Genomic DNA, 57,239 nt, shown 5'->3' with positions numbered 1-57,239 from the left:
GGTCACCGCCACCGTCAACTACGCCACCGAGAAGGCCAAGGTCAACTACTCCGGCGATGTCTCCGTCGGTGACCTCATCGCCACCGTCGAGGCCACCGGGTACACCGCGCAGGAGCCCGCTCCCGCCGCCCGGCAGGCCGGCCCGCCGCAGGAGGCCGACGAACTGCGGCCACTGCGCGAGCGGTTGATCACCGCCGTGGTGCTGTCGGTTCCCGTCGTCGCCATGGCCATGATCCCGGCGCTGCAGTTCGAGTACTGGCAGTGGCTGTCGCTCACCCTCGCGGCGCCCGTCGTGACCTACGCGGCCTGGCCTTTCCACAAGGCGGCGTTCACCAACGCGCGGCACGGCGCGGCCACCATGGACACCCTGATCTCGGTGGGCACCTCGGCCGCGTTCCTGTGGTCGCTGTGGGCGCTGTTCTTCGGCACCGCGGGCACACCCGGCATGACCCACCCCTTCGAGCTGACCATCGCGCGTACGGACGGCGCCGGGAACATCTACCTGGAGGCCGCCGCCGGCGTGACCGCTTTCATCCTGGCCGGTCGGTACTTCGAGGCCCGCGCCAAGCGCAAGGCGGGCGCCGCGCTGCGGGCGCTGCTGGAGCTGGGCGCGAAGCACGTCACCGTGCTGCGGGCCGACGGCCGTGAACAGACCGTCCCCGTCGCGGAGTTGCAGACCGGAGACCGCTTCCTGGTCCGGCCCGGTGAGAAGATCGCGACGGACGGTACGGTCGAGGAGGGGTCCTCCGCCGTGGACGCCTCGATGCTCACCGGGGAGTCCGTCCCGGTGGAGGTGGGCGCGGGCGACCCGGTCACCGGTGCCACGATCAACGCCGGCGGACGGCTCGTCGTACGGGCCACCCGGGTGGGCGCCGACACCCAACTCGCCCGGATGGCGCGGCTGGTGGAGGACGCGCAGAACGGCAAGGCCGCCGCGCAGCGGCTCGCGGACCGGATCTCCGCGGTGTTCGTGCCGGTGGTGATCGCCCTGGCGCTCGGCACGCTCGGCTTCTGGCTGGGCAACGGCGTCGGGCTGACGGCCGCCTTCACCGCCGCGGTCGCCGTCCTCGTCATCGCCTGCCCGTGCGCCCTGGGGCTGGCGACACCGACCGCGCTGATGGTGGGCACCGGGCGGGGCGCCCAGCTCGGCATCCTCATCAAGGGCCCGGAGGTCCTGGAGTCCACGCGCCGGGTCGACACCGTCGTCCTCGACAAGACCGGCACCGTCACCACCGGCCGTATGACGCTGCTGGCCGTACACACCGCCGACGGCACCGACGAGGCCGAAGTACTGCGACTGGCCGGGGCGTTGGAGCACTCCTCCGAGCACCCGATCGCCCGTGCCGTGGCCGGCGGGGCGCTGGAGAAGCTGGGCGCGCTGCCGGTGCCGGAGGACTTCGCGAACGTCCCCGGGCTCGGTGTGCAGGGCGTCGTCGAGGGCCACGCGGTGCTCGTCGGCCGGGAGCGGCTGCTGGCCGGGTGGGCCATGGAGCTCCCCACCGGGCTGGCGCGGGCCCGGGCCACGGCCGAGGAGGCCGGGCGCACGGCCATCGCGGTCGCGTGGGACGGCGAGGCGCGCGCGGTGCTGGAGGTGGCCGACGCGGTCAAGGACACCAGCGCGGAGGCGGTCGGACGGCTGCGGACGCTCGGCCTCACGCCGATCCTGCTGACCGGCGACAACGAGGCGGTGGCCCGGTCCGTGGCCCGCGAGGTGGGCATCGAGGAGGTCATCGCCGAGGTGCTCCCGCAGGACAAGGTCGACGTGGTCAAGCGGCTCCAGGCCGAGGGCCGCTCGGTGGCGATGGTCGGTGACGGTGTCAACGACGCGGCCGCCCTCGCCCAGGCCGATCTGGGTCTGGCCATGGGCACCGGCACGGACGCCGCGATCGAGGCCGGTGACCTGACCCTCGTCAGGGGCGATCTGCGGGCAGCGGCGGACGCCGTCCGGCTCGCCCGCCGCACGCTCGGCACCATTCGCTCGAACCTGTTCTGGGCCTTCGCCTACAACGTGGCGGCCCTGCCACTGGCCGCCTCCGGCCTGCTCACCCCGATGATCGCCGGGGCGGCGATGGCCTTCTCGTCGGTCTTCGTGGTCGGCAACTCACTGCGGCTGCGCACGTTCCGCACCGCGGGCTGAGACGGGGCTCAGGGGTGGCGCCATACCAGCGTGTAGCGCCAGAACAGCCGGCGCCGCAGGCGCGCGCCGGGGAGGACGGTCCGCGCCTCGCGCGCGATCTCGGTGAAGGTCAGGTCCGCCGGGCGGGTGCGGGCCGTCATCGAGACCGGGCGCGGGGCCGTACGGCCCCGGTGCTTCAGCAACGCCATGACGATGTTGAGCGGGATCGACGCGACGCCGAGCAGGTGGTCGACGGGCGTCCGCGCCCTGGCCACACCGACGATCACCAGGGTGCCGCCGGGGGCCAGACGGTCCCGGAAGGTCTCGAGAGCCCGGGTGAACGGCAGGTGATGGACGACGGCGACACAGGTGATGACGTCGTACGACCGATCCCCGAGCCCGGTCAGCGCGTCGGCCACCGTATACGTCACCGGGGCCGCCGCGGGCGTCAGCCGGTGCGCCCGGGCCGTGATCTCCGGGTCGGCGTCGATGCCGTGCGTGCGCCCCGCCCGGCCGGCCAGCAGGCGCGCCAGGTCTCCGCTGCCGCAACCCACGTCCAGGGCACTGCCCACCCGCTCGGGGAGCTGCCGCAGGATCCAGCGGTGGAAGTGGGCGTTGTGGTCCCAGGGGCGGGCGGCGTGGAAACGGTCCAGGGCGCGCAGGGCACGGTGGGGCGGGAGTGACATGCGGTCAGTGTCGCGGCTCACCGGGGTGGGTGTCCGCCGTCCGGGCACTCGGGAGGTACCGGCTCGCAGGGGCGCCGAGCGTGCGCCGGGCGTGAGCCGGTACCTTGCTGGAAGCCACTGCGGGGAGAAGCACATGACCGATCCGAGGACCACGAACGCGGACGCCCCCCGTCCGCTCCAGCACACCGGGGACTCCGCGGGCGGACCCCGCCGCCTTCTGAACGCCGTGTTCGGCGATCTCAGGGCCGTGGACGGCGCCCTGTACGCGGCGGTGGCCGCCACCCCCACGCCGACCCTGGACCGCACGCTGCGCCATCTGTCGCACGCGGCCGACCACTCCAAGATCTCGTTCGGCATCGCCGCCGCCCTGGCGCTGGCGGGGAAGCGCCCCCGCCGGGCCGCGATCGCCGGTGTCGGCGCGATCGCCGTGGCATCGGCCTCCGCCAACCTCCTCGGCAAGCGGCTGGTGCGCCGGGCGCGGCCCGACCGCGAGGCCGCCCGGGTGACGGTGGACCGGCACGTCAGGATGCCGACCTCGGCGTCGTTCCCGTCCGGGCACACCGCGTCGGCCGTCGCCTTCGCCACAGCGGTCGGCGTGGTGCTGCCCCCGGCGGCGGTCCCGCTCGGGGCGCTGGCCGGCGCCGTCGGCTACTCGCGCGTCCACACGGGCGTGCACTACCCGGGCGACGTGGCGGCGGGCGCGGTCCTCGGCATCGCGAGCGCGGCGGCGGCCCTGGCGGCAGCGGCGGCCACACCCTCGGCGCGGACGCAGGCCCTGCTCGCGGCTGCCCGTTCCTGGCCGCGGATCGGCATCGCCGGGGCCCTGCGCCGGTGACGAACCGTCAGCCGAAGGCCCGCACGGCCTGGTAGTACGTCCGGGCCGTGCTGGTGCAGGAGGTCTTCGTGCCGCCGCCGCAGGCCGCGCAGACCCTCTTGAGGTCCTCGTAGCAGGCGCTGTCGAGCCGGGACTTGCTGGCGCTGAAGGTGTCGGCCGCCTTGTAGTCGTAGCCGAAGTCGTGACGGGCGCAGGACATCGCGAAGAGGAAGCCGAACGGGTAGGTGACCATCCCGTCCCCGTGATCACACCTGATGAGACGCAACAGCTGCTGAGCTTCCGGCTATTGGGTGACGACGGAGGCGGACCTGCGCACGTCGACGGCCGTCAGTGCCAAGGCCAGCGGTCCCGGGACGAGGAAGGCCAGCGGCAGCAGCATCCAGGCGCACAGCGCGGCCGTCGCCACGGCGAGCAGGACCAGGCCGCTGCCGCCCACGTCCGCCACCGCGTCCCGCCCGGCCGCGCGCACCGCCGCACGCCAGTCGGTGAGCGACTCCGGGCGCGCACAGGCCCGCAGGCCGACCAGCGCCGCGCACCCACCGATCACCCCGGCCGCCACCGCGAACAGCGGCGCCCCCGGCAACCCGGCCCGGGCCAGCGCCAGATCCGCGGCGAGCAGCAGCAGCCCCGCGAGGGCGACGGCACCCGCCACCAGGTCACCCGCCCGCAACCGCCGCCGCAGCAGGGCGACGTAGCGACCGGCGGTGACGGGACGGTCCTGTCCGGCACCGCGCAGGACGGCGCACGCCGTGGACAGCGCGGCCGGCATCGTGACCAGGGGCACGCAGGCCGCCGCGGTGACGAGCCCGACGCTCAGCACGTCGGCGAAGAGGGTCATGCGCGGGCCGAACACCTCGCCCGCCTCGCGCGTGGGCATCCCGCTCACCCCTTGACCCCGGAGCTGGCCATGCCCTCCACCAGGAACCGCTGGAAGGCGAGGAAGAACAGCACGATCGGCAGCAGCGCGATCACGGACAGGGCGAACATCGGGCCGAACGCGGAGGTGCTGGAGGCGTCCACGAAGGAGCGCAGCGCCAGGGTGAGGGTGAACTTGTCCGGGTCGAAAAGGTAGATGAGCTGGGTGAAGAAGTCGTTCCAGGTCCAGATGAACGTGAAGATGGCGGTGGTGATCAGGGCCGGCCGGGTGAGCGGCAGGACGACCTGGAAGAAGCTGCGGAAGGGTCCGCAGCCGTCGATGCGGGCGGCCTCCTCCAGCTCGCGGGGCAGGCCGCGCATGAACTGCACGATGAGGAAGACGAAGAACGCCTCGGTGGCGAGGAACTTCGGCAGGATCAGCGGCCAGTAGGTGTTCACCAGGCCGAGCTGGTTGAAGATGATGTACTGCGGGATCAGCACCGCGTGGTGCGGCAGCATGATCGTGGCGATCATGAAGGCGAACAGGGGTCCGCGCAGGCGGAACCTGAGCCGGGCGAAGGCGTAGGCGGCGAGGGAGCAGCTGAAGACGTTGCCGAGGACCGCGCCGCCCGCGATCAGCAGGGAGTTGCCGAGCAGCCGCCAGATGGAGACGTCGTTGACGCCGTCCAGGGCGGTTGTGTAGTTGGACCACTCCAGGTGGCCGGGCAGCAGGTCGAGGCTGGCGATGACCTCGTCGGCGGGTTTCAGCGAGGTGGCGAGCAGCCAGGCCAGGGGGTACAGCATGACCAGCAGGGCGGCCAGGCAGCCCATGTGCAGGGCGACGCGCCCCCACCGCGCGGGCTTGTGGGCGACAGTCGTAGAGGTCACCGGTCCCCCTCGGAGGCGTAGAAGACCCAGGAGCGCGAGGTGCGGAACAGCACCGCCGTGACGACGCCGATCACGAGGAGCAGCACCCAGGCCATGGCGGAGGCGTAGCCCATGTGGGAGGCAACGAAGCCGCGGTCGTACAGGTACATGGTGTAGACGAGGGTCGAGTCGGCCGGTCCGCCCTTGCCCGCGCTGACCGCGAAGGCCGGAGTGAACACCTGGAAGGCCTGAATGGTCTGGAGGACCAGGTTGAAGAACAGCACCGGGGACAGCATCGGTACGGTGACGGACAGGAACTGCCGCCATTTTCCGGCCCCGTCGACCGCCGCCGCCTCGTAGAGCTCGGCGGGGATCTGCTGGAGCCCGGCGAGGAAGATGACCATCGGGGCGCCGAACTGCCACACCGTCAGCAGGGCGACGGCCAGCAGCGCCCAGCCGGGCTTGTTGACCCAGCCGCCGGTGCCGAGCAGGTGGTCGACCGTGCCGCCGTCGTTGAAGATCGCCCGCCAGACCAGCGCGATGGACATCGACGCGCCGAGCAGGGAGGGCGCGTAGAACGCGGAGCGGTAGAAGCCCTTGCCGCGCTTCATGCCCTTCAGGGCGAGGGCGACGACGAGGGCCAGAGCGAGTTGCAGGGGCACGGCGATGACGACGTACGTCAGGGTCGTCACCACCGAGCGCCAGTAGCGCGGGTCCTCGGTGAACATCTGGACGTAGTTGCGCAGGCCGACCCACTGCGGCGGGTTGAACAGGTCGTAGTCGGTGAACGACAGGTACAGCGACACGGCCATCGGCAGCAGGGTCAGGACGATCGCGCCGAGCACCCAGGGTGAGAGGAACACCCAGGCGGCGCCCTCTCGTTCGCGCTTGGGGCGGCGCTTCGGGGCCGCGGCGGGGGCGCGCCCGGCCTGCGGGGGGATCGCGGTGGTGGTCATGACCTCAGCTCCGCCTTCGCCTCGGTGACGTAGTTCTCGGCCGCTTCGCGGGGCGACATGCGCGCGTAGGACACCTGGTCGTAGTCGCGCTGGAAGGTGCTCTGGAGGGCGTTGTCGCCGGAGGGCGGGGCGTGGGGCGGGTCGTTGAGTGTGCCCTCCAGGGACGCCTGGAAGTCGGCGATGGTCCTGTCGAAGTCCTTGAGCCGCGGGCCGATCTCGGCGCGGATCGTCTCGTTGACGGGGATGCCGCGGCTCGCGCCGAGGATCTTCGCGGCCTCCGGGTCGTTGATCATGAAGTCGACGAGCCGGGCCGCCTCCTTCGGGTGGCCGGTGCCGGCCGAGACGCCCAGGAACATGGACGGCTTGAAGTACTGGCCGGGTGTGCCGTCCTCGCCGGACGGCATCGGGGCGAGGGCGACGCCGGTGGGGATCAGCGCGAGGAAGCCGCTGGCCGGGGCGTCCCAGTTGGCGTCGGTGACGGAATTGCCGCGCCCCAGTGGGGTGTTCTCGACGGAGCCGTCGAGCTGGGTGGTCTGCTCGGCGGGCGAGACCGCGCCCTCGCGGCGCAGCTCGTCGGTGAAGGTCCACCAGCGGGTGAGGTCGCCGGCGGTGAAGCCGAGCCCGCCGTCCTCGGTGTAGAGGGTCTTGCCCTGGCCGCGGAGCCAGACCTCGAAGGCGTCCTCGCTCTGTCCGGGGTCGGTCGCCCCGGGCTTGCCGGTCTTCTTGGCCAGGGCCCGCATGGTGTCGGCCCATTGGCTCCAGGTCCAGCTCCTGCCGGGCAGCGGGACGCCCGACTTCTTCCAGGTCTGGACGTCGTAGGCGACGGTCTCGGTGCCGCGGCCCTGCGGGATCGCGTACTGCGCGTCGTCGACGCGGCCGGTGGCGAGCAGGCCCGGGTCGATCTCGGCGGTGCGCAGGACGGACTTCTGTCGCGCCAGGTCCAGCAGGACGCCGCCGGAGGCGTACTGGTCGATCTGGCGGTAGTCCAGCTGCATGACGTCCGGGGCGTCGCCCCCGGCGGCCTGGGTGGCGAGCTTCTGCTTGTAGGCGTCGTAGCCGGAGAACGACGTCGACACGTCGATGTCCGGGTGCTGTTTCTCGAAGAGCGCGACGGCCTGCTCAGTGCGTTCCGCGCGGTCGGGGTTGCCCCACCACGTGTAGCGCAGCACGACCTTGCCGCCTCCTGCGGACTCCCCGGGTCCTCCGCAACCGGCCAGCACGGCGCACAGTGCCAGTGCGGCGGCCGACGCGCGGAAGCCCTTCGTCCTGTGTCCGGGCATGCCGAGGTCACTCCTCTCCTCGGAGATTGGCTGAGACCCCCCGGTCCCCCCGTGTCGGCGCTACTCCTCCTGGTACGGCAGCGTGGTGCCCGGCAGCGTGTACTCGTCGCGCCGGCCGCACATGCCGAAGCCGCCGAGCCGGGTGGGCGCGGCCTCGTGGGCGGTGGCCTCACCGAGGTAGCCCGGGTCACCGGCGGCCAGGGCGTCGAGCTGGGCGCCGGTGCGTTCCGCGGTGGCCAGGGCGCCCTCCCGCCACAGCTTCCGCCAGGTGGGAACCTTGTCGCGGACGATCCGGGCGGCGGCCCGCTGGAACTCCAGGTACGGGCCGTTGTCCCCGGCCACGAGGGCCTCGCGCAGCCCGAGGTAGCCCTCGACGGCGAGGTCCCTGCGGCGCCGGGCGGCCGACGCCGTCTCCGGTCCGGTGCCGGGCGGCAGGGCAGCGGCGGCGGCGTAGCGGGCGGGGTCGGCGAGCACCTCGGGCGGGAAGGTGAAGACGGCGTCCCCGGCCTCGGGCAGGCCGCTGTTCTGCATCAGCACGGTGATGCGCAGATCGCCGCCCTGCACCATGCGGTGCACGGTGCCCGGCGAGAACCAGGCGATCGAGCCGGCCTCCAGGGGGATGTCCCGGTAGCCGTCGGGGCTCAGCGTCTGGACCGCGCCCCGGCCGCCGGTGACGACGTACGCCTCCGTGCACACCAGGTGCAGGTGCGGGCTGCCGCCGCAGACGCCGTCGGCGGCCTCCCAGTCGTAGGCGCTGAGGTGGGACAGGCCGATGGCGCCGGGCAGGGGGTGCGCGAGGCCCGCCGGTTTCGGTTCGCTCACCACGGCAGGCCCTCCAGGTGGGTGCCGACCCGGTCGCGGTCCCAGGCGCCGTCGGCGACGACGATGCGGTACCGGTAGCCGAAGGACTCCCCCGGCGGCAGCTCGAACTCCTCGAAGAACGCCCAGGAGAACGCGACCGTCGGGAAGGGCTCGGAGCGGACGAACCAGTGCGACTCGTGGATCGCGGACGTCCTGTCGAGGTTCTCGGGGGCGTGCGCGAAGACGAGGGTGGAGTGGCCGTCGACGTCGTCGTGCTCGGTGGTGACGGCGAGCCAGGGGCCCTGGGTGCCCATCAGTTTGCCCGCGTCGGCGTCGGTGTCCGGGGCGAGGACCGTGCCGCCGGTGAAGTCGCGCGGGCCGCGCCACTGGAGTCCGGTGTAGCCGGCCATGTCACGGCCGGCGGTGGTCGGGGAGCCGAAGGCCAGGGGTTCGGAACGGGTGTTGGTGAGGCGGATCGACCAGTCCAGCGCCCAGGAACCGGACTCCTCGTCCACCGAGTGGACCGTCAGGCCGCGCACCTCACGCGCCCACTCCTCGCCGCCGTTCTCGATCCAGGTGAGGTTCTCGGTGAAGGCGAGGCGGTCGTCCTCGACGGTGAAGTCGGCGAAGCCGTCGTGCCGCATCGAGCCGACGCGCTCGGGCAGCGGGAGGTAGCCCTGGCCGTGGACGTAGCAGTTGCCGCCCCAGAAGTTCTGGCCGGACAGATGGCTGGCGGTCATCTGCAGGCCCTTGTGCCAGCGGTGGTCGCTCGGGCGGTAGCCGGTGACCGTGCGGCCCGAGAGGGTGCGCACGGGGTGGGCGTAGGGCTTGCGGGACTCGAAGGGGTCCGGGTCGGGGCGGTAGACGTAGCGGAGGATCTCCGTGCCGCCTGCGGTGACGGCGATGTCCTCGCCGTGCGTGTGGGTGACGCGGATGGTCATGCGCGCTCCTTGGGGGCCCAGTCGGGGTACTCGCCGTGCATGGCCTCGTAGAAGGGGTCGCCGGGGCCGATCTCACCCGCGCGCACCGAGCGGCCGGTGAACGCCGCCTTGTACAGGGCGGCGGCGAACTCCAGGGTGGCGCGGGCGTCGTGGCCGCTGCCGGGGGGCCGGGTGCCGGTGTCGTAGGCGTCGAGGAGCGCGCCCAGCTGGGCGGTGTGCGAGCTGGGCACGTCGGCGGCGGGGGTGCGCCAGGCGGTGGCGCGTTGGGAGGCGACGTGCGGGGCCGGGGTGTAGGCCCAGCTGTCGTTGCTGTGGCCGTACAGATGGGTGAGCTCGACGGTGGCGTCCGCGCAGTCGATGCGGATACGGCTCACCTCGTCCGGCGAGAGCACACTGTTGACGACGGTGGCGAGGGCACCGCTGCGGAACCGGACCAGGGCGGTGGAGACGTCCTCGCTCTCGGTGTCGTGGACCAGGCGTGCGGCCATCGCGCTGATCTCGTCCCACTCACCGAGCAGGTGCAGCATCAGGTCGTACTGGTGGATGCCGTGGCCCATGGTGGGGCCACCGCCCTCGCTGGCCCACTTCCCGCGCCAGGGCACGGCGTAGTACGCGGCGTCCCGGTGCCAGGTGGTCTGGCAGTGCGCGACCAGCGGGGCGCCGAGCTCGCCGCTGGTGATCAGCTCGCGGGCGTGCACCGCGCCGGATCCGTAGCGGTGCTGGAAGACGACGGCCGCGTAGGCGCCGGAGGCCTCCTCGGCGGCGGCGATCTCGTCGTACTCGGCGAGCGACAGGGTCAGCGGCTTCTCGCAGAGCACCCAGGCGCCCGCCTTCAGCGCGGCCACCGTCTGGTCCCGGTGCAGGGAGGGCGGCGTGCCGATGAGGACGAGGTCGGGGCGTACGGCGTCCAGCATCGCGTCCACCGAGGTGAACCCGGCGACCTGGGCGCCGGCCAGCTCGCGGAAGGCGTCGAGACGGGCCTGGTCCACGTCGACGGCGGCCACCAGTTCCACCCGGTCGGAGTGGGCCCGCAGGGCGGACAGATGACTGCCACTGACGATCGCGCCGGTGCCGACGACGGCCACGCGGCGGCGGGCGGGGGACCCTGGGGTCACGGACATGCGGCGCTCCTCGGACAACCAGCGGACACACGCTTTGGAAAGCGCTTGCACTCGGAAGGGACCCTAGGCGCGAGAGAATGTCTGGACAACCCCCCTGCAGCGACCTGCACAAGGTCTGCCCGAGCATTTGCACAGCTTGAGGCAGAGTTTCGGGTTGTTGCCCCCGCCATGGAAATGGCGTTCCCCGCCTCCGCACTGCGCGGCGCGCGGGGAGCGGCAGCGCCGTCGATCCGCCGCCTGCGCGAAGGAGCACCGTGCAGCACTTACAGTGGCTGCCTGTGATCGGAGGGTGATCCCGCCGGGCGGGACGAGCCCCGTCGCCGCGCCCACCTCATCGGAGTCGCCATGGCCCCGCCCGTCCCCGCTCCCCGGCCGCGTCGCTCCGGGCCGTCCGTGCTGCTGGTCCTGATCCCCCTCGCGGTGCTGATCCTGGTGGCGGTGTCGGTGGGGTCGTGGTTGCAGTTCACCGAGCGGGAGGCGAAGGACACGGTGCACACGGTCGGGTCCCGGGCCGCCGACCGGGTGGACGTGGAGGCCACCGTCCAGAGCGTCGACGCCGCGGCCGGAGAGCTCGTGCTGCGCGTCCGGGCCCACCCGCGCGGGGCTCTCGGCGAGGAGGACGGCACCGCCCCGGTGGCCGACCTCAGCCTCCAGACGTCCGTGGCGACCCTCAGCGACCTGGCGTTCGCGGCGCACGAGCGGCTCGCGCCCAAGGACGTACGGGTCGCGATCACGGGGGGATCGATCAGCGACTACCCGTTCGACACCTATGACACCGACATCGAGTTCTGGGCCGTGCTGGGCGGTGAACCGGTGCCGGTGCGGATGCTCTTCTCCAACGCCGACACGCTCTTCTCCGTCGAGGTGACGCCCCCGCCCGCGGGGCAGGAGGCCGTGGTGGCGCTGCGGCTGTCCCGCTCGGGCAGCCTGCTCACCTTCGCGGTCTTCATGATGGTCGCCATGTGGGCGCTGGCGTCGTCCGTACTCCTGGGCGCCTGGTACCTGACGACCCGCCGCCAGGGGCTGGTCTGGCCCGCCCTCGCCTGGATGGCCGCCACGCTGTTCGCGCTCGCGGCGTTCCGCAACACCGCGCCCGGCACGCCCCCGATCGGCTGCGTGATGGACTGGTTCGCCTTCTTCTGGGCCGAGGCCGTCATCGCCGTGTGCCTGATCATCGTGGTCACCTTCGGTATCCGGACCGCGTTGCGCGCGGCGGACACGCCACCCGCCTGAGGGCCGCGCCGGATCCGGGCTCCTGGCAGCACGAAGCCGGCCCCGGTGGTCACCGCGCAGGGGCGGGGACCACCGGGGCCGGCCCGGCCGAGTCAGGACTCGACGAGCTTGCGCACGTTCTCCACGGAACCGCACCCGGCCTTCAGATGCCGCTCCCGCTCCCGCAGAAACGCCACGCCGAGCTCCTCACGGCGCTCCATCGCCACGTTCTCGCGGGCGCCGTTGAGGATGGTGCGCTCCTCCTCGTCGGCGTGGTGGGTGACGGCCTCCACCAGCTCCTCGAGCTTCGAGTCCCAGGCGTCGGAGCCGACCTCCTCGACCTCGAGGAGCTCCAGGAGGGCCTCGTTGCCCTCGTCGTGCTCGTGCTCGCCGTGTTCGACCTCGTCGTCGTCGATGTTCTTGTACCGCTTGAGCGCCGGATAGACCTCGGCCTCCTCGGCCTGCGCGTGTGCGATCAGCAGATCGGCGAACTCCCGCAGCGCACCCGCCCGGTCGTCCTCGACGCTCCGCATGCGACGGAAGAGGTCCTCCATGCGCCGGTGATCCTGAAGAATGAGTTCTACGACGTCTTTCGTGTCGGCCATGGAAATGGAACGCCCTTCCCAGAAGAGAATCGGGTCACTTTCGTCTACCCCATTCCTGATGTTCCGCTCGCCATTCCTGATGTTCTGCGCGCCGCGGAATGCCCGGCCTACCAGCGATACCAGCGGCCCCTACGGCCACCACTGTCCGCGCTGCGCAGCACGAAGCCCAGCAGCCACAACACCAGCACGATCACCGCGATCCACCACAGGGCCTTCAGCGCGAATCCCGCACCGAAAAGGACCAGGGCCAGCAGCAGGACGAGAAGCAGGGGAACCATAGTTATCAACCTCCGCTGATCCTGGTGCCCCGCCCATCGGCGAACATACAGGCGAATTCCCGTGTTTCTTCACAAGAATCGCGGGAATGTGCGTCGCTTCGGCGGGGCGAGGTCGCGGCGGGTGGCGGCGGGTGGCGGCGCCTACGGTGCCGGCCACTCAGTCCGTTTGGGTCACTCAGCCCGTGCCGGCCGCTCGATCAATCCGTGCCGACGACGATCACCTCGTCGCCGGCCGCCCAGCGGCGTCGCTCGGCCTTGGGCGGGTTGACCCGCACGCCGTAACCCGGGCTCGTGGCGGCGTCGTCGTGGCTCCGGTAGCCGATGGCGCATTCACCACGCCCTCGTGCCGCGGCCACGACGGTGGCGAAGGCCGTCTCGCACCCGGGCAGCACATAGTCGCCGGCCGGCCTGAGGCGGATGCCGGTGCCGTCGGCGGAGAACAGCTCCTCGAACACGGCCGCGAGGTGCCGGTTCTGCGAGATCTGCGCCATGAGCAGGCCGATGAGCTTGCCACTGATGATCACGTCGGCTCCGGGTCCGAGGGGTGCCAGGGCCCGGTTGCGGTCGTCGACCAGCTCGGTGACGACGGGGAGTTCACGCCCGGAGAGTTCCTCCAGCTGCCGCAGCAACAGCAGGGTGACGAGCGTGCGGTTGTCGGGGTCGTCCGGCGGCCGGCCGGGAGCACGGTCCTCACCCACGACGATCACGCTGTCGTAGGAACGCACGTCCAGACGCCGCAGGGTCTCGGGGCGGGTGACGTCGCCCTGGTGGAGGGTGAGGGTCAGTCCGGCGCCGTCGGGCGCGTCCGAGTCGCCCACCTGCCCCGCCGTCCCTTCGCCGCCGTCCGCCACCACGTCGACGACCGAGCCGGGCCGGGCACGACGGCGCAGCTGGTCGACCATGAGCGGCGCCCGGCGGTTCCAGCCCAGCAGGAGGACCCGCTCCGGCCGCGCGGGCGTCGCGGGCCCGGAGGCCATCGCCGCCTTCTCGACCCACTGCCCGCACTCCCCCGGCCAGGCGGTGTCGTCGTCACGGGAGATGACGATGAGCGCATCGTCCTCGACGACGGTCGTCTGCGGCGGCGGGTTGAGCAGCGGAGCGCCGCCGCGCACCAGCCCCACGACGCTGGACGTCGGATAGGACAGCAGCACGTCGCCGAACGGGCGGCCCGCCAGGGAGGCTTCGCGGACCAGGTAGAACTCGTCGCCGGCGAAGTCGAGCAACTCCTGGTGGACGAGGGAGAGGCCCGGGCCGCGGGCGGCCTGGACGATCAGCCGGGCCGTGACGGTGTCGCTCTCCAGGACGACGCCTTCCGGGCCCGCCGCGAGGCCGGCGGCCAGCCGGTAGCGGTCGTCCCGGACGGCCGCGACGACGGGTGGAGGGTTCTTCACTCCGGCCAGGGCGGCCCGCAACGCCAGCAGCGTCTTGACGACCTCGGCATCGGCGTCGGGCTCGTCACGGGGCAGGACCAGCACGACACCGGCCGTCGCCGGACTGGCCAGGGTCAGCACGGCCGGGTCGGTGGTGGGGCCGCTGCGGCAGATCAGACGCGTCCGGCCGAGCGGGCCCACCTTCGTGCCGAGGGCCTCCTCCATGGCGGTCTTGTCGCGGTCGGCCAGCACCGCCACCGCCGCGCGCCGCTGGTTGGCGTTGGCGGCCACCAGCTCGCTCACCACCGTGAACACCTGCTCCGACCACCCCAGGACCACCACATGTCCCTGCTCCAGCACGGTCGACCTGCCGCGCCGCAGGGCGGTGAGCCGCTCGGTGAGCGCCGTCGTGATCAGGCCGACCAGGGTCGAGACGTACAACAACGCGACCAGGGCGAGCAGGACCGACATCGTCACGCGCAGCGGCGTGCCCGTCGTGCCGCCCAGCCGCAGGGTCTGCCCGGTGAGGAGCCACACCTGCGCCAGCCGGTCCGGCAGGGCCTTCGGCGCGTCCGGGTCGGTCCACACCACCAGCGCGCTGGCCGGGACGACGACGGCCAGACACAGCAGTGCCATCCAGCCGACCAGGGCGGAGGCACCGCGGGCCAGCGTGCTGTCGAACCAGTAGCGGGCCCGCTCGCCCCACGGGGTGCGCCGCTGTGCCACCCTTCCCCCTCCGTCGCCCCGGTCTCTCGCGCGGCCGGTCGACGCCGCGTGCGTGGTGCGCCGCGCGGGGCGGCCGGAGCGCACGGTTGTGAATACGCACGTCGCAGTGTGGAGCCTCGTCCCCGCCGGTGGACGCGGTTCGCCGCGCATTCATTCGTTCGGGTTCGCCGCGCCTGCCGTGGACGGCATGTCCCTTGCGACGTGCGGGTTTTGGCCCGGATTCGCTCCTTGGGGGCAACGCCCGGGCGAACGGCGGCGCCCCGCCACGGCCGCCGCTACAAAGATCGCCATGACTGATGATCATGAGGTGACGCGCCCGGACGGCGGACTCTCCCGGCGGGGATTCGCGGCGGTGGCCGGTACGGCCACCGTGGCCACGGCCCTGACCGGCGGTACCGCCACGGCCCTGCCCGCGCCGGCCGCGCCGTCGGCCCCGGCCGCCCCCGGCGGCAGCCGCGGCGCGGACTTCGACACCTGCCTCGCCGTCGCCCGTGCCCTGCTCGTTCTGGACTCCGACGACCGCCCCCTCGTCCCGCTGTATGAGCGCGTCCTGCGGGACGGGCTGCCGGCCCGCAAAGCACGCCCCAAGGACGTCCTGGTCATCGGGGCCGGCCCGGCGGGGCTGGTGGCCGCCTGGCTGCTGAAGAAGGCGGGCCACCGGGTGACGGTCCTGGAGGCCAACGGCAACCGGGCGGGCGGCCGCGTCAAGACCTTCCGCAAGGGCGGCCACGAAGGCGCCGAGCAGCCCTTCGCCGATCCCGCCCAGTACGCCGAGGCCGGTGCGATGCGCATCCCCGGCAGTCATCCGCTGGTGATGGAGCTCATCGACCGGTTCGACCTCAAGAAGCGGCGCTTCCACTACGTCGACGTGGACGCCGAGGGACGTCCCGCCGCCCGCACCTGGATCCACGTCAACGGCATCCGCGTGCGGCGCGCCGACTACGCCCGCGCGCCCCGGCGCGTCAACCGGTCCTTCGGCGTCCCGAAGGCCCACTGGGACACCCCCGCCGCCGCCATCCTGCGCGCCGCGCTGGACCCCGTGCGCGACGAGTTCAGCCAGGTCGGCAAGGACGGCAAGCGGGTCGACAAACCGCTGCCGGAGCGGCTGCGGGGCTGGGCCCGGGTGGTGAAGCGGTTCGGCGACTGGTCGATGTTCCGCTTCCTCACCGAGCACGCCGGTCTGGACGAGCGGACCGTCGATCTGATCGGCACCCTGGAGAACCTCACCTCACGTCTCCCGCTGTCCTTCATCCACAGCTTCATCGGCTCCTCCCTCATCAGCCCCGACACGCCCTTCTACGAGCTGGAGGGCGGTACGGCCGTGCTGCCCGACGCCCTGCTCGAACGCGTGCGCAAGGAGGTGCGGTTCGACCGCCGGGTGACCCGCGTCCAGTACCACCACCCCGGCCGGGCGGCCCCGGCAGGGGGGCATGTGCGGAGCAAGGGCCCGCACGTATGGGTGGACACCGTGTCGGAGGGCCGCGACGGCCCGGTCGTCCGCGAGCAGTTCACCGCCGACGTCGCCGTCGTCACGGTGCCCTTCTCCGGGCTGCGCCACGTGCAGCTCGACCCGCCCCTGTCCTACGGCAAGCGCCGCGCGGTCTGCGAACTGCACTACGACAGCGCGACCAAGGTGCTGCTGGAGTTCAGCCGCCGCTGGTGGGAGTTCGACGAGGACGACTGGAAGCGCGAGCTGAACGCCGTGGACCCGGGTCTGTACGACGCCTACCGCTCGGGCCGCGACCCCGCAGACGGCAGCCTGCTGGGCGCGCACCCCTCCGTGCCCGCCGGGCACATCACGGCGGCTCAGCGCACCCACTACGCCGCCAACCGCGCGATCGGCCGTGATCAGCCCGAGGCGGCCGGTGTCGTGGGCGGCGGCTCGCTGTCGGACAACGCCAACCGTTTCATGTTCAACCCCTCCCATCCGGTCCCGGGCAGCGCCGGGGGTGTGGTCCTCGCCTCCTACAGCTGGGCCGACGACGCCCTGCGCTGGGACTCCCTGGACGACGAGGCGCGGTATCCGCACGCGTTGTGCGGGCTCCAGCAGGTCTACGGCCGGCGCATCGAGGTGTTCTACACCGGCGCGGGGCGTACCCAGAGCTGGCTGCGCGACCCGTACGCCTATGGGGAGGCGTCCGTGCTCCTGCCCGGGCAGCACACGGAGTTGCTGCCCGTCATCCCGGAGCGGGAGGGGCCCCTGCACTTCGCGGGGGACCACACGTCCGTCAAACCGGCGTGGATCGAGGGAGCCCTGGAGTCGGCCGTGCGGGCCGCCCTGGAGGTCCACACGGACCGCTGACCGTTGACCGAGGGGCCCCGGCGCGTTCACGCCGGGGCCCTTCGCGCGTTCGTCCTCGCGGCGCTTTCGGCGACCGCAAAGACCAAAACCTCCGTTGGTTCCGCAAGGCAGACAGTGCGGCGGAGCACGGGCACGATGTGGCCCACCTCACCCTCCCCCACAGGGCCCTTCCCTACCCGCATCGACGTACCGACAGGTGGTGGCACTCGTGCGCCTGCGCACTCCCCTCGCCCTGCTCGGGGCCGCCGTGCTCGTGCTCGTCGGACCACCGCTGCTGACCACCGGCGGCGGCTCCGAGACCGGCACACAGATCCCGGGCCTGCGTTTCATGGTCCCCAACACGCCGGGCGGCGGCTACGACATCACGGCCCGCACGGCCGCGAAGAACGCCGAGGACGCCGGACTGACCCACAACATCGAGGTGTTCAACCTGCCCGGCGCCGGCGGCACCGTGGGTCTGAGCCGGCTGGTGAGCGAGCACGGCAACGGCAAGCTCGCCATGTCCATGGGCCTCGGGGTCGTGGGCGCCGTGCGTTCCAACGACGCGCCGAAGACGCTCGCGGACACCACGCCGATCGCCCGGCTCACCGAGGAGCAGGACGTGGTGGTCGTGGCGAAGGACTCGCCGTACAAGACGATCGACGACCTGATCGGCGCCTGGAAGGAGAACCCGGGCAAGCTCCCGGTGGGCGGCGGCTCGTCGCCCGGCGGGCCCGACCACCTCGCGCCGATGCTGATGGCCCGGGCCGCCGGGATCCCCCCGAAGCAGGTCAACTACATCCCCTTCGACGGCGGCGGCGAGCTGCTCGCCTCGATCCTCGGCAACAAGGTCGCCTTCGGTGTCTCCGGGGTCGGCGAATACCTGGACCAGATCAAGGCGGGCGAGCTGCGCCTGCTGGCGGTGACCGGCCCGGAACGCGTCGACGGCCTGGACGCCCCCACGCTGAAGGAGGCGGGCTACGACGTGAACTTCACCAACTGGCGCGGCATCGTCGCCCCGCCCGGCCTGAACGACGCCGAGCGCGACAAGCTCGTGAAGCTGGTCGAGGAACTCCACGCCTCCGACGAGTGGCGCACCTCCATGAAGCAGAACGGCTGGGACGACGCCTTCCTCACCGGTGACAAGTTCGGCGCGTTCCTCGACGCCGAGGACAAGCGCGTGGTTTCGGTGCTGAAGGAGCTGGGACTGTGACGACCCGAACCGACCTCCCCCCGGCCGAGACCGGCGGCGAACGGCGCTCGTGGCTGCGCGAGCACTCCGAACTCGGCGTCTGCGCCCTGCTGCTGGCCCTCGGCGTCCTCGTCCTGACCGACGCGCTCACCATGGACGTCGACATCGCCCAGCGCGGCCCGGTCGGCCCGAAGACCGTGCCGATCGTGGTCGGCGCCGGACTGCTGGTCATCGCCGCGCTGCTGGCCCTGGACGTGCTGCGCGGCGGCCGGGGCCAGGCCGAGGGCGGTGAGGACATCGACCTGTCCGAGCCCGCCGACTGGCGCACGGTGCTGCTGCTCGCCGGGGTGTTCCTCGGCGCGGCCGTCCTGATCGAGCCGCTCGGCTTCCCCGTCGCGGGCGCGCTGCTGTTCTGGGGCGCCGCGTTCGCGCTCGGCAGCCGCAGGCCCGACCGCGATCCGCTCATCGCGGCCGGGCTGTCCCTGGTCACCTACACCGTCTTCAACAACCTGCTCGGAGTGCCCCTGCCCGGTGGTCCGCTGATGGGAGTGCTGTGACATGGATGCCTTCAACTCCCTTCTGGACGGCTTCGGTACGGCGCTGACGCCGATCAACCTCCTGTGGGCCGTGATCGGTGTGCTGCTCGGCACGGCGATCGGGGTGCTGCCCGGTATCGGCCCGGCGATGGCGGTCGCACTGCTGCTGCCGGTGACGTACGGACTCGACCCGATCGGCGCGTTCATCATGTTCGCCGGTATCTACTACGGCGCGATGTTCGGCGGCTCGACCACCTCCATCCTGCTCAACACACCCGGTGAGAGCGCGGCGGTGGTGGCGGCCATGGAGGGCAACCCCATGGCCAAGTCCGGGCGCGGCGCCCAGGCCCTCGCGGCGGCCGCCGTCGGGCACTTCGCGGGCGGTCTGATCGGCACGCTGCTGCTGGTGGCGCTCGCGCCGACGGTCGCGAAACTGGCCGTGGACATCGGCGCTCCGGACTACTTCGCCATCATGGTGCTGGCGTTCATCGCGGTGACCTCGGTGCTGGGCTCCTCCCGCATCCGGGGCCTCGCCTCCCTGCTGATCGGCCTCACCCTGGGCCTGGTGGGTCTGGACCAGATGACCGGCCAGCAGCGGCTGACGTTCGGCTCGCTGCAACTGGCCGACGGCATCGACGTGGTGATCGTCGCGGTCGGTCTCTTCGCGATCGGCGAGGCCCTGTGGGTGGCGGCCCATCTGCGGCGCAGGCCGCCGGAGCCGATCCCGGTGGGGCGTCCGTGGCTGGGGCGCGACGATGTGAACCGGACCTGGAAGTCCTGGCTGCGCGGCCCGTTCATCGGCTTCCCGTTCGGCGCGATCCCGGCCGGCGGCGCGGAGATCCCCACCTTCCTGTCGTACGTCACGGAGAAGCGCCTGTCGAAGCACAAGGACGAGTGGGGCAAGGGCGCCATCGAGGGCGTGGCGGGCCCGGAGTCGGCGGCGTCGGCCTCGGCGGCGGGCACGCTGGTGTCGATGCTGACCCTGGGCCTGCCGACCACGGCGGTGGCGGCCGTGATGCTGGCCGCCTTCCAGCAGTACGGCATCCAGCCGGGTCCGCTGCTCTTCGAGCGTGAACCGGACCTGGTGTGGGGCCTGATCGCCTCGCTCTTCGTCGGTATGGTGCTGCTGCTCGCGCTGAACCTGCCGCTGGCGCCGGTGTGGGCGAAGCTGCTGCGCATCCCGCGGCCGTACCTGTACGCCGGGATCATGTTCTTCGCGGCGGTCGGCGCGTACGCGGTCGGCGGTGAGGTGATCGACCTGGTGATCCTGCTGATCATCGGTCTGATCGGTTTCGGCATGCGGCGCTACGGGCTGCCGGTGCTGCCCGCCGTGATCGGGGTGATCCTCGGGCCGAACGCCGAGCAGCAGTTGCGGCGGGCCCTGCAGATCAGCGACGGCAGTGTCACCGGGCTGGTCAACACGCCGTTCGCGGTGACCGTGTACGCGGTGATCGTGCTGCTGCTGGTGTGGCCGCTGCTGCGGAAGGCGGTGACGCGGGGCCGCGCCGGGGCGGCCTGACCCGGTCTTCGCGGCACCCGCTCCCGGGTGCCGTCCCGGGAAACGGATCTCCACCCCACCGGACACGGCGACCCGCACGCGCGTACCTGAACCTCGCGCGTGCGGGTCGTCGTTCACGTCCGGGTCGGCGCTGAGCACGACGAGGGTCACCAGGAGGCGGGTGCCGCCCTCCCTCTTGACGCGTCAATGACAACGATGGCTTGATGTGATGGGAGCGCTCCCACCACCTTCACGGGAAGGGACCACCATGCCCAGAACCCCCCACTCGTCCCCGCACTTACGCGTGATGTCCGTTCTCGGCCTCCTGACCGCCCTGCTCCTCCCCCTCGGCATGACGTTCGCACCCCGGGCGACAGCCGCCCCCACCGCCGACCCCGTGCGTGTCATGCCGCTCGGCGACTCGATCACCGGATCGCCGGGCTGCTGGCGAGCCGTGCTGTGGAACCGGCTGATCGACAGCGGGTACGAGGACATCGACTTCGTCGGCACCCTCCCCCCTCAGGGCTGCGGGCAGGCCCACGACGGGGACAACGAGGGGCACGGCGGCGAGCTGGTCACCAACGTGGCGGATCAGAACCTGCTGCCCGGCAGGCTCGCCGCGACACGTCCGGACATCGTTGTCATGCACTTCGGCACGAACGACGTCTGGAGCAGCATCCCTCCCGACCGCATCCTCGCCGCGTACACCACCCTCGTGGGCCAGATGAGGGCCTCGAATCCGGACATGCGGATCCTCGTGGCGCAGCTGATCCCCCTGGAGCCGAGCAGTTGCGCGGCCTGTGCGCAGCGGGCCGTCGACTTCAACGCGCGGATTCCCGGGTGGGCCCGGGCCACCGGCACCGAGCGCTCCCCCGTCACCGTGGTCGACCAGTGGACCGGTTTCAGCACGGCCTCCGACACCTACGACGGTGTGCACCCCAACGCCTCCGGCGACGCCAAGATCGCCGCCCGCTGGTTCCCGCCCCTGGCGGCGGCCCTCGACGCCGGTGTACCGCCGGGCCCGGGCGGTCCGGGCGACCCGGGCGGGGATCCCGTCGCGTGCACCGCGCGCTTCCGGGCCGTCTCGTCCTGGCAGGGCGGCTACCAGGGCGAGGTGACGGTGACGAACACCTCGGCCTCTTCGGTCCCGGGGTGGACGGCGACGGTCGTACCGGCGAACGGCGCACGCCTCACCCAGGTCTGGAACGGCGCCATCAGCACGGCAGCCGACGGTACGGCCACCGTCACGAACGTGGCGTGGAACGGCACGTTGGCTCCCGGCGCGAGCGCCACATTCGGTTTCGTCGCCTCCGCCCCGGCAACGGCCGGCCCCCCGGCGGCGACTGTCACCTGCGCGGGGAAGCCACCGGCCGGGTGACGAACGGGCCGGGGCGGCGGGGCATGGGCACCGGGCCCGACCGCTCCGGACCGACCGCACCGGGTCCGACCTGCACCGGGCCCGACCGGCATCGGGCTTGTCGGCATCGGGCTTGTCGGCATCGGGCTTGTCGGCATCGGGCTTGTCGGCATCGGGCTTGTCGGCATCGGGCTTGTCGGCATCGGGCCGTCCGTACCAGGCCCCACCCGTACCAGGCCTCTCCGCGCCGGACCCGACCGCAGCGGGCCCGACCGCACCGCCCCCGACCACGCCAGACCCCCTAGCACCCCACCCGATCCGACCGCACCGCACCGCACCCAACGGCAGAACCCCGACCGCACCCGCCCCCCTTCAACACGACAGCGCGACCGGCACCGTGCCCCACCCGACCCCCACTTCTGGAGCCCCTCATGAGACTCCGCCCCATACCCACCGCCGTACGCCCGGCCACCGTGGCCGCCGCCCTGTTCGCCCTCCTGTTGTCCCTCCTCGTCCTCACCCCGCCGGCCCAGGCCGCGCCCACCGGCTTCCGGGTGCAGAACGGCCGGCTGCTGGAGGCCAACGGGAACGATTTCGTGATGCGCGGCGTCAACCACGCCCACACCTGGTACCCGGACCGGATCAGCTCCCTGGCCCACATCAAGGCCAAGGGCGCCAACACCGTCCGCGTGGTCCTCGCCAACGGTGACCGCTGGACCCGCAACGGCACCACCGACGTGGCGAACGTCGTCTCGCAGTGCAAGCAGAACCGGCTCATCTGCGTCCTGGAGGTCCACGACACCACCGGCTACGGCGAGCAGAGCGGCGCGACCACCCTGTCCCGTGCGGCCGACTACTGGATCAGCGTGCAGAGCGCCCTGGCCGGCCAGGAGGACTACGTCATCGTCAACATCGGCAACGAGCCGTACGGCAACACCGGCTACACGGCGTGGACGGCCGACACCAAGGCGGCCATCCAGAAGCTGCGGAACGCGGGCGTCGACCACACGCTGATGGTCGACGCCCCCAACTGGGGCCAGGACTGGGCGTTCACCATGCGGGACAACGCCGCGTCCGTCTTCGCCGCCGACCCGGACCGCAACACCGTGTTCTCGATCCACATGTACGGCGTCTTCGACACCGCGGCCGAGATCAACGACTATCTGAACCGGTTCGTCACCGCCAAACTGCCCCTCGTGGTCGGGGAGTTCGGCCACGACCACTCGGACGGCAACCCCGACGAGGACGCCATCCTGGCCGTGTCCCAGCAGCTCCGCCTCGGCTACCTGGGCTGGTCGTGGAGCGGCAACGGCGGCGGGGTCGAGTACCTGGACATGGTCACGAACTTCGACCCGAACCAGCTCACCTCCTGGGGGCAGCGCCTGTTCAACGGCGCGAACGGCATCGCCGCCACCGCCGAGGAAGCCGCGGTCTACTCCGGCACCGGGGGCGGCGACACGACTGCCCCGACCGCTCCCGGCACCCCGGCCGCCTCCGGGGTGACGTCGTCGTCCGCCACCCTGACCTGGGCCGCCTCCACCGACGCGAGCGGCGTCACCGGCTACGACATCGTGCGGGTCAGCGGCGGCACCGAGTCGGCCGTCACCAGCAGCACCCGCACCACCGCCACCCTGACCGGCCTGTCCCCCGCGACGTCCCACACCTTCGCGGTCTACGCCCGTGACGCGGCCGGCAACCGTTCGCCCCGCTCGGGCACGGTGACGTTCACGACCTCGTCGGGCGGCTCGCCGGCGGCCTGCGGTGTCGGTTACCGGGTGACGGGCAGCTGGTCCGGCGGCTTCCAGGGCGAGATCGTGCTGCGCAACACCGGCACGTCGGCGATCAACGGCTGGACGCTGCGCTGGACCTTCCCGGACAGCCAGCGCGTCACCAACCTGTGGGGCGGTACGGCGACGCAGAGCGGCTCCGAGGTGAGCGTCACGGCGGCGACGTACACGGCGACGATCCCGGCGTCCGGTTCGGTCACCCTCGGCTTCACGGCCTCCCGGTCGGCCGCCAACCCCAGCCCGACGGCCTTCACTCTCAACGGCGCCGACTGCTCGGTGAGCTGACCCGGCCGGTGTGACGGTGGCGCCGGCGTGCGACGGCCCGGCGGCGCCACCGCTGCTGTGATCCGCGCCACACCGCACGGGAAAGCGGTTTACGCCGTTCCGCATCGGTCAGGCGGCGGGGATGTCGCACCGGCACCCCACCGCCGTATCTCCGGCAAGACGCGTAGCCGCCCGTCCGGGTTCCCCGCAGCGCGCGCGGGAGGCGGGATGAGCGAGGACACCCTGCGCATCCGCGCGGTCGCGCCGGGCGGAACGGAACGCCAGGCGCCGCCCGCGCCGGAACCGGCCGCGCGGCGGGACGCGTTCTTCGACAACGCCAAGTACCTGGCCATCGTGCTGGTGGCGATCGGGCACTCCTGGGAGCCGCTGCGGGACGGCAGCCGGGCGGCCGGCGCGCTCTACATGGTGGTGTACGCCTTCCACATGCCGGCGTTCATCGTGATCTCCGGCTACTTCTCGCGCTCCTTCGACGCGAGCCCGGGCCGGATCAGGCGTCTGGTCAGCGGGCTCGCGGTGCCGTACGTCGTCTTCGAGACGGCGTACACCCTGTTCACGCGCTGGACCGACCAGGAGCCGGACCGGCCGGTGAGCCTGCTGGACCCCCTCTATCTGACCTGGTTCCTGGCCGCCCTGTTCATCTGGCGGCTGACCACGCCGATCTGGCAGCGCGTGCGGTGGCCGCTGCCGGTCGCACTCGTCATCGCGATGCTGGCGACGCTCTCGCCGTCCATCGGCAACGACCTCGATCTGCAGCGCACACTGCAGTTCCTGCCGTACTTCGTCCTCGGTCTGCTGCTGCGGCCCGACCACTTCCACCTGGTGCGGCGCCGGGCTGCGCGGATCCTCGCAGTGCCGGTGTTCGCGGTTGCGCCGGCCGTGGCCTACTGGGCGGTGCCGCGGATGAGCGGTGCCTGGTTCTACCACCGCGACAGCGCCGCGGAGCTCGACGCGCCCTCCTGGTACGGGCCGGTCATGACGCTGGTGACCTTCGGCTGCTCGATGGTCCTGGTCGCCTGTTTCCTCGCCTGGGTGCCCGGACGCCGCGCCTGGTTCACCGTGCTGGGCGCGGGCACGCTCTACGGCTATCTGCTGCACGGCTTCGTCGCGCAGGGGTCCAAGTTCTGGGGCTGGTACGAGCCGGCGTGGGTGCACCGGCCCCTGGGCGAGATCCTCGTGACGGTCGCCGCCGCGGCGCTCGTGACCGTGCTCTGCACCCCGCCCGTGCGGCGGGTGTTCCGCTGGGTGATGGAGCCCGACATGGCGTGGGCGTTCCGCCGGGACGCGCGCGATCGGGCTCGGGAGCGCAACGCCGTACGGGCGTGAGCGGCTCTTGTCACGGCTCCTGACCGAGCCGCGTACGGGGGCGAGCGGTTCCGGTCACTGCTTCCGGCCGAGCCGGATCAGCAGCACCCCGGGCGTGCGCGGGAGGGAGACCGTCAGCCCCTCCCCGTCCCAGACGGCCCGGCCCGCGTCCGGCGTCGAGGGGTGCAGGACCTCCGTGGGCACGTGCCCGCCCGCCAGGTGCCGGACGGGGATGCGGAGGTGCTCGGGTCCGCCCCGCCGCCAGACGCAGAGGTACGCCGTGTCGTCGCCGGGTGTGCGCAGCCCCAGGGCCAGCCAGTCGTCCGTCCAGCCGGGCAGTCCGAGCGGCCAGAACGGCAGGGCCCGGGCGAGGTCCCCGCGGATCGACTTGTAGACGTCGACGGCGTCCCGGACGAGGGCTCGCTGGTGGTCGGACATGCGGTCCAGGTGCCCGGAGAGGTGAATGCGGCCGAGGAGTGCGCCGCCGAGGGTCCAGGTGATCAGACCGTCGTCGTACTCGGGCTGCGGATAGGCCCAGACGGCGCCCTGCTCGGGCGGGACGGCGGTCGGCGCGGCGGCGGCGATGGGCGGGTAGTTCAGCGGGTCCTGCTGGTCGCTGGTCGACTGGAGCTGGGCGACCGCGAGGGTGGCGCCGTCCATGCGCATCCCGCCCGAGGCGCAGTTCTCGACGACCAGGCCGGGGTGGCGGTCCAGGACCCCGGAGAGCCAGTCGAGGTAGGCCTCGGCGTGACCGAGCAGGCCCGCTCCCGGTGCGAGATCGCCGGGGGCCTGGGTGCCGGGGTCGACGACGATGTTGTAGTCGAGCTTGAGGTAGCCCACGCCCCAGTCGCCCGCGATGCGGTCGACCGTCTTGTCGAGGTGGGCGCGGGCGGCGGGGTGCCGCAGGTCGAGTTGGTGGCGGCCCTGCTCGGTGAGACGTACGCCGTCGCGCTGGAAGAACGCCTCGGGCGGCAGTTCGGCCGCGACGGGGCTGCGCACCCCGACGACCTCCGGCTCCAGCCACAGCCCGGGCACCATCCCGCGCTCCCGGATCCGGTTCAGGACGGCCCGCAGGCCGCCGTCGGGGAAGCGGCGCGGCGAGGGCTGCCAGGCGCCGACGCTGTCCCACCACCCCCGGGTGTCGTCGTCGTACCAGCCGGAGTCGATGCAGAAGTACTCGGCGCCGGCGTCGGCAGCGGCGTCGATCAGGGGCAGCAGCTTGGCCGTGGTGGGGTCGCCCATGAGGGTGTTCATGTAGTCGTTGAACACCACGGGGAGGGCGGTGTGGTCGGGGTGGGGGCGGCGGACGGCCCGGCGGTAGGAGGTGAGGGCGCCGAACGCGGTGTCGAGGTCCGGGCCGAGGGCCAGCACGCCGGGGACGGTGGTGAACTCCTCGCCCGGTGCCAGGCGGATCCGCCACTGGTGCTCCGCGTCCGTGGGGCCGTTCAGCGCCAGGTAGCCGCCGTGGGCGTGTTCGCCGAGGTCCCAGCGCCAGCCGGCCGGGGACTCGACCTGCCACACCCAGGCCCGATCGCCGTCCCGCTCGGTCAGCGCGCCCATGGCGAGATGGCCGTCGGTGGGCCAGCTGCCGCGTCCGGTGAGGGTGAGGGCGGCCCGGCTGTCGTGCTGGTGGACGTCCGTGTGGATGTCGGCGACGGCCGCGCGCAGTGGTTCGGCGTACCAACGGCACTCGGCGAGCCAGTCGTTGCGGGCCCGGTGGACGTCGAGGGCGTCCGGGGCGGGCAGGCCGCCGAGCAGCAGGCTGCTGACGGACTGGACGACCAGGGGTGCGCGGCCGTCGTTGCGGAGCCGGACGCGGGAGCGCAGGACGGGCAGGCCGGTGGGTGACGTCAGCTCGGCGAAGGCCGTCAACCCGGTGCCGGGGTCGTGGAGTTCGACGGTCAGCCGCTCCCAGCCGTCGCGGCTGCTCGTGTGATGGGCACGGTGGGCGAGCCGGTTGCCGAGGGCCGTGCCGGTGAAGCGGGGGCCGGACCAGCCGCTTCCGTGACCGAGGGCGGTGAGCTCCACCAGGGGCAGCGCGGACCGCACCGCGGCCTCGCGGTCGTCGCCGGGGTGCGCCAGCCGGACCAGTCGCGGTGTTGCGTCGGGGGCGACGACGAACCGGGCGTCGAGCGCCTCGTGCCCCCAAGTGAACTCGTGTTGCCGCTGGTTGGAGGCCATGTGCGCCGCATCCGCCGTGCCGGTCAAGGTGCTCCCCCTCCTGACCCCGCCCCGTTGCATGCCAGCGGGGGCCCGCGTGAATTCCTCGTTGCGGTCTCTTGACGACCCAAGTGTGACCGGTCACAATCCTGGCATGAATGTGACCGGTCACACAAGCCGCCCGGCGAGCATCAGGGACGTCGCCACGGCCGCCGGGGTCTCCTACCAGACGGTCTCGCGGGTGATCAACGGCCACCCCAGCGTGCGGTCGTCCACCCGGGAGCGCGTGCTGGCCGCCATCGAGGAACTGGGCTTCCGGCGCAACGCCACCGCCCTGGCTCTGGCCAGCGGCCGCACCCGCACGGTGACCGTGCTCACCGCCAACACCACCCACTACGGCTACGCCTCGATCCTCCAGGGCATCGAGGAGTCCGCCCGCGCCGCCTCCTACGCGGTGGGCATCGGTGTGCTGGAATCCGCCGAGGACGCGGCCGTCGCCGCCGAGGTGCAGCGGGCGGCGGACGCCGGCGGCGGAATCGTCGTGATCGCCTACGATCCGGCCGGTGTGCGGGCGCTGGAAGCCGTGCCCGCCCATCTGCCGGTCGTGGGTGTGGTCGAGACCCCGGCGAGCCCGCCCGGCGGCGAGAGCCCCTGGGTGTGGACCGACGACCGCGAGGCCGCCTACCAGGCGACCCGCCATCTGCTCTCCCTGGGCCACGAGACCGTGCACTACGTCGCCATCCCGTCCAGCACCCGTCGCACCAGCGCCCGTACCAGCGGCTGGCGACAGGCGCTGACGGAGGCGGGCGCACCGGAACCCCGCCCGGTGCAGAGCGGCTGGGGTCCGGCGGGCGGTCACGCGGCCGCGCTGGAACTGGCGCGCGACCCGTCCGTCACCGCAGTCCTGTGCGGCAACGACGACCTCGCGCTCGGCGTGCTCCGGGCCCTGCACGAGGCGGGCCGCGCGGTGCCGGGCGAGGTCAGCGTGGCCGGGTTCGACGACGCGCCGCACTCCGCGTTCCTCACCCCGTCCCTGACGACCGTGCGCCTGGACTTCACCGGCCTCGGCCGGTCCGCGTTCGCCCTGCTGCACGGCGTCCTGGAGGAGTCCGCGCCGGTCGCCCCGCATCCCGTGTCCGTGCCGGAACTGGTGGTGCGGGAGAGCTCGGGGCCACCCCCGGCGACCGCTGAACGGCACCGCAGAGCCCCGCAGTTGTGAGTCCCGCTTCCTGAACCGACCCGCCCGCTCGGAAAGGCACGTGATGAACAGAAGAGTTCTCCCCGCCCTGGCGCTGATATGTGCCGCCGGCCTGGCCGCCACCGCGTGCAGTGACCCGACGGCCCAGGACTCCTCCTCGGGCGACGCCGAGCGGACGGCGGTCGACCCGACCGCGCGACTGGACGGCGTGAAACTGACCATGTGGACCGCGCAGAACACGGTCGACGCGCCCAAGCAGGTCATCGACGCCTTCGAGAAGGCCACCGGCGCCGAGGTGGAGACCCAGGCGATCCCGGACCTCTACGAGCAGAACGTGCCGACGAAGCTGGCCTCCGGCGACCGCCCCGACCTGATGTTCTGGCAGCCGTCCATCTCCACGCTGCCGTTCGTCCAGCCGAAGCAGAACCTGCTCACCCTCGACGGCGAGCCGTGGGTCTCCAAGCTCGGTGACACCGAGAAGTCCCTCGGTGTCATCGACGGCAAGCGCTACGCGGCGATCGTCACCAGCCCCGCCATGCTCGGCGTGTACTACAACAAGGACGTCTTCAAGCAGGCCGGGCTGAGCGAAAAAGACTTCCCCAGGTCGTACGACGAGCTGCTGGCGCTCGGCCGCAAGGTCACCGACCAGACCGACGCGGCCGCCTTCTACGAGGCCGGCGGCGACAAGTGGCCGCTCCAGTGGCAGATGCAGGTCCAGCTCACCGACCTGGACCGGCGGTGGTGGGCGGATCTGAACGCGAACAAGAAGAAGTGGACCGACCCGGTCGTCGTCGGCGCGATCAAGAAGTACAAGGAGAAGCTGCTCGACGCCGGGCTCGCCCAGAAGAACTACCGGACCGGCACCTTCACCGGGCAGGCCGACGCCCTCTGGAAGGGCGAGGCCGGCATGGTCCTCAACGTCACCTCCTTCCAGAGCCAGTTGCAGGCCAAGCACTCCACCGCCGAGATCGACCAGAGGATCGGCTGGTTCCCGGTCGCCAACTCCTCGGCCACCGGCCTGTACTCCCCCGACCAGACCAACGGGGTGGTCGCCTTCAAGACCGGTGACGACAAGCGGCAGAACGCCGCCCGGCAGTTCCTCGCCTTCTGGCTCGGTCCGGACTACCCGGACTACATCAAGGCGATGAAGATCCCGTCCGTGCAGCCGTCCGTGCCCACCCCCGGCGGACTGCCCGCGACGTCCAAGGCCCAGGTCGCCGCGCTCCCCCAGGCCATCGGGGTGTTCCAGGCCAAGGCGATCGTCGCCCCGGACACTCACCTCTACCTGGCCGACATGATCTTCGGCAAGAAGAGCCCGCGGCAGGTCGCGCAGGCGATCCAGGACCAGTTCGCGCAGGTGGCCAAGGCCCAGGGCGCGCCCGGGTTCTGACGATGGCGGACACGGTCGTACGTACACGCAGGCAGCCTGCCGCGCCGGGCGCGCCCAAGGGCGTGGGGCGGATACCGCGCGCTGCCGTGCACCACCCCTGGTGGTTCGCGCTGCCCGCGGTCGTCGTCTTCGCGGGCTTCTTCCTGGTACCCAACCTGCTCAACTTCTACTACCCGTTCACCAATTGGTCCTCGTACCACCCGGACATCGCCTTCACGGGCCTGGACAACTTCAAGGCGATCGCCGAGGACGGCTCCCTGCTGCGCGCGATCCGCACCACGCTGGTGTACGCGCTGCTGGCGGCCGTGTTCCAGAACGGGTTCGGGCTGGTGCTGGCACTGCTGCTGGAGGACGACAGCCGCTTCAACCGGTTCTTCCGTGCGGTCTTCTTCCTGCCGGTGCTGATCTCCGCACTCGCCACCGGCTATGTCTTCCGGGCGCTTCTCGACCAGGACGGGGCCGTCAACTCCGTGCTGGGCACGGACGTTCCATGGCTGGGCTCGACGACCTGGACGCTGGTGATCGTCACCCTCATCCACGGCTGGAAGTGGATGGGCCTGTCCATGCTGATCTATCTGGCGGGCCTCAAGGGCATCCCCGGCGACATGCTGGAGGCCGCCCGGATCGACGGCGCCGGACCGTGGCGGACGTTCTGGTCGGTGCGCTGGCCGATGCTCGCGCCGGCCGTCACCTTCAACGTCACCACGGCGCTGATCGGCTCGATGAACACCTTCGACATCGTGCAGGCCACCACCGGCGGCGGGCCCGCGGCCTCCACCGAGGTGTTCAACATCTACATGTTCCGGATCTTCGGGCAGGGCCTGTACGCCCAGGCCTCCGCGATGAGCCTGGTGCTCTTCCTGGTGGTGGTCGCCGTGGCGATCCCGCTGGTCGTGGGGCTCCGGCGAAGGGAGCAGATGCTGTGACCCCGGTCTGGCGTTACGGGCGTCCCGCGCTGGTCCTGCTGCTGGCCGGGCTGGCCGTGGGCGTGCCGCTGTGGCTGGTCGCCGTCACCTCGGCCAAGCCGCAGGCGGAGGCCATCAGGCCCAACCTGGATCCGCCCGGGCACTGGCAGCCCGCCGCCAACTACGCGGACGCCGTCAGCGAGGGCGTGATGCTGCGCGGCTTCCTCAACTCGCTGCTGGTGGTGGTGCCTTCGGTGGTCCTCGTGCTGATCCTGGGCGCGGGCGCCGCCTGGGTCTTCGCGCGCCGGAGGTCACGGCTGGTGTCGGCGGCGTACGCGCTGTGCATCAGCGGGCTGCTGCTGCCGCCGGCCGTCATCACCATCGTGATGGAGCTGCGTCAGCTGGGCCTCGCGAGCACCAGGCCGGGCATGATCGCCGTTTACACCGGCATGTACCTGTCGACGTCGATCTTCTTCATGACCGGCTTCATCCGCGCCATTCCCCTGGAGCTGGAGGAGGCGGCCCGGATGGACGGGGCGACACCCTCCCGGATCTTCTGGCGGATCGTCCTGCCGCTGCTGCGACCGGTCATCGCCACCGCCACGATCATGGTGATGCTCTACGCCTGGAGCGACGTGTTCTACGCGTTCTTCGTCCTTGGCGGCGGCGAGCGGGCGACTCTGCCGCTCAACCTCTACCAGGTCGCCAGCGCCCAGCTCTACCTCGAGAACTGGCATCTCGTCTTCGCGTACGTCGTGGTGATGAGCCTGCCCATGGTCGCCGTGTTCCTCGTCGGCCAGCGAAAGATCGTGTCCGGAATCACCAGTGGAGCCGTCAAATGACCGGAGGTCCAGCAGCGTGATCACCCCCACCCGCACGAGAACCCGCACCAGAACCGCCCTGTTCACCGCACTGCTTGGAGCAGCCGTCATGGCAGCCACCCTTCCCGCGGCCGGCCCCGCGGCAGCCGCGGCCGACCCGCAACGCCTCACCGTCGACCTGGGCGCGTCCGAGGGCCGGGTGATGCTCGGCGCCAACGGCTCCCTCTACGGGCTCAGCGACGACGGGGTGCCCAGCGACGCCGTGCTGGAGCCCCTGAAGATCACCAGCATCTCGCAGAAGCCGGAGGGCGGTGCCCAGCATCCCAACGGCGACGCGCTCACGGTCTCCAGGTCGTTCTTCCGCGCCGGCGGCGGCGAGATCAACGTGATGATGCAGGACATCTACGCGAAGTGGCCGTACGAGGACCTCGGCATCGACGACTACCTGCCCAAGGTCGACAAGATCGTCAACGAGATATCGGCCGACCCGAACAGCGACCGCTTCGTCTACATCCCGTTCAACGAGCCCGACCAGATCTGGTACAAGCTCGGCGTCGAGGACCAGGCCCAGTACGAGAAGAACCGCGACCGCTTCTTCCAGGACTGGAAGACGGTGTACCACCGCATCCGCGCCATCGACCCGGACGCGCGGATCGCCGGCCCGAACGAGGCCGCCTACCATTCGCGCCTGCTCAAGGACTTCCTCACGTTCACCAAGCGGGAGAACGTGCTGCCCCAGGTGATGACCTGGCACGAGCTCGGCTCCGGCTCCCTGCGCGACTTCCAGGCGCACTACGACGACTACCGCGAGCTGGAGCGTGAGGCGGGCATCGCGCCCCTGAAGATCAACATCGACGAGTACGCCAACCGCCGCGACCTGTCCGTGCCGGGGCAACTGGTGCAGTGGGTGTCGATGTTCGAGCGCAACAAGGTGTACGCCAACATGGCGTACTGGGACGCGGCAGGAAACCTCAGCGGCCATGTGGTGCGCTCCAACATCCCCAACGGCGGCTGGTGGCTGTTCCGCTGGTACGCGGGCCTGACCGGGAACACCGTGAAGGTGACGCCGCCGCGGCCGAACACGATCGACACCTTGCAGGGCCTCGCCTCCCTCGACACCTCCCGCCGCCAGGCCCAGGTGCTGCTCGGCGGCGCGGACGGCGACTCGGACGTGGTCGTGCGGCGCGTCCCCCGCGCCGTGTTCGGCCGTACGGTCACGGCGACCGTCGCCGAGGCGGCCTGGTCGGGGTACGAGGGGCAGCACGCGGCGCCGCGGGTCCTGGCGCGCACCAAGGTGAAGGTCGCGGACGACGGTTCGGTGACCGTCCCGCTGCGCGGCCTGCACAAGATGTCGGCGTACCGGATCGTCCTCACCCCCGGCGGCTCGGGCACCCCCTCCGCCGCCTCCGTCCCCTGGTCGGCGTCGTACGAGGCCGAGGACGCGGCCATCACCGACGGCAAGGTCTACACCCAGGGCACCGTGAGCAACGCCAACGGCTACGCGGCCTCCGGCACCAAGGACGTCGGCTCCCTCAACCAGCCCGGCAGCAAGGTCGCGTTCACGGTGAAGGTGCCTCGGGACGGCACCTACGACCTGGCGATCCTGTACGGCAACCAGTCGGGTGGGCCCGCCACGCAGAAACTGCTCGTCGACGGGGCCGAGCCGGTGACGGTCACCTACCCCTCCACGGAGAACTGGACCTACCGCGCCAAGAAGGACGTCGGTGTCCGGCTGACGGCGGGCACGCACGAATTGGTGCTGGCCAAGGGCGACGCCGAGGTGACGCTCGACCGGATCGACCTGACCGCCCGAGGCGGCCCGACCGTCGCCGCGTACGAGGCCACGCTGGCGGACATCAGCGGCAGGCCGTCGTACGACTACTCGTCCTCGGCGGGTGTGGGTACGGGCGCTCTGGTGCTGCGCTCGGGTGACAAGGCCGTCTTCGACGTCTACGCCCCGCGTGACGGCTACTACACGGTGACACCGCGGACTTCGGCCGCGGTGAAGCTCGCGCTGCACGGGGAGACCGTCACGGCGGCGCCGGGACGCCCGCTGCGGCTGTACCTGGTCGCGGGCAACAACCGGGTCGCGATGACGTCCGGCCACTCCGCCGTCCGCTCCCTCGACGTCTCGGGCGACGGCTCGGCCGCGGGCACGCTCTCCTACGAGGGTGCCTCGGCCAAGCTCGCGGGTGGCGCGAAGCTGGTCGACTCGCCACACGCCTCGGCCGGTTCGTACATCGGATGGCTGGGCAACAGCCCGTCCAGCACAGCCGAGTTCACGGTGGACGCGCCCCGGGCGGGGCGCTACCTGCTCGTCGTGCACTACGCCCACAACGACCGGCGGGACAACGGGCACGCCTACAACACCGACATCATGTCCCGTACGGCGGACATCGGGGTCGGGGGCGCCGCGGCGCGGACGGTCACCTTCAAGAACACCTGGGGCTGGGACGACTACTGGACCGTCGGGGTGCCGGTCGAGCTGGTGAAGGGTGCGAACGCGGTGACGTTCGGGAACGCCACGGCCTGGGCGCCGAACATCGACCGGATCGAACTGGGGCGGGTCGTGGGCTGAGCCCCCTGGCAGTGCCGGCGAGTTCTGGTGCCGCAGTCCGCCCGTGGGGGCGGGCTGCGGCACCGTCGCGTCGGAAGGTGGCCCCTTTTCGGCCAACCACGGCGCGCGGGGACTCGCAGCGCGGCATCCCTCCACCCGCACCCCCTATGCTTCTACATGCTTGTAGAGGCCAGCACACGTACATGAAGGAGTGGACGCCACCATGGTGTTCAAACGACTGCTCGGCGCGCTCGGTGTCGGCGGCCCCACGGTCGACACGGTTCTCGAACCCGCTTCCGTCCGGCCCGGCGGCACGCTCACCGGTCAGGTCCATCTCGTGGGCGGCAAGGCCGACTTCGAGATCGAGCACATCGTCCTGGAGCTGGTGGCCCGGGTCGAGGCGGAGCACGAGGGCGGTGAGAGCGAGGGTGTCGTGGCCTTCGACCGGTTCACCGTCGGCGGCGGCTTCCGGCTCGCGGAGGGCGAGCAGCGCAGCGTGCCGTTCAGCGTGGTCCTGCCGTGGGAGACCCCGGTTACCGAACTGCACGGGCAGAGCCTGGGCGTGGTCCTCGGGGTGCGCACCGAGCTGTCGGTGGCCGGCGCGAAGGACAAGGGCGACCTGGACCAGCTGAACGTCGCACCGCTGCCGGTGCAGGAAGCAGTGCTCGAAGCCCTCGGGGGGCTCGGGTTCGGCTTCAAGTCGGCGGACCTCGAGTACGGGCGCATCGGCGGTACGGGCCAGCGGCTGCCCTTCTACCAGGAGATCGAACTCGTCCCCTCACCTTCGTACGCGCAGCGGTTCAACGAGATCGAGCTGACGTTCCTGGCGGACCCTGGCGGCGTGGAGGTCGTGCTGGAGGCGGACAAGCGGGGCGGGTTCATGTCATCGGGCCATGACGTGCTCACCCGGTTCACCGTCTCCCACGACGGGGTGGAGCAGCAGGACTGGCCCGCGATGGTCGACGGCTGGATGCGGCAACTGGCCGAGCACGGCTCGTCCGGCTACGGCGCACCGGTGGGCCACGACTCCCCCGGGCCGTTCGGCTCCGGCCACGGGCACGAGGCCGGTCACCACGAAGGCCGCCGCTCGGGTCCCGGCATGGGCACGGCGGTCGCCGCGGGCGCGGCGGGACTCGCGGTCGGGGTGGTCGGCGGCATGGTCGCTGCCGAAGTCGTCGACGAGGTCGGGGACTTCTTCGAGGGCGACGAGGAGGAGGAGGAGGAGGGCTGAGGCCGGGTGCCTTGGCGGGCTCCGGGGTGGGGGCTTCCGTTGGCTGCCGGGCGCGGCGCCGTCGTGGCTTGTCGCGCAGTTCCCCGCGCCCCTCAGGGCGTGCGGCCGGCGTCGGCTTGGCGCGCAGGTTTCCGTGACCCTGAGGGCGTGCGGCCGGCGTCGGCTTGGCGCGCAGGCCCCCGTTGCCCTCAGGGCGTGCCTCGGCGGGCTCCGGGGTGGGGTGCAGGTTCGGTGAGGGCGTGGCCCAACTGCTCATAGTGGGGTTGCTGCGTGGAGGATGAGGAACATGGTCACTGCGGCGTTTGCTGAGGACATGGCCGAGATGGCTGTTCCCGCCGCCGCGCCCCATGCGGCCAGGCCGACCGCTGTGAAGGCCGGGGGCCAGTCGGGCACGGCGGGGGCCGGGCCCAGCAGCGCCGCGACCCGGCGTGGAACCGGGCCGGGGGCGGCGAGGCCCGCGAGGGTCGGTAGCGGGGCGCTCCGCGAGACGAGTGCGGCCGTGCCGATCGCCCTCGCCACGGTACGGCGGCTGCCGATCGTCCGGGCCGCCTCCTCGTCCGCCCACCGCTCCGCCGTGTACGCCACGGCGGTGCGCAGCGGCCGCAGGAACGGGTTGGCGCGGGCCGCCAGTTGCACGGCGAGCAAATACCGGTCGTGGCGTGCGGCCAGGTGGGCCCGCTCGTGGGCGAACAGGGCCCGCCGCTCGGCCGGCCGGAGCCGGTCCAGCAGGGCCGTCGTCACCACGACCCGACCCCGCACCGCACCGCGCCCCGGCAGCGCGTACGCGTAGGGCTCGGTGTCGGGCAGCACCGCCACCTCCGTCGCCCGCAGCCCGGCCAGAGCCTGGTGTGCCCGGCGGCGCACCCGTGCGTGCCGCCGTACCGTCCGGGCGCAGGCGACCACCACCGCGCACAGCGCGGGAATCGCGGCCTTGCCCACGACCTCGTCATAGGGCACCGCCGCCCGCACCTCGGGGTCGGACCAGCCGTCCGGCAAGGGGTTGCCGGGGAGCTGGGCGGTGCCGACCACCATCACCAGGGCCAGGCACACGGTGCTGCACAGCGCCAGCACCACGGCCAGCACCGTCAGCAGCCGGGTCGCGGTGCGCGGATGCAGATGCTGTTCGGCGAGGCGTGCGACCGGCCAGGCCGTGAGCGGAAGGATCAGTGGCAGAAAGACGAAGACCCCCATGAGGCGTCAGTCTTCCCCTGCACCCTGGGCCTGATCCAGCAGATCGCGCAGCAGCCGCTCCTCGTCGGGGCCGAGGCCCGTGACGAAGCTGGCCAGCACGGCCCCGCGGTCGCTCTCGGCGTCCAGCACCTTGCGCATCTTCCGGGCGGCCAGGCCCGCTTGGTCCGCGTCGGGCGTCCAGGTGAAGGACCGGCCGACGCGCTCGCGGGACACCGCGCCCTTGCCCAGCAGCCGGGTCAGGATGGTGATCACCGTCGTGTACGCGAGGTCACCGCCGAGGCGCTCCTGCACCCAGCCGGCCGTGGCCGGGCCGTCCGCCTCCCGCAGCGCCGACAGCACCAGCGCCTCCAGCTCACCCTGTCCCCGCCGGGGACGCTGCCCGGGACCCGTCACCGCCCTGCCTCCCTCACGTCGCCCTGTGTCGCCCTCACGGCCATCGTATAGATCCGCCGGGCCGACCCCACCCACTTCTACAGTGCTGTAGATTTTAGAATGACACCACACCGCACACGTCAAGCGCTCAAGAAGGAGTACCCCGTGGGAGTTTCCCTGTCCAAGGGCGGCAACGTCTCGCTCAGCAAGGAGGCGCCGGGTCTCACCGCCGTCCTGGTCGGCCTGGGCTGGGACGTGCGCACGACCACCGGCACCGACTACGACCTCGACGCCTCCGCCCTGCTGCTCGACGCCTCCGGCAAGGTCCCCTCCGACCAGCACTTCGTCTTCTACAACAACCTCACGAGCCCGGACGGTTCGGTCGAGCACACCGGCGACAACCTCACCGGTGAGGGCGAGGGCGACGACGAGTCCGTCAAGGTGAACCTCGCCGCGGTCCCCGCCGAGATCGACAAGATCGTGTTCCCGGTGTCCATCCACGACGCCGAGAACCGCGGCCAGAGCTTCGGCCAGGTCCGCAACGCCTTCATCCGGGTCGTCAACCAGGCGGGCGGCCAGGAGATCGCCCGCTACGACCTGTCCGAGGACGCCTCCACCGAGACCGCGATGGTCTTCGGCGAGCTCTACCGGCACGGCACCGAGTGGAAGTTCCGCGCTGTCGGCCAGGGTTACGCCTCGGGTCTGGCCGGCATCGCCGCCGACTTCGGCGTCAACGTCTGACTCGGACCGACCGCGCCGCCGGGCCCGACCGCGTGCGGCCGGGCCCGGCGGCCGCCCCAGCAACCGACCGGGAGACCAGGTGACCGACCCGTCCCTCCTCCGCCCCGACGACCGCGCGGACTTCGAAGCCGTACTGCACCACGCGCTGGGCACCGCGGACATCCGTGCCGCCCTGGGCGCCGACCCGACCGGCCGGGCGGCGGCGCACCTGCGCGCCCACGCACTCGCCCACGCCGACGACATCACGGCGGCGGCCGAGCGACCGTACCGCTCCTACCTGGCCGTGCGCAGGGCCGCCCGGCAGGAGGCGCGGGGCCTGCACGGCGCGGGCAGCCTGCCGGCGGCCCTCGCGGTGCTCACCCCGCTCGTGGCGGGCACATCCGCCGCGGCGCTGCTCCTGATCGGCGGTCTGCTCAGCGTCGCCGGCGCCCCCGGACCACTGCCCGGGTCTCTCGTCGCGGCCGGCTGGACCATGGCGCTCGTGGCGGCGCTGACCGGCCTCGGCACACTGGCCGCCGTGCTGCACACCGCCCTGCGCCGACGCGACGTGCCCCCGGCCGCCGACCAGGTGGAACACGCCCGGCTGGTCTGGCGGCAGGAACTGCTCGACCGCGGGATGCTGCCGCACCTGCGCCGGCACCTCGGACCGCATCCCGGGACGGAGATCACAGTCTGCTCCCCGCCCGATACGCTCACGCCGTGCCCGGCCCGGGCGAGAGAGGACAGGACACCATGTTCGGACTGAGCGAGCTCGCGATCATTCTCATCGTCGTCATAGTCGTCATCGGGATCAAGAAGCTCCCCGAGCTGACCCGCTCGGCCGGCAAGGCGGCCCGCATCCTGAAGGCCGAGGCCCGGGCGGCGAAGGACGAGGAGGCCGGGACGGCCCCCGCGCCGCGCGTGGTCCAGGGCGAGGTCGTCCCGCCGGACACCGGCACGACCCCGCCCGGCGCTCGCCCGGCGGGCACCCCGGACCACACCTGAGTTCCCTGATCCTTCCGCTGGCTACAGCGTGCGCTCCAGGCGGCCCGCCACCAGCCTGACGAAGCGCGCCGGGTCCTTGGGCTGGCCGCCTTCGGCGAGCACCGCCAGGGTGTGCAGCAGCTCCGCGGACTCGGCGAGTTCCGTGCGGTCCTCGCTCGCCTCGTACGCCTGGTGCAGGCTCTTCACCAGCGCGTGGCCGGGGTTGAGCTCCAGGATCCGCTTGGTGCGCGGCACCTCCTGACCCATCGCCCGGTACATGTTCTCCAGGGCCGGGGTCAGGTCGTGCGCGTCCGAGACGACACAGGCCGGGGAGACCGTGAGGCGCGTGGAGAGGCGGACCTCCTTGATGTCCTCGTCGAGCTGTTCCCGCATCCAGCCGAGCAGCCCGGCGTACTCCTCGGCCTGCTTCTCCCGCTCCTCGCCGGCCTTCTCCTCGTTCTCCGCGTCGAGGTCGACCTCGCCCTTGGCGACGGACCGCAGCCTCTTGCCCTCGTACGTGCCGACGGCGTCGACCCAGACCTCGTCGACGGCGTCGGTGAGGAGCAGGACCTCGATGTCCTTGGCCCGGAACGCCTCCATGTGCGGGGAGTTCTCGATCGCCTGCCGGGACTCGCCGGTGATGAACCAGATGTCGTCCTGGCCGTCCTTCATCCGCTCCACGTACTGCGCGAGCGTGGTCGGCTCGTCGGCGGAGTGCGTGGTCGCGAACGAGGAGACGGCGAGGATGGCGTCGCGGTTCTCGGAGTCGGTGACCAGGCCCTCCTTCAGGGCGGTTCCGAACTCCCGCCAGAACGTCGCGTAGCGCTCGGCGTCCTTGGTCCTGATCTCCTTGACCGTGGACAGCACCTTCTTGGTCAGCCGGCGCTGCATCATCCGGATGTGCCGGTCCTGCTGGAGGATCTCGCGGGAGACATTGAGCGAGAGGTCCTGGGCGTCGACGACGCCCTTGACGAAGCGGAGGTAGGGCGGCAGCAGCTCCTCGCAGTCGTCCATGATGAACACGCGCTTGACGTACAGCTGGACGCCGCGCTTGAAGTCCCGCGTGAACATGTCGTGCGGGGCGTGCGAGGGGACGAAGAGCAGCGCCTGGTACTCGAAGGTGCCCTCGGCCTGGAGGCGGATCGTCTCCAGGGGCTCGCGCCAGTCGTGGCTGATGTGCTTGTACAGCTCGTGGTACTCGTCGTCGGACACCTCGTCGCGCGAGCGCGCCCACAGGGCCTTCATGGAGTTCAGCGTCTCGGGCGCGGGCGCTTCCTCCCCGTCCTTGGCCTCCGGGACCATCCGGATCGGCCAGGTGATGAAGTCCGAGTAGCGCTTGACGATCTCCCGGATCGTCCACTCGGAGGTGTAGTCGTGCAGCTGGTTCTCGGGGTCGGCCGGCTTGAGGTGCAGCGTCACGGACGTGCCCTGCGGCGCGTCGTCGACCCGCTCCAGGGTGTACGTCGCCTCGCCGCGCGACGTCCAGCGGGTGCCCTGGCCCTCCCCGGCGCGGCGGGTCACCAGCGTCACCTCGTCCGCCGCCATGAAGCCGGAGTAGAAGCCGACCCCGAACCGGCCGATCAGCCCCTCGGCCCCGGCCGCGTCCTTGGCCTCCTTCAGCTCCTCCAGGAACGCGGCCGTCCCCGAGTTGGCGATGGTGCCGATGAGCTTGCCGACCTCGTCGTACGACATCCCGATGCCGTTGTCCCGCACGGTGAGGGTGCGGGCCTCCTTGTCGACGTCGAGTTCGATGTGCAGGTCCGACACATCGGCGTCGAGGGAGTCGTCCCGCAGCTTCTCCAGACGCAGCTTGTCGAGCGCGTCGGAGGCGTTGGAGACGAGCTCCCTCAGGAAGACATCCTTGTTCGAGTAGACCGAGTGGATCATCAGCTGGAGCAGCTGACGCGCCTCTACCTGGAACTCAAACGTTTCGGTCGTCATGGTTAGCGAATCCTCACAGGTCCCACAGTCGCCTGAACTGGTGCTGTCACTGTAAAACACCAAGTCAGGCCGTGGCCCCGGGACATCAGACGAGGTGGGCGAAGACGACCAGGTTCTCGGTGTAGTCGCGGGCCTTGCGGTCGTAGGAGCCGGAGCAGGTGATGAGCCGGACCTGGGCCTTGGGGGTGTCGCCGTAGACGCGATCGCTGGGGAAGTCGTCCTTCTCGAACGACTCCGAGGCGTCGACGGCGAACGTCGCCTTGCTGCCGTCGGCCCGCACGACCTGGAAGCGGTCCCCCTTCTTCAGCGCGTTGAGCCCGGCGAACACGGCCGGGGCGGTCGCGGTGTCGACGTGCCCGGCGATGATCGCGGTACCGGGCTCCCCGGGCGTGTGGCCCTTTGCGTACCACCCGACCAGGTTGGTGTCGTCCGCCGGCGGTGGCTCCAGCTGCCCGAAGTCGTTGATGGCGAGAGCGGTGAAGGGCGCGTCGACCGAGATCTTGGGGATGAGCAGCCGCACCGGCCGGGACCGCGGCAGATGCGGGCCGGACGCGCCGGGCCGGTGGGGCACGGCGGACGGGGAGGGTGTGTCGGGCAGGTCGGGGACGGCCGAGGCGGCGGCCACGGCGGGCGGCGCGTGCGGCGGGCCGGCGTCCGGAGACCCGTCGCGGCCGCCGACCAGGTTCACGGTCAGCACGAGGGCGGCCACCACCCAGAGCACCGTGACGACGCGGCGCAGCCGTCGCTTCTCCGGGGCGGGGGCGAGGTCGGGAAGAACGGGGGGACTGGCTGCCATCAAGGACCACCTCATTCAGGCACGGCAGCGGGCACGGCACACGGGACCGGGGTTTGACGGGTGTCGACGGAGGGAGGAGCGACGTGGCGCTCGGCAGATGCTTCGGCGGGCCGGCCGCCACGTCGCCGCGATTCCCGGGCGCCGGGAGTCGCGAGGCCGGCCTCCACGGAGGAAGAACCGATGCCCGGCACGAGGCCGACTTTCGCGAGGCCGAACCCCGCGGAGCGAGGAGCGGCGCCCGGCACCTGCTCCACACGAGCCTGGCCTCACGTCCCCGCGATTCCCGGCGGGCCGACCGTCGCAAGGCCGGTCCCCGCGGAGCAAGGAGCGGCGCCCGGGCCGTGCTCCGCCAGGCCGGGCGCCACGAGGCCGACCTCCGCGAAGCGCGGAGCGGTGCTCGGTACGTGTTCCGGCCGGGCTTGGGTGGCGGGCACGCGGAGATCCGCGAGGAGAGCGGCACTCGGCACATGCTTCCGTCGGGGTGACGGTGATCGTGGAGGAAGAGCGGCGCTCGGCACGTGGTCCCGCCGGGCCGAACGTCACGCTCCCGCGATTCCCGGCGAGCCGGGCACCACGAGGCCGTCCCTCCGCCGAGGAAGGAGCCACGCTCCGCGATCCGGCCGACCGGGCATCGCGTCCCTGCGATTCCTGGCGGGCCGGGCGTCACGAGGCCGGCCTCCACGGAGGAAGAGGCGGCGCTCGGCACGTGGTCCGGACGACCGGGCATCGCGAGGCGGCGGAGATCCGCGTCGGTGGGCGCGCACTCGGCACGTGTTCCCACGGGCCCGGCGCCACGAAACCCTGACCGTCCGCCGAAAGGCCCTGGGACGTGTCCGCCGAGTCCCGTCGTCCGCACGGTGGGCGGGTTCGTGCGTCCTACGTGTGCCTCGGGGCCGGGCGCAGCCGTTACGGGCGCGAGCACGGGCCGGGCCGGGCCGCCGCGGCGCGGGGAGCGCGTACGGCGGCCACGGCCGCCAGGGTCTGTCGTTTGAATCAGGTCCGGCATGAGTGACTGTGCCTGTCGGCCGACCCCGAGCGGTGCCACGCCTCGCGACGCCGACATGATCCAAACGGCAGGCCCCAGGTCAGGCACCGCTCACGCGGCGCCCTGCGAGGCCCGCTGGCGACGCAGTGCGAACAGCCCGGTGCCGGCCACCGCCAGCACCGCCAGACCACCGGCGGTCACGCCCGGGGCGGAGGCCAGGCCGCCGCCGCCGGTGTGCATCCCGCCGCGCGGCTTCTCGTGCTTGCCCTCCCAGGAGCCCTTGTCGTGCTTGCCCCCCTCTTCCTTGCCGCCCCAGTCGCCCTTCTCGCCGGAGCCGTTCTCCTCCTTGCCGCCCCAGTCGCCCTCGTCGTCCTTGTAGGTGTCCGGGTCGTACTTGGAGCCCTCCCAGTCGTCCGAGTTCACGGAGGCCAGGGCCCCGCCGCCGGTGTGCATCCCGCCGTGCGGCTTGTCGTGCTTGCCCTCCCAGGAGCCCTTGTCGTGCTTGCCCTCCCAGCTCTTCTCCTGCCCGTCGTCCTTGCTCTGCTCCTCGTGCTTGCCCTCTTCGTCGCCCTTGCCGCCCCAGTCGCCCTTGTCCTTCTCGGAGGAGTCCTCGTGGTCCGCGGTCACCGCGGCCAGCGCTCCGCCACCCGTGTGCATCCCGCCGTGGGGCTTGTGGTGCTTGCCGTCCTTGTCGTGCTCCTTGCTGTAGGAAGTGGTGTCGTGGTCCGCGTCGCCCATCGAGTCGGCGTAGGCGGCGGGTGCGGCGATCGCGAGAGCGGCCGTGGCGGTGGCCGTCGCGAGCATCATGCGGGCAGAGCGCATCGGTGAGTCCTTTCGTCGCGAGCCGGGCAGCTGACGCCTCGCCAGCTCACGAGACCCGGCCTCGACGTGAACCACCGTCAGCCGAGCCGGGCCGTCCCACCATCCAGGGCGAGCACACGGGTTAAGACGACACCCTGACGGCGGCACACCCCGGCCGTCCGGTCGTCTCCGCGGGCTCCCCGCCGACCGCCCGCGTCAGCGCCTCCCGAACCCTCGGTGCGTCGTGCGGGCCGGGTCCGGATCGACCATCTGCGCCGCCATGCCGACGAGGACGAGCCCGCCCGCGATGAGCAGCCCGTGAGCCACGGCGATGCCGGTGCCGAGCACGACGACACCGAGGGCCAGCCCCCACCAGGCACCGGTGCGCCGGTACTCGCGGGGCCGGGCCGGACGCCCGGTTCTCATGGCCCGGGTGAAGCGGGGGTCCTCCCGCTCGAGTCGTGCTTCGATATCGACCAGACGCTGATCTTCGGACTGGGGCACGGCTTCTCCTTCCCGGAACCCGAGCGCTTCGAGGCAGGGCACGGCCGAGGCCATGACAAGTCCTGGGATGTCGGGCCCGCTGCGCGGGGAGACAAGTACCTTGGCGCGGCGGTACGCCCGGCCGCTGCTGCCTCACCAGGGCTTCAGCTTCTCCCCCCTCCAGCGGCTTCCACCATCGGGCCCCACCCTCATCCTTCCCGGTGGCCGACCCCCATGAACGCCGCTCCGGCAGGCGGGTGTTCGGACCGAGGATGGGTGCTGTCACGGATGGTGGACCGGCCCGGGAGCGTCCACGCTGGAGGTGGACGGTCTCGAGGAGGCGGTACGCGGTGCCCTTGTTCTGGCGGATCTTCCTGCTGAACGCCCTCGTGCTCATCGCGGCCACCGCCCTGCTGCTGGGCCCGGTGACGGTGTCGACGCCGGTCCTGCTCACCGAGGCCGCGGTGCTGACGGTGGGCCTCGCCGCGATGCTCGTGGCGAACGCCCTGCTGCTGCGGGTCGGTCTCGCCCCGCTCCAGCGCCTGACGCGCGCCATGACGACCATCGACCTGCTGCGTCCGGGGCAGCGCCCGGCGGTCGGCGGGCAGGGGGAGGTCGCCGAGCTGATCACCACCTTCAACACCATGGTCGACCGCCTGGAGGAGGAGCGGGCCACCAGCAGCGCCCGGGTGCTGTCCGCCCAGGAGGCCGAGCGGCGCCGTATCGCGCAGGAGCTGCACGATGAGGTCGGCCAGACCCTCACCGCCGTCCTGCTCGAACTCAAGCGCGTGGCCGGGCAGGCGCCGCCCGCGCTGCGGGAGGAGCTGCGGCAGGTGCAGGAGACCACCCGAGCCGGTCTGGACGAGGTCCGCCGGATCGCCCGCCGGCTGCGCCCCGGCGTGCTGGACGAACTCGGTCTGGCCAGTGCGCTGAAGTCGCTCGCCACCGACTTCGGTGGGCCGGGTCTGTCCGTGCGCCACCGGCTCGACGCGGATCTGCCGCCGCTCGGCCGGGAGGCCGAGCTCGTCCTCTACCGGGTCGCCCAGGAAGGGCTGACCAACGTGGCCCGGCACGCGCGGGCCAGAAACGCCGAGATCGTGCTGCGGCGTACCGGCACGGGCGTGGAGCTGTGTGTGCGCGACGACGGGCAGGGCGCCGGTGACGCGCCGGAGGGAGCCGGCATCCGGGGCATGCGTGAGCGGGCGCTGCTCGTCGGCGCCGCTCTCGTCCTGGGCCCCGGCCCGGGCGGTGGCACCGAGGTCCGCCTCACCGTCCCCGTCCCCACCCCCGTACACGATCCCGACCGGAACGGCCGCTCATGACCCACTCCCCCACCCGCATCCTGCTCGCCGACGACCACGCCCTGGTGCGGCGCGGCGTCCGGCTCATCCTGGACGCCGAGCCCGACCTCACCGTGGTCGCCGAGGCGGACGACGGCGCCGAGGCCGTCACCCGGGCCCGGGAGCACCGGCCCGACCTGGCCGTCCTCGACATCGCCATGCCGCGTCTGACGGGGCTCCAGGCCGCCCGGGAGCTGTCCCGGACCTGCCCGGAGACCCGGATCCTGATCCTGACCATGTACGACAACGAGCAGTACTTCTTCGAGGCGCTCGGCGCCGGTGCCTCGGGCTACGTCCTCAAGTCGGTCGCGGACCGCGACCTGGTCGAGGCGTGCCGGGCCACGATGCGGGGCGAGCCGTTCCTGTACCCCGGTGCCGTCGACGCGCTGATCCGCGACCACCTCGACCGGGTCCGGGACGGTGGCACGGGGCCCGCCCGGACCCTCACCGACCGCGAGGAGGAGATCCTCAAGCTCGTCGCCGAGGGCCACACCTCGCAGCAGATCGCGGAGCTGCTGGTCATCAGCCACAAGACGGTGGAGCGGCACCGGGCGAACGTGCTCCAGAAGCTCGGTCTGAAGGACCGTCTGGAGCTGACCCGCTATGCCATCCGCGTCGGGCTGATCGAGCCCTGAGCTGCCCCGTGGGTGGCCGCCGCCCGCTGCCTACCGTTCGGCCTCGGCGGGCTCACGGCTGGGCGTCGTGCCCTCGGGCTCGGGTTCGAGTCCGGGCGCCGGGGCCGTGCGGTGGCGGGGCAGGATGTCCTGGCCGGCCCGGAGCGCGCGGGCGAGCAGGTGGGCGCGTCCGGCGGCGATGGGTCCGAGGACCGCGAGGACGAGGACGTACCCGGCGATGAACGGGGCGAGTCGGGCGTCGAGTCCGGCGCTGGCGGCCATGGCGGCCAGGATCAGTGCGAACTCGCCGCGGGCCACGAGGGTGGTGGCGATCTCGGCGGCGGGCTCGATGCCGTAGTGGTAGGTCCGGGCGACGAGGAGGCCGGCGAGGATGTTCATGACGAGGGTCAGCGCGGCCGCCGCGGTGACGGGCCCGAGGACGGACACGATGTCGCCGGGGTCGATGGAGAGGCCGAAGGCGAAGAAGAAGATGGCCGCGAAGGCGTCGCGCAGCGGGTGCACCAGGTCCCGGATGCGCGGGCCGGAGGGGGTGCCGGCCAGGATCAGGCCGACCATGAACGCGCCGATGGCGTCGGCCACTCCGAGGACCTCGGCGACTCCCGCCACCAGGACGGCCGCGCCGAGGAAGCTGATGACGAGCAGTTCGTTGTCGCGGGTCGCGATGAGCCGCCCGACCAGTTTGGTGCCGTAGCGGGCCGCCGCGGCCAGCAGCAGCAGGAAGCCGAAGGCCTTGACGCCCTGCAGAATCATGTCGCCGACGCCCTGGGCGCCGCTGATGACGGGCTGGAGGGCGGCCAGGTACAGCGCGAGGAAGATGTCCTCGACCACGATGACGCCCAGGATGAGGCGGGTCTCCGGGCGGCCGATGCGGCCGAGGTCGATGAGGATCTTGGTGACGATGGCGGACGAGGAGATGCCGAGGACACCTGCGAGGACCAGCGCTTCCCGGACACCCCAGCCCAGCGCGAAGCCGAATCCCAGGCCCGCGCCGACGTTGAGCAGCAGGTAGATCCCGCCCGCTGTCAGCAGTCGCCGGCCTCCGCTCCTGAGGTCGTCGAGGTGGAACTCCAGGCCGAGGTAGAACAGCAGCAGCACCAGTCCGAGTGCGGAGAGCATCTCGAAGTCGTGTGCGTCCTGGACGATGACCAGGCCCGGGGTGTGGGGGCCGAGCAGGATGCCCGCGAGCATGAACAGCGGGATCGTGGGGAGGCCGATTCTGCCGCCGAGGCGGGCGAGGAAGGCGGCGGCCAGGAAGGCTCCGCCCATGGCGAGAAGACTGTCAGCGTGTCCCACGGATCACCACCCTCGTGGACGCGCAGGCGGATCGTTTCACCAAGCGGGGATGGATAGGGGCTCCTCCTCCAGGGGGGTGACGAGCGACGTCGCGCGCCTCTCGGCGCGTCCCCGGGGCCGCGGCCATGACAATCGGCGCGGCGGCCGGGATGCTGCCAGCCTCACACGGGCCCCGCGCCGAGGACCATCGGTGTCCGCACCCACATCAGGGCGGGGACGACACCCATCCTCGGCGGCGGGGGCCCGTCAACGGCGGCCGTCACACCTGCCGGTGGTCGATGCCCAGCAGGCTCGCGGCCGCCCGGAAGCCGGCCGTGTGGTGTCCGACCGCGAGGGACCAGTGGTGGCCGACGCCCGTGGCGCTCCAGTCGTCGACCCATTCTCCGGGGTCACGGCCGAAGTCGACCCGGCTGGTGGTGTTGCCGATCTCCAGCAGCGGTCCCGGTACGACGGTGCCCTCGGAGGTGACGAAGGACAGCCTGCCATCGGCGTCCTGGCCGAGGCCGAGCAGGGTGACGGGGCCGTGCCGGACGTCGAGCTCGACGCTCACGCCCCAGCCGCGCTTGCCGTGGTACACGCCGAGGCCGCGCAGCAGTGGGTCACGGGCGGCGAGGGCGAGATGCGCGGGCCCGTCGTGGCCCATCTCCACGACGCCGTCCTCGAAGTCGAGGGCCTGGATCTCGGTGAAGGAGCCTCCGGCTCCGATGCTCTGGGAGGCCAGCTGGGCGACGGACGTGCGCAGTTCGTACTCGCCGGCCGCGGGCACGCCCCGGGCGGTCAGCAGGGAGGCGCCGAGGATCATGCCCGCGGCGAGTCGCTCGTGCAGTTCGCCGTCGAGGCCGCGGTGGTAGTAGGCGAGGCTGTCCAGGCCGAAGTCCGCGACCAGCCGGTCCAGGGCGACGGACACGGTCGCGCCCCAGGCGAAGTCCTCCTCCACCACGCTGTCGTCGAGGGTGAACACCTGCCGGGCGAGCGCCATCCGCTGCCGGGTCTCGGCCTGTGTCACCTGTTCCACGCGGTGGCGCAGGTCGTCGAACTCCAGGACCTCCACATGCGAGCCGAACGTCGTGGCGAGCAGGGTCGGGTCGGTCTGCACGTCGAGCATGCCGGGGTAGACGTGCCCCATGAGGCCGTGCCGGGCGTGCCGGAGCGCGGCCCGGATGTGGGCGGCCCGGATCCACTGCTCGATGCGCCGCCAGGCGGACTCCTGGTGGAGCCAGCCCGAGACCGAGCGGAAGGGGATGCCGGCGCGGCGGAAGACGTTGCCCACTTCGGGGACGGAGCACTGGGCGCAGTAGGCCAGCCAGTCGCCGGTGCCGAAGGTCGCGTGGTCCATCCGCTGCGACGGCTGGAGGTCGACGACCAGGACCGGGGTGTGTGAGCGCTGCGCGATCGGCAGCACCATCGAGGAGGTGAGGTACGTGGTGAGGAACAGCACGATCAGATCGCAGTCGGCCCTGCGCAACTCCTCGGCGGCGCGGGCGCCTTCCCGGGCGTCGGAGACGAACCCGGCGTCGGTCACCTCCGCGTCCATCTCCCGGAACCGGCCCGCGACATGGGCCGCCGATTCCCTCAGCCGCGGGAGCAGGCCGGGAAACTGGGGCCAGTACGTGCCGAGTCCGCCCGCGACCAGTCCGATCCGGGTGCGGCGCCGGGTGGCCGGGGGGAGCAGATCGTGCGCGGCTCCGGTCCGTACGGCCCTGCGGTCGGCGGAGGTTGCCATGGTCAGTGCTCCTTGTCGGGGACGCCGGCGGGCCAGGTGCTGGGGACGCGCGGGTCCGCCGCGTCCGCCGCGGGGTGCGCGGATCGGGGGACGAGGACGCGGATGATGAACACGCCCGCGAGCGCCGCCGCGGTCATGCAGGCGGTGATCGTCCACAGCAGGACGGACGGGCTGTGGTCGGCCAGGGCCGGGGTGAAGAACGCCGCGACGGCGAAGACGCCCCGGGACAGGGCGTAGGTCAGGCCCTGGGTGGTGGCGCGGGTGTCGGCGGGCAGCGTGAGCTGCGACCACACCTTGTAGTTGGTCTCCCCGGCGAAGGGGTGGGAGAGCTGGTAGAGCACGAAGAAGACGAGCATCCCGGCGAGCGCGCCGGCGGTCAGGGACGCGATGACGAAGGCGAGGATCTGCACCACCGCGGCCACGTGGAAGAGCCGGTCGCGCCAGGGGCTGTCGGCGACCCGCACGAAGGCGAAGGTGAGCAGCACGCCGACGGGGATGAAGGCCAGGTTGATGCCGGTGGCGAGGCTCTGTGAGGCGTCGCTGACGGTGACGAGCAAATACGTGCCGAACTGGCCGAAGGTGTTGGCGCCGAGGCCCCAGGTCACGTAGAAGACGAAGGTCGCGGCCATCGGCAGCAGGGCCGCGCGGGTCCACACGCTCTTCAGGGGGACGCTCTCCGGGGCGGTCCCGGGGCCCGGCTCCGCGAGCGCGTCGGGCAGTTTCAGCCGGGATCTCAGGGCCCAGGTGACCAGCGCGGCGACGGCGAGCTGGCCGGTGATGAGCCGGGCTCCGGTCATTCCCGTGGTGGACAGGACGAAGCCGAGGAAGATGGCGACGGCGATGCCCAGCATCCACATCACCTGCGTGAACGCCACCAGTCTGCCCCGGGCCCAGGCGGGCGCGGCGTCCGACACCACGGCCAGTGAGGTCGGCAGGTCGGCGCCGGCCGCGAGCCCGGCGATGAGGACGCCGACGAGCAGGGTGATGTCGTCCGGCGCGAGGGTGATGACGAGGGCGCCGAGCGCGAAGCAGAAGATGTCCCAGTTGTAGACGCGGCGGCGGCCGAAGAGGTCGGCGAGCCGTCCCCCGACGAGGGATCCGACGGCGATGCAGCCGGTGACGATCGCGCTGATCGCCCCGGCCATCCACACGCCCATGTCGTAACTGTCGCGGTAGATGGCCAGGTTGACGGAGATGCTCACGATCAGCCCGGCGTCGAGGTAGGAGGCCATGCCCGAGAGGGCGGCGGCCTTCCAGAGCGGTGGGGGGATGGGGCGGGTACCGGCCATGATGCGACTCCGTCGTCTGGTGACATCGCGGTTCCGGGGGCCTGGTCGCAGTGAATATAGGGCGGGAAAAACGTTGCAACAAGGTGTTGTGCACGCATGGCTGACAAGGCGTCGGTGGCTGCCGGCCCGTTCTCGTGTCTGGCGGGACCGGTCCAGGTCGCCTACGGTGAAGGTGGTCTAAAACGTTTTTAGGGGAAGGACCGCGTCCGTGCTCTCCCCCACGCTCCGGCAGCTGTTCGAGAACCCGCCCCGTGACTTCGGCCCCACACCGCTGTGGTGGTGGTCGGGGGCGAAGGTCACCCGTGAGCGACTCGCCTGGCAGTTGCGGGCGTTCGCCGAGGGCGGTGTGCACAACCTCGTGGTCATCAACCTGGCCCCGGCCGGACCGGCGTTCGGTGCCCGGGCCGACGATCCGGCGTGGTTCGGCGAGGAGTGGTGGGCCCGGTTCACCGACACCTGCGAGATCGCCGCGGAACTGGGCACGCGCCTGTGGTTCTACGACCAGATCGGCTTCTCCGGGGCCAATGTGCAGGGCGGTGTGACACGGCGTCATCCCGGCGCGGCCGGACTCTCGCTGCGCTGCCGCTCCTCGGAGATCTCCCGCGGCGCGGTGCCCCTGGGTGATGCCGAGCGGGCGCTGGCCGCGTACTCCCGGCGGAGCGGGCGTCGCCTCGGCCTCACCCCGGACGGGGGCGTCGCGGCCGCCGACGGCACCGAGGTGCTGCTGGTCAGCACGGTCCCGACGGCGTTCGACTATCTGGACCCGCACGCCGTGGGCCTGTTGATGGACACCGTCCACCACGAGTACGACCGGCGCGTACCGGAGTTCCTCGGCACGGTCGTCGCGGGCAGCTTCCAGGACGAACTGCCCGCGACGAACGCCTGGAGCCACCGCTTCGCCGAGGAGTTCCGCACCCGGCGCGGCTACGACCTGCTCGACCATCTGCCCGCCCTGTTCGGCACGGACGCGGGTGTCCCGGAGGGGAAGGTGCGCGCCGACTACTACGCGGTCCGCGCGGAACTCGCCGAGGAGGCCCTGTTCCGCCCGTTGTCCGACTGGCACCGCGAGCGCGGGCTGCTGCTGGGCAGCGACCAGAGCCATCCGGCCCGGGCGGGCTACCCGGCCCAGTCCACACAGCTCTACACCGACTACTTCCGCACCCACCGCTGGTACGGAGCGGCCGGCAGCGACCATCACGGCGACGCCAAGGTGCACTCCTCCCTGGCCCATCTGTACGGCCACGAGCGGGTCTGGATCGAGGCGTTCCACTCCTCCGGCTGGGGCGGCACGCTGGAGGACACCTACCACTGGCTGCTGCCGTTCCTGCGCAGCGGGGCCAACCTGTACAACCCGCACGCCAGTTACTTCGGCACCGCGGGCGGCTGGTTCGAGTGGGCCCCGCCCTCGACCGACTGGCGCCAGCCCTACTGGAAGCAGTACCCGGCGTTCTCCCGGGCCGTGGCGCGGATCTGCTCGATCATGTCCTGGGGCGGCTACGCGGCGGACGTCGCGGTGCTGCACCCGACGGCGACCATGCAGGCCCTCGTCCCGCTGGACGCGCCGATACGGCACTTCGGCGACGCCCGGCTGGGAGACGGGCACGCCGAGGCCGACGAGACCCAGCGCCACCACCTGGACCTGTGCGGCACCAACAACTGGCTCGGTCCGCACGTGGGCGCCCTGGACCGGCTCGGGATCTCCTTCGACGTCATCGACGACGACTCCGTCCGGCGCGCCGAGGTCACCGGCGGCGCCCTGCGGATCGGGGGCCTGGCGTACCGCGCCGTGCTGTTGCCGTCGGCGAGTGTGCTGGAGGAGGGGACGGCGCGCCGGCTGGCCGAACTGCTGGACGTGGGAGGGCGGGTGGTCGCGGTGGGCCGTCCACCGGCGACGGCCGCGGGCCGCTCGGGTGACGACACCGCCGTGGCGGCCCTGCGTGCCCACCCCCGGCTGCTGCGGGTCCGCGATCCGGCGGCCGGGGCGGCGGCGGCGGCCGACCCGCCGGGGTACGCGACGGCCGAGGTGCCGCTGCTCGTGCGGCGGCAGGGGGACGAGGCGGTGGCGCTGGTCGTGGCGGCGTTCCCGGAGATCGGCACGCACCCGCTGCGGCCCGGTATCGCGGCGGATCCCGTCGGCACGGCCCACGTCACGGTCCGGGCCGCCGTCGCCGAGGCGGAGGTGTGGAACCCGGCGACCGGCTCCCGCGAACCGGCGCGCGTCACGGTCGCCGACGGCGGCGCCGTCTCGACGCTGGAGGTGCGGATGGAGGCGGCGCCGGCGGTGCTGGTCGTGTGGCGCGAGGGCGGGCCCGGGCCGGCACGGGGCTGCGACGCGGCCGGCAGCGGGACGGCGTACGGCGCGTCGTCACCCGGCCGCACGGCCGGTCGCGTGCTCGATGTGTCGGCCGGCTGGTACGGCAGGCTGGTGCCCACCATGGACAACACCTGGGGCGACGTCGCGCTGCCCGCGGGCGCCTCCGTGGACGAGCCGCAGATCTGGACCATGGAGTGGACCGAGGGCGAGGTGTGGCAACAGGCCCGGGCCACGTACGGCAACCGGGTCCGGATCCTGCCCCCACTGCCGGTGGATGAGGTTCCCGCTCCGTTGGACGGTGACCGCGTGGAGCGGGTCCTGGCCGGTGAGCTGCCCCTCGTGCCGTCCGGCGCGGGCTGGGACGTCGGGGTGTACTCGGCGAGCCGTGGCCTCCTGGATCAGGGTGGTCTGCTGGGCACGAAGGGTCTGGTGAACGAGGAGTTCGTACGGGTTCCCGTGCCGGTCACCGGCAGGGCCGCCCGGGTCCGGGCGATCGTGGAGACCGATGGCCGGGGGCCCGCGGAGCTGCATGTCGGTGCCGAGGCCCGCAAGCGGGTGTGGTGGAACGGCGAGCTCCTGGAGCCGGACGGCCCCGGGTACCTGGCCTCGGCCCCGGTCGTGGTGGGCCGCGACCGGAACGTGCTGGAGTACGAACTCTCCGACGCCCAGGACCGGCCCTCGGCCATCTCGGCGACCGCCGGTACACCGCTCGGCAGCTTCTTCTGTCTGACCGGGCCGGGCGGACTCGGGCCGCGTCCCCGCTTCATGCGCCTGCCGGACGGGGTGCGGCCGGACGGCCCGGTCACCTACCGGGCGCGGCTGCGGATCCCGGACCAGGGCGCGCGGGCGGTGCTCGTCGTGGGTGCCGCGTCGGCGCTGACGGTCCTGCTCGACGGGGAGGTCGTGGCCCGGCAGGAGAAGGTGGAGTACTACGAGGCGGACTGGGGTGCCGTCCCGCAGTTCTTCCGCCATGAACCGGAGCTCGGGGCGGGCGATCACACCCTGGAGGTGGTGTCCGACGAGGCCCGGGACGCCGTGTTCGTGGACCTGGCGGCGTGGGCGGGATCCGCTGTGACGGCCCTGGTCAGCGGCGCCGGGTGGGAGGCCGGGGCGGGTGACCGGCGGGTGCTGACCGTCGAGGACGAGCGCAGGCGGGGCGAGTTGCGACACTGCCACGCCGCGGTCCGGGCGCATCCGCTGCCGGACACCGCGTGGCTGACCGGGCGGCCGGTGCTCGTCACCGGCGGCGGCACCGTCTGGCCTGCCCGGTCCACCGACGATGTCCGCCCCTGCCCGCAGCGCTTCCGGTTCACGGCGCCGCCCGGCACGCTCTCGCTCGACCTGCCCCTGGCACTCCACGCGCGCGTGCGCGTCGGCAACGGCACGGAACAAGCCGTACATGACGGTCATCTGACGCTCCATCAGCCTCTGGACCGGCCCACCGTGGTCGACGTGGCCACCGGGCCCACGGCGGTACTGCGGGGCGGTTCGGCCTGGACCGGGCCCGTGCGGGTGGGGACCGTGCCCGCGCCGCTGCCGCTGGGTGACTGGCGTGGGCTGGGGCTGGGCAGTTGGAGCGGGGGCGTCACCTACACGCGGGCGGTGGAGGTGCCGGCCGGTGCCGATCCCGTTCTGGACTTCGGGCGAGTGCGGGGCAGCGTGGAGGTGTGGGTGGACGGGGAGTTCGCCGGGGAGGCGTTCTGCGCGCCGTACCGCTTCCCGTTGCGCGGTGTCGCCGGGCGCGAGGTCCGGCTGGAGGTCACCGTCCGGGGAACCCTGGCGCCGCACCTGGCGGAGTCCACGCCGACCGCGTGGGCTTTTCCGTCCCAGCTGTCCACCGGGCTGTGGGGGCCCGTGGTCCTGCGGTTCGGCTAGCCGGTCGCCCGGGTCGAGTCGCGCAGCACGAGGGTGGGGGCGAAGACGCGGGTTTCGTGGAGGTGGTCGGCGCGGGCCTCGATCTCGTCCAGGAGCATCTCGACCGCCGCCCGGCCCAGGTCCTCTACCGGCTGCCGGACCGTCGTCAGGGTCGTCGCCCCGAAGGTCGCGACGTCGAGGTCGCCGTAGCCGACGACCCGCACGTCCTCGGGGACGCGCACGCCGCGTTCGGTCAGCCCCCGGCACAGTCCGGCCGCGAGGAAGTCGTTGGTGCAGAACACCCCGTCGGGCAGGTCTCTCAGCCCGCGGGCGATCTCCGTGCCGCAGGCGACGGTCATCCGCTCGGCGACGACCTGGCCGAGCCGTGCCTCGCGGCGGCTGCGCACGGCCTGCCGGGCGCCCTGGTAGCGGTCGGCGCACTGGCGTATGCCCCGCTCGCCGTTGACGACGAGGATGTCGCGGGCGCCGCTGTCGAGGAGGTGCTGTACGGCGATGCGGCCGCCGGTGATGTCGTCGACGGACACCGAGCAGCCCTCACGGTCCGGCATCGCGCGGTCGGCCAGGACGAGCGGGATGCCCCGCTCGCGCAGCCGGGCGAGCCGGCCGGGGTCGGCGCCGAGCGGCACCACGACCACACCGACGGCGCGTTGCTCGACGAGCATGCCGAAGTACCCCTGCTCCCGCTCGGGGGCGTCCCCGCTGTGGCACAGGACGAGGGAGTAGCCGTGGTCGTACGCGGCGTCGGCGGCGCCCCGGGCGATGCGCGCGTAGAAGGAGTTGGTGATGTCGGGCAGGACCAGCCCGATGGCACAGGCGCGACCCGTGCGCAGGCCGGAGGCGCCCGGGTGGGGGACGTAGTCGAGCGCGGCGACGGCGACGCGGACGCGTTCGGCGGTCCGCGGGTTGACGCGTTCGGGCCGGTTGAGCACGTTCGACACCGTGGACACCGAGACGCCGGCGGCGGCAGCGACGTCCTGGATGCGGGCGGGGCGTACCGGAACGGGGTCCACCCCCCTCGCTGTTGCAGCCGTGCGACCAGGCACGACGGTGGTTTTCGCGGGCGGCAGAAGTATAACGTGACCGGGCGTGGAACGTTTTTCCCGCCCGGTCCCCCACGTCACGGTCAGGCGGCGGGCGCCCCGTTGAGGACTTCCACCCGGCCGGTGTCGAGCGAGTAGTAGGCGCTGACGACGGCCAGTTCGCCCTTCCTCACCAGCGGGGCGAGGTCCCTGTTGGTCCGCAGATCGGCGGCCGTCTGGTTGCTGTGGATCCGAACCATGGCGTCGACCGGGTCGGCGTGCTTGCCCCTGAGGGTCTCACGGTAGGCGGGGCGCAGGGCTTCGGCGATCGACTGGAGATTGCCGGGCAGCGGCTTGTCGTCCTTCAGGGCCTTGTAGGCGGCCTTGACGGCACCGCAGCGCTGGTGGCCGAGGACCACGATCAGCGGGGTGCCGGACGTCATCGGTCCGTACTCCACGGAGCCGACGACGACGGGTTCCACGACCTGCCCGCCGGTCCGCATGACGAACAGGTCGCCGAGTCCGGTGTCGAAGACGAGCTCCGGCGGTACGCGGGAGTCGATGCAGGAGAGGATGACGCCGTACGGCTCCTGCTCCTGGGCGACGAACTGACGCCGCCTCGGGTCGCGGTCGGGGTGCTGGAGCTTGCCGTCCACCCAGCGCTTGTTGCCCTCCATCAGCCGCGCGAAGGCGGACCAGGGCGAGTTCGGTCGCGCGGCGTTCGCGGCGGGGGCCGTCGAGGGTCTGCCCGTGGCTGCGGCTCCCCCGGCCGAGGCCTTCCCCGCGTCGGCGTTCGATCCCGAGCAGGCGGTGAGCGCGGCGGCGGTGGCGGCCAGCCCACCGGTGAGTATGGCCCTGCGCTTCGGTGACCCCGTGGTGCTCATGTGGCGTTCCCCTTCCGTCTCCCGCGGTGTTCGCGCGGAGACCGTGGCAACCCCGCCGGCCTGGTGGAGGCGGGGTGATGCCACTGTCGCGGGGGGCGGGTTAGCGCCCGTACAGCGCTCGTGAAGGGCAGGGCAAGGGCTGCTCCAAAACGCGGGGAGTGACCCGCCGCGGACGCCGGGTCGTCCTCGCCCCCTCGTCAGGCGGTGAACTCCCTCCGCCGTCCGGCAAGCCCCGCGAGAGGCCCGTCCCGCTGTCTCTCAGACACGCCCCGGAGGCCGCCGTGCCGGTGTCGCCACACTCCCGGACGCCGCCGCCGCGATCAGTCGGCGGAAGGTGGGGCACTCCTGGTGGCTCGGCGCCGGGCAGGCGGCGGCGTGTCGCAAGGAGTCCCGCAGGGCGCCCAGTTCGCGTATCGTGCGGTCCAGTTCGTCCGCCTTGGCGGAGAGCATGTCCCGGTCGATGCGCGGGCGCCCGTCCGGCGCGAACATCCCCGCGATCTCGTCGAGCGAGAAGCCGGCCGTCCGCCCCAGCGCGATCAGCGCCAGCCGATCCAGCACCCCGGGGTCGTACTGACGGCGCAGGCCGCGCCGGCCGGTGGAGGAGATCAGTCCCTTCTCCTCGTAGAACCGCAGGGTCGAGGCGGGCACTCTGGCGCGGTGCGCCACCTCGGCTATGTCCAGGTCTGTCATTGTCTTGACCTCAAGTCGACTTGAAGTAGAACGCTGTCATCCCGTCCTGGCCAAGGCAAGACGACGGCAAGACGACCGCAAGCAGAGGGAGATACGACGATGAATGCCTCGCACAGCTCCGGTGACGAGCAGGCCGCCCGCTGGAACGGGCCCTCGGGCCACGCCTGGGTGGATCTCCAGAGCCTGCTGAACGACATGTTCAGGCCGATCGAGGAACTGCTCGTCGACGCCGTGGCGGCCGAGCACGCGGCCAGTGTGCTGGACGTCGGCTGCGGCACCGGCAGCGTCACCCGGGCCATCGCCCGCCAGGTCGGGCACTGCGTGGGAGTCGACATCTCCGGCCCGATGATCGAGGAGGCCCGGGCGCGGGCGGAGCAGGAGGGCGTACCGGCGTCCTTCGTCCTGGCCGACGCGCAGGAGTACGCCTTCGAACCCGCCGCCTTCGACGCCGTCGTCTCGCGGTTCGGCGTCATGTTCTTCCACGACCCCGTGCGGGCCTTCGCCAATCTGCGCAGCACGGTGAAGGACGGGGCGGGGCTGCGCTGCGTCGTGTGGCGAGGGCCGGAGGAGAACCCGTTCATGACGACGGCGGAGCGCGCCGCGGCCCCCGTGCTGCCGGAGCTTCCCGCCCGCCGGCCGGACCAGCCGGGCCAGTTCGCCTTCGCGGACCCGGAGCGGGTGCACCGCATCCTGGCGGAGAGCGGCTGGGCCGGCGCCACCCTTGAGCCGGTGGACGTGGTCTGCACCCTGCCCGA

General features: G+C 72.2%; 47 protein-coding genes and 1 pseudogene (2 of these 48 running past the window's edge). 23 read left to right on the top strand and 25 right to left on the bottom strand.

Annotated features, from left to right (window positions below):
• Nucleotides 1–2,137, top strand: partial view of a heavy metal translocating P-type ATPase gene (locus ACFZDE_RS02125; protein ID WP_391196569.1) — the 3' portion only. 113 nt of this gene lie to the left of the window's left edge; 2,137 of the gene's 2,250 nt are visible here — the last part of the coding sequence; its start codon lies beyond the left edge, outside the window; it ends in the stop codon at nt 2,135–2,137.
• An 8-nt stretch (nt 2,138–2,145) separates the two neighbouring features.
• Here the strand turns inward: ACFZDE_RS02125 and ACFZDE_RS02120 are convergent, their stop codons facing one another.
• On the bottom strand, nt 2,146–2,802 hold the full coding sequence (locus ACFZDE_RS02120; RefSeq protein ID WP_391196567.1) for a methyltransferase domain-containing protein: 657 nt from the start codon (nt 2,800–2,802) through the stop codon (nt 2,146–2,148).
• Nucleotides 2,803–2,935: 133 nt separating this feature from the next.
• Here ACFZDE_RS02120 and ACFZDE_RS02115 point away from each other — a divergent pair, with 133 nt between their 5' ends.
• On the top strand, nt 2,936–3,637 hold the full coding sequence (locus ACFZDE_RS02115; protein WP_390991110.1) for a phosphatase PAP2 family protein: 702 nt from the start codon (nt 2,936–2,938) through the stop codon (nt 3,635–3,637).
• A 7-nt stretch (nt 3,638–3,644) separates the two neighbouring features.
• On the opposite strand, the pseudogene ACFZDE_RS02110 reads toward ACFZDE_RS02115, so the two are convergent.
• From ACFZDE_RS02110 to ACFZDE_RS02075, 8 genes and pseudogenes are all read right to left on the bottom strand, one after another.
• Nucleotides 3,645–3,857: pseudogene (locus tag ACFZDE_RS02110) on the bottom strand (phospholipase A2); the annotation flags it as partial.
• 63 nt (nt 3,858–3,920) lie between these two features.
• Nucleotides 3,921–4,514, bottom strand: a complete 594-nt coding sequence (locus ACFZDE_RS02105; protein WP_390991112.1) for a hypothetical protein — start codon at nt 4,512–4,514, stop codon at nt 3,921–3,923.
• A gap of 5 nt (nt 4,515–4,519) precedes the next feature.
• Nucleotides 4,520–5,380 carry an ABC transporter permease subunit gene (locus ACFZDE_RS02100; RefSeq protein ID WP_390991115.1) on the bottom strand — a complete coding sequence of 287 codons (861 nt, stop codon included), beginning with the start codon at nt 5,378–5,380 and terminating at the stop codon, nt 4,520–4,522.
• Complete coding sequence (locus ACFZDE_RS02095; RefSeq protein WP_390991117.1) at nt 5,377–6,315, bottom strand: ABC transporter permease subunit; 939 nt, start codon at nt 6,313–6,315, stop codon at nt 5,377–5,379. Before ACFZDE_RS02095 ends, ACFZDE_RS02100 begins: the two co-directional genes overlap by 4 nt.
• Nucleotides 6,312–7,595: an extracellular solute-binding protein gene (locus ACFZDE_RS02090; protein ID WP_391196564.1), complete on the bottom strand. Its 1,284-nt coding sequence runs from the start codon at nt 7,593–7,595 to the stop codon at nt 6,312–6,314. Before ACFZDE_RS02090 ends, ACFZDE_RS02095 begins: the two co-directional genes overlap by 4 nt.
• Nucleotides 7,596–7,655: 60 nt before the next feature.
• Nucleotides 7,656–8,420 carry a cupin gene (locus tag ACFZDE_RS02085; RefSeq protein ID WP_391196561.1) on the bottom strand — a complete coding sequence of 255 codons (765 nt, stop codon included), beginning with the start codon at nt 8,418–8,420 and terminating at the stop codon, nt 7,656–7,658.
• On the bottom strand, nt 8,414–9,337 hold the full coding sequence (locus tag ACFZDE_RS02080; RefSeq protein WP_391196560.1) for a DUF6807 family protein: 924 nt from the start codon (nt 9,335–9,337) through the stop codon (nt 8,414–8,416). The genes ACFZDE_RS02085 and ACFZDE_RS02080 overlap by 7 nt, the downstream gene beginning before the upstream one ends.
• The gene (locus ACFZDE_RS02075) at nt 9,334–10,458 is read right to left on the bottom strand and encodes a Gfo/Idh/MocA family oxidoreductase (protein WP_391196557.1); all 1,125 of its coding nucleotides are present in this window, start codon (nt 10,456–10,458) and stop codon (nt 9,334–9,336) included. The genes ACFZDE_RS02080 and ACFZDE_RS02075 overlap by 4 nt, the downstream gene beginning before the upstream one ends.
• Before the next feature lie 345 nt (nt 10,459–10,803).
• Between ACFZDE_RS02075 and ACFZDE_RS02070 the strand changes: the two genes are divergently transcribed.
• Nucleotides 10,804–11,691, top strand: coding sequence for a DUF4436 family protein (locus ACFZDE_RS02070; RefSeq protein WP_391196555.1), 888 nt, complete (start codon nt 10,804–10,806; stop codon nt 11,689–11,691).
• A gap of 92 nt (nt 11,692–11,783) precedes the next feature.
• Here the strand turns inward: ACFZDE_RS02070 and ACFZDE_RS02065 are convergent, their stop codons facing one another.
• The 3 genes from ACFZDE_RS02065 to ACFZDE_RS02055 form a co-directional block, all read right to left on the bottom strand.
• Nucleotides 11,784–12,275 (bottom strand): hemerythrin domain-containing protein, encoded by a 492-nt coding sequence (locus ACFZDE_RS02065; protein ID WP_391196552.1) that lies wholly within the window; start codon nt 12,273–12,275, stop codon nt 11,784–11,786.
• A 107-nt stretch (nt 12,276–12,382) separates the two neighbouring features.
• Nucleotides 12,383–12,553, bottom strand: coding sequence for a DUF5670 family protein (locus ACFZDE_RS02060; RefSeq protein ID WP_031139394.1), 171 nt, complete (start codon nt 12,551–12,553; stop codon nt 12,383–12,385).
• Nucleotides 12,554–12,750: 197 nt separating this feature from the next.
• Entirely contained in the window at nt 12,751–14,649 is a 1,899-nt protein-coding gene (locus ACFZDE_RS02055) for an NAD-binding lipoprotein (RefSeq protein ID WP_391196549.1), read from the bottom strand.
• 289 nt (nt 14,650–14,938) lie between these two features.
• Between ACFZDE_RS02055 and ACFZDE_RS02050 the strand changes: the two genes are divergently transcribed.
• The 7 genes from ACFZDE_RS02050 to ACFZDE_RS02020 all read left to right on the top strand — a co-directional run bounded on the left by ACFZDE_RS02050 (nt 14,939) and on the right by ACFZDE_RS02020 (nt 24,908).
• Nucleotides 14,939–16,951, top strand: coding sequence for an FAD-dependent oxidoreductase (locus ACFZDE_RS02050; protein WP_391196547.1), 2,013 nt, complete (start codon nt 14,939–14,941; stop codon nt 16,949–16,951).
• Nucleotides 16,952–17,159: 208 nt separating this feature from the next.
• Nucleotides 17,160–18,143, top strand: a complete 984-nt coding sequence (locus tag ACFZDE_RS02045; protein ID WP_390992313.1) for a tripartite tricarboxylate transporter substrate-binding protein — start codon at nt 17,160–17,162, stop codon at nt 18,141–18,143.
• Nucleotides 18,140–18,679 carry a tripartite tricarboxylate transporter TctB family protein gene (locus ACFZDE_RS02040; protein ID WP_391196545.1) on the top strand — a complete coding sequence of 180 codons (540 nt, stop codon included), beginning with the start codon at nt 18,140–18,142 and terminating at the stop codon, nt 18,677–18,679. Before ACFZDE_RS02045 ends, ACFZDE_RS02040 begins: the two co-directional genes overlap by 4 nt.
• A 1-nt stretch (nt 18,680) precedes the next feature.
• A complete protein-coding gene (locus tag ACFZDE_RS02035; RefSeq protein ID WP_390991144.1) occupies nt 18,681–20,177 on the top strand; it encodes a tripartite tricarboxylate transporter permease in 1,497 nt (498 codons plus the stop codon).
• Nucleotides 20,178–20,424: 247 nt separating this feature from the next.
• Entirely contained in the window at nt 20,425–21,534 is a 1,110-nt protein-coding gene (locus tag ACFZDE_RS02030; RefSeq protein WP_390991147.1) for a GDSL-type esterase/lipase family protein, read from the top strand.
• 410 nt (nt 21,535–21,944) lie between these two features.
• The gene (locus ACFZDE_RS02025; RefSeq protein WP_391196543.1) at nt 21,945–23,585 is read left to right on the top strand and encodes a cellulase family glycosylhydrolase; all 1,641 of its coding nucleotides are present in this window, start codon (nt 21,945–21,947) and stop codon (nt 23,583–23,585) included.
• Between the two features lie 207 nt (nt 23,586–23,792).
• Entirely contained in the window at nt 23,793–24,908 is a 1,116-nt protein-coding gene (locus ACFZDE_RS02020; RefSeq protein ID WP_391196540.1) for an acyltransferase family protein, read from the top strand.
• 54 nt (nt 24,909–24,962) lie between these two features.
• Here the strand turns inward: ACFZDE_RS02020 and ACFZDE_RS02015 are convergent, their stop codons facing one another.
• The gene (locus ACFZDE_RS02015) at nt 24,963–27,068 is read right to left on the bottom strand and encodes an alpha-galactosidase (RefSeq protein ID WP_391197427.1); all 2,106 of its coding nucleotides are present in this window, start codon (nt 27,066–27,068) and stop codon (nt 24,963–24,965) included.
• A 133-nt stretch (nt 27,069–27,201) separates the two neighbouring features.
• Between ACFZDE_RS02015 and ACFZDE_RS02010 the strand changes: the two genes are divergently transcribed.
• From ACFZDE_RS02010 to ACFZDE_RS01985, 6 genes are all read left to right on the top strand, one after another.
• Nucleotides 27,202–28,266 carry a substrate-binding domain-containing protein gene (locus ACFZDE_RS02010; protein ID WP_391196538.1) on the top strand — a complete coding sequence of 355 codons (1,065 nt, stop codon included), beginning with the start codon at nt 27,202–27,204 and terminating at the stop codon, nt 28,264–28,266.
• 43 nt (nt 28,267–28,309) lie between these two features.
• Entirely contained in the window at nt 28,310–29,635 is a 1,326-nt protein-coding gene (locus tag ACFZDE_RS02005) for an extracellular solute-binding protein (RefSeq protein ID WP_391196535.1), read from the top strand.
• A 2-nt stretch (nt 29,636–29,637) separates the two neighbouring features.
• A complete protein-coding gene (locus ACFZDE_RS02000) occupies nt 29,638–30,561 on the top strand; it encodes an ABC transporter permease subunit (protein WP_391196532.1) in 924 nt (307 codons plus the stop codon).
• Entirely contained in the window at nt 30,558–31,382 is an 825-nt protein-coding gene (locus ACFZDE_RS01995) for an ABC transporter permease subunit (RefSeq protein ID WP_391196530.1), read from the top strand. Before ACFZDE_RS02000 ends, ACFZDE_RS01995 begins: the two co-directional genes overlap by 4 nt.
• A gap of 88 nt (nt 31,383–31,470) precedes the next feature.
• Nucleotides 31,471–33,939: a carbohydrate-binding protein gene (locus ACFZDE_RS01990; protein WP_391196527.1), complete on the top strand. Its 2,469-nt coding sequence runs from the start codon at nt 31,471–31,473 to the stop codon at nt 33,937–33,939.
• Nucleotides 33,940–34,141: 202 nt separating this feature from the next.
• Nucleotides 34,142–35,149, top strand: coding sequence for a sporulation protein (locus ACFZDE_RS01985; RefSeq protein WP_391196524.1), 1,008 nt, complete (start codon nt 34,142–34,144; stop codon nt 35,147–35,149).
• A 252-nt stretch (nt 35,150–35,401) separates the two neighbouring features.
• On the opposite strand, the gene ACFZDE_RS01980 is transcribed toward ACFZDE_RS01985, so the two are convergent.
• The gene (locus ACFZDE_RS01980; protein WP_391196522.1) at nt 35,402–36,340 is read right to left on the bottom strand and encodes a M48 family metalloprotease; all 939 of its coding nucleotides are present in this window, start codon (nt 36,338–36,340) and stop codon (nt 35,402–35,404) included.
• Nucleotides 36,341–36,346: 6 nt separating this feature from the next.
• Nucleotides 36,347–36,733 carry a BlaI/MecI/CopY family transcriptional regulator gene (locus ACFZDE_RS01975; RefSeq protein WP_390991176.1) on the bottom strand — a complete coding sequence of 129 codons (387 nt, stop codon included), beginning with the start codon at nt 36,731–36,733 and terminating at the stop codon, nt 36,347–36,349.
• A 144-nt stretch (nt 36,734–36,877) separates the two neighbouring features.
• Here ACFZDE_RS01975 and ACFZDE_RS01970 point away from each other — a divergent pair, with 144 nt between their 5' ends.
• From ACFZDE_RS01970 to ACFZDE_RS01960, 3 genes are all read left to right on the top strand, one after another.
• Nucleotides 36,878–37,453: a TerD family protein gene (locus ACFZDE_RS01970; RefSeq protein ID WP_390991179.1), complete on the top strand. Its 576-nt coding sequence runs from the start codon at nt 36,878–36,880 to the stop codon at nt 37,451–37,453.
• Between the two features lie 79 nt (nt 37,454–37,532).
• Nucleotides 37,533–38,198, top strand: coding sequence for a hypothetical protein (locus ACFZDE_RS01965; RefSeq protein ID WP_391196520.1), 666 nt, complete (start codon nt 37,533–37,535; stop codon nt 38,196–38,198).
• Nucleotides 38,186–38,437, top strand: coding sequence for a twin-arginine translocase TatA/TatE family subunit (locus tag ACFZDE_RS01960; RefSeq protein ID WP_390991184.1), 252 nt, complete (start codon nt 38,186–38,188; stop codon nt 38,435–38,437). The genes ACFZDE_RS01965 and ACFZDE_RS01960 overlap by 13 nt, the downstream gene beginning before the upstream one ends.
• Nucleotides 38,438–38,458: 21 nt before the next feature.
• Here the strand turns inward: ACFZDE_RS01960 and htpG are convergent, their stop codons facing one another.
• The 4 genes from htpG to ACFZDE_RS01940 form a co-directional block, all read right to left on the bottom strand.
• Complete coding sequence (gene htpG / locus ACFZDE_RS01955; protein WP_391196518.1) at nt 38,459–40,357, bottom strand: molecular chaperone HtpG; 1,899 nt, start codon at nt 40,355–40,357, stop codon at nt 38,459–38,461.
• Nucleotides 40,358–40,442: 85 nt separating this feature from the next.
• A complete protein-coding gene (locus tag ACFZDE_RS01950; RefSeq protein WP_391196515.1) occupies nt 40,443–41,153 on the bottom strand; it encodes a class F sortase in 711 nt (236 codons plus the stop codon).
• A gap of 1,096 nt (nt 41,154–42,249) precedes the next feature.
• Nucleotides 42,250–42,960, bottom strand: coding sequence for a hypothetical protein (locus ACFZDE_RS01945; RefSeq protein ID WP_391196513.1), 711 nt, complete (start codon nt 42,958–42,960; stop codon nt 42,250–42,252).
• A gap of 195 nt (nt 42,961–43,155) precedes the next feature.
• The gene (locus ACFZDE_RS01940) at nt 43,156–43,443 is read right to left on the bottom strand and encodes a DUF3040 domain-containing protein (protein WP_390991195.1); all 288 of its coding nucleotides are present in this window, start codon (nt 43,441–43,443) and stop codon (nt 43,156–43,158) included.
• 329 nt (nt 43,444–43,772) lie between these two features.
• Between ACFZDE_RS01940 and ACFZDE_RS01935 the strand changes: the two genes are divergently transcribed.
• Together ACFZDE_RS01935 and ACFZDE_RS01930 are read left to right on the top strand one after the other, a co-directional pair.
• Nucleotides 43,773–44,744, top strand: a complete 972-nt coding sequence (locus ACFZDE_RS01935; RefSeq protein ID WP_391196511.1) for a histidine kinase — start codon at nt 43,773–43,775, stop codon at nt 44,742–44,744.
• Nucleotides 44,741–45,397, top strand: coding sequence for a response regulator (locus ACFZDE_RS01930; protein ID WP_391196508.1), 657 nt, complete (start codon nt 44,741–44,743; stop codon nt 45,395–45,397). The genes ACFZDE_RS01935 and ACFZDE_RS01930 overlap by 4 nt, the downstream gene beginning before the upstream one ends.
• Nucleotides 45,398–45,427: 30 nt before the next feature.
• Here the strand turns inward: ACFZDE_RS01930 and ACFZDE_RS01925 are convergent, their stop codons facing one another.
• From ACFZDE_RS01925 to ACFZDE_RS01915, 3 genes are all read right to left on the bottom strand, one after another.
• Nucleotides 45,428–46,690 (bottom strand): cation:proton antiporter, encoded by a 1,263-nt coding sequence (locus tag ACFZDE_RS01925; protein WP_391196506.1) that lies wholly within the window; start codon nt 46,688–46,690, stop codon nt 45,428–45,430.
• A 259-nt stretch (nt 46,691–46,949) separates the two neighbouring features.
• Entirely contained in the window at nt 46,950–48,413 is a 1,464-nt protein-coding gene (locus ACFZDE_RS01920) for an arabinose isomerase (RefSeq protein WP_391196505.1), read from the bottom strand.
• A 2-nt stretch (nt 48,414–48,415) separates the two neighbouring features.
• A complete protein-coding gene (locus ACFZDE_RS01915; protein WP_391196503.1) occupies nt 48,416–49,702 on the bottom strand; it encodes an MFS transporter in 1,287 nt (428 codons plus the stop codon).
• Nucleotides 49,703–49,910: 208 nt separating this feature from the next.
• On the opposite strand from ACFZDE_RS01915, the gene ACFZDE_RS01910 reads away from it, so the two are divergent.
• Nucleotides 49,911–53,891: a glycosyl hydrolase gene (locus tag ACFZDE_RS01910; protein WP_391196502.1), complete on the top strand. Its 3,981-nt coding sequence runs from the start codon at nt 49,911–49,913 to the stop codon at nt 53,889–53,891.
• Here the strand turns inward: ACFZDE_RS01910 and ACFZDE_RS01905 are convergent.
• From ACFZDE_RS01905 to ACFZDE_RS01895, 3 genes are all read right to left on the bottom strand, one after another.
• The gene (locus ACFZDE_RS01905) at nt 53,888–54,901 is read right to left on the bottom strand and encodes a substrate-binding domain-containing protein (RefSeq protein WP_391196500.1); all 1,014 of its coding nucleotides are present in this window, start codon (nt 54,899–54,901) and stop codon (nt 53,888–53,890) included. The two genes, ACFZDE_RS01910 and ACFZDE_RS01905, sit on opposite strands and share 4 nt — an antisense overlap.
• 113 nt (nt 54,902–55,014) lie before the next feature.
• A complete protein-coding gene (locus tag ACFZDE_RS01900; RefSeq protein ID WP_391196497.1) occupies nt 55,015–55,794 on the bottom strand; it encodes a carbonic anhydrase in 780 nt (259 codons plus the stop codon).
• 258 nt (nt 55,795–56,052) lie between these two features.
• Complete coding sequence (locus ACFZDE_RS01895) at nt 56,053–56,484, bottom strand: MerR family DNA-binding protein (RefSeq protein WP_390991220.1); 432 nt, start codon at nt 56,482–56,484, stop codon at nt 56,053–56,055.
• Nucleotides 56,485–56,583: 99 nt separating this feature from the next.
• On the opposite strand from ACFZDE_RS01895, the gene ACFZDE_RS01890 reads away from it, so the two are divergent.
• On the top strand, nt 56,584–57,239 hold the 5' portion of the coding sequence (locus ACFZDE_RS01890) for a methyltransferase domain-containing protein (RefSeq protein WP_391196494.1). It continues 196 nt past the right edge of the window; 656 of the gene's 852 nt are visible here — the first part of the coding sequence; it begins with the start codon at nt 56,584–56,586; the stop codon falls past the right edge of the window.

The sequence above is a fragment of the Streptomyces sp. NPDC007929 genome, assembly GCF_042959065.1.
Classification (GTDB): Bacteria; Actinomycetota; Actinomycetes; order Streptomycetales; family Streptomycetaceae; genus Streptomyces.
This window is presented reverse-complemented; position numbering and strand designations above follow the sequence as displayed.

Bases quoted from the DNA above. Each gene is read 5' to 3' on its own strand.
- ACFZDE_RS02025 (WP_391196543.1), top strand. From the start codon at position 21,945: ATGAGACTCCGCCCCATACCCACCGCCGTACGCCCGGCCACCGTGGCC.
- ACFZDE_RS02030 (WP_390991147.1), top strand. From the start codon at position 20,425: ATGCCCAGAACCCCCCACTCGTCCCCGCACTTACGCGTGATGTCCGTT.
- ACFZDE_RS02115 (WP_390991110.1), top strand. From the start codon at position 2,936: ATGACCGATCCGAGGACCACGAACGCGGACGCCCCCCGTCCGCTCCAG.
- ACFZDE_RS01990 (WP_391196527.1), top strand. From the start codon at position 31,471: ATGGCAGCCACCCTTCCCGCGGCCGGCCCCGCGGCAGCCGCGGCCGAC.
- ACFZDE_RS01980 (WP_391196522.1), bottom strand. From the start codon at position 36,340: ATGGGGGTCTTCGTCTTTCTGCCACTGATCCTTCCGCTCACGGCCTGG.
- ACFZDE_RS01945 (WP_391196513.1), bottom strand. From the start codon at position 42,960: ATGCGCTCTGCCCGCATGATGCTCGCGACGGCCACCGCCACGGCCGCT.
- ACFZDE_RS02090 (WP_391196564.1), bottom strand. From the start codon at position 7,595: ATGCCCGGACACAGGACGAAGGGCTTCCGCGCGTCGGCCGCCGCACTG.
- ACFZDE_RS02015 (WP_391197427.1), bottom strand. From the start codon at position 27,068: ATGGCCTCCAACCAGCGGCAACACGAGTTCACTTGGGGGCACGAGGCG.
- ACFZDE_RS02035 (WP_390991144.1), top strand. From the start codon at position 18,681: ATGGATGCCTTCAACTCCCTTCTGGACGGCTTCGGTACGGCGCTGACG.
- ACFZDE_RS02050 (WP_391196547.1), top strand. From the start codon at position 14,939: ATGACTGATGATCATGAGGTGACGCGCCCGGACGGCGGACTCTCCCGG.
- ACFZDE_RS01960 (WP_390991184.1), top strand. From the start codon at position 38,186: ATGTTCGGACTGAGCGAGCTCGCGATCATTCTCATCGTCGTCATAGTC.
- ACFZDE_RS01895 (WP_390991220.1), bottom strand. From the start codon at position 56,484: ATGACAGACCTGGACATAGCCGAGGTGGCGCACCGCGCCAGAGTGCCC.
- ACFZDE_RS02105 (WP_390991112.1), bottom strand. From the start codon at position 4,514: ATGCCCACGCGCGAGGCGGGCGAGGTGTTCGGCCCGCGCATGACCCTC.
- ACFZDE_RS02120 (WP_391196567.1), bottom strand. From the start codon at position 2,802: ATGTCACTCCCGCCCCACCGTGCCCTGCGCGCCCTGGACCGTTTCCAC.
- ACFZDE_RS01930 (WP_391196508.1), top strand. From the start codon at position 44,741: ATGACCCACTCCCCCACCCGCATCCTGCTCGCCGACGACCACGCCCTG.
- ACFZDE_RS02075 (WP_391196557.1), bottom strand. From the start codon at position 10,458: ATGTCCGTGACCCCAGGGTCCCCCGCCCGCCGCCGCGTGGCCGTCGTC.
- ACFZDE_RS02060 (WP_031139394.1), bottom strand. From the start codon at position 12,553: ATGGTTCCCCTGCTTCTCGTCCTGCTGCTGGCCCTGGTCCTTTTCGGT.
- ACFZDE_RS02095 (WP_390991117.1), bottom strand. From the start codon at position 6,315: ATGACCACCACCGCGATCCCCCCGCAGGCCGGGCGCGCCCCCGCCGCG.
- ACFZDE_RS02080 (WP_391196560.1), bottom strand. From the start codon at position 9,337: ATGACCATCCGCGTCACCCACACGCACGGCGAGGACATCGCCGTCACC.
- ACFZDE_RS02065 (WP_391196552.1), bottom strand. From the start codon at position 12,275: ATGGCCGACACGAAAGACGTCGTAGAACTCATTCTTCAGGATCACCGG.
- ACFZDE_RS02005 (WP_391196535.1), top strand. From the start codon at position 28,310: ATGAACAGAAGAGTTCTCCCCGCCCTGGCGCTGATATGTGCCGCCGGC.
- ACFZDE_RS01900 (WP_391196497.1), bottom strand. From the start codon at position 55,794: ATGAGCACCACGGGGTCACCGAAGCGCAGGGCCATACTCACCGGTGGG.
- ACFZDE_RS01985 (WP_391196524.1), top strand. From the start codon at position 34,142: ATGGTGTTCAAACGACTGCTCGGCGCGCTCGGTGTCGGCGGCCCCACG.
- ACFZDE_RS01920 (WP_391196505.1), bottom strand. From the start codon at position 48,413: ATGGCAACCTCCGCCGACCGCAGGGCCGTACGGACCGGAGCCGCGCAC.
- ACFZDE_RS01950 (WP_391196515.1), bottom strand. From the start codon at position 41,153: ATGGCAGCCAGTCCCCCCGTTCTTCCCGACCTCGCCCCCGCCCCGGAG.
- ACFZDE_RS02020 (WP_391196540.1), top strand. From the start codon at position 23,793: ATGAGCGAGGACACCCTGCGCATCCGCGCGGTCGCGCCGGGCGGAACG.
- htpG (WP_391196518.1), bottom strand. From the start codon at position 40,357: ATGACGACCGAAACGTTTGAGTTCCAGGTAGAGGCGCGTCAGCTGCTC.
- ACFZDE_RS01915 (WP_391196503.1), bottom strand. From the start codon at position 49,702: ATGGCCGGTACCCGCCCCATCCCCCCACCGCTCTGGAAGGCCGCCGCC.
- ACFZDE_RS02000 (WP_391196532.1), top strand. From the start codon at position 29,638: ATGGCGGACACGGTCGTACGTACACGCAGGCAGCCTGCCGCGCCGGGC.
- ACFZDE_RS02010 (WP_391196538.1), top strand. From the start codon at position 27,202: ATGAATGTGACCGGTCACACAAGCCGCCCGGCGAGCATCAGGGACGTC.
- ACFZDE_RS02070 (WP_391196555.1), top strand. From the start codon at position 10,804: ATGGCCCCGCCCGTCCCCGCTCCCCGGCCGCGTCGCTCCGGGCCGTCC.